Consider the following 57671-nt stretch of genomic DNA (forward strand, 5'->3'; position numbering starts at 1 on the left):
TCATGCTCGTCCAAAATCGTTGATACCTCTTTAAATTGTTCCAATTTTATTTTATCCTGAATGGCTTTTTCTTTTTCTTCTAATGTAACGAGGCAATCCTTGTATTGTTTGATGGATTCCCGCACCTCTTTTAACTCTTCTTCCAGTTTTTGAAGCGGTGTTTTTCTTACTCCTCTTGGCATATCGGTTCTCTCCTTTTCAGAAATTATTATGCAACCATATATTACCAAGTATATGCACTTAAAATTTCTTTTATTACTTTTGGACTCTGTTTTAATCCTGTTTCTTCTCAAACTTTTGCACTGTTTGGAAATAGGATAACCGCATTAAAAATCTTTTTTTCTATGCTTTTGATTGCTGCGTAAATCCATTTCATTTCTTTTCGGACACCGGATTTATTTACTTATTTTTATGTTCCGCCAAACCGGAAGTTTTATTTTTTTCCCTGTATTCTTTTGGGGACATGTTGTAATAGCTTCGGAATATCCGGTGAAAATAACTGGTATTGTCATACCCCACTGCAAGGGATATATCGGTTACGGAAAGTCTGGTATTTAATAGAAGAAAGGAGGCTTGATTCAAACGTTTGATTTGTAAAAGCTCCTTATAAGTTCTTCCCGTCAGTCTCTTTATCGTCCGGCTCAGCCAATAAATATTATAATTCAACCGCTCTGCCAGCTCGGTCAATTCTCCTTCTTTATAATTCTCATCAATAAACTTTAAGACCTGGAATATAAGCTTTTGCTCAAAGCCTTCTCTGGTATGGCTGATCTTATCGGTATAATGCATGAGCTGAAGAAATAAAAGTCCCATGGTGACCTGATTGATGCTTCTTTTATTGGGCTGGTCATACAATAGGGTCCAGACCATATTTTCCACCAGATTCTGCACCGGAAGCACATCAGCTACTTTAAAATGAAGGTAACTGGCGTATCGGGGATTAAAGCAAAGACAGCCTACAAGAAAATCCCGCAAAAGATTTTCTTCCTCTCCCATCATTTCAAACGCAGTGTCAAAAAACTCCGGTAGAATGATGAAATTAACGGCAATATCACCTTCTCCTGCCGGTAATATCTCCTGGGTGGCATGCTGATTCAAAAACAGCAGTTCCCCGGTTTTTAAAACCACCTTTTCCCCGTCAATCCTATGGGTAGTCTCACCTTTGCACATATAGATCACTTCTATATAGTTATGTTTGTGCCTTGGAAAATGAACAAATCTGGTATGGGGCCTGATGCGGATCATCTTTCCGTGTTCCAGCATCTTTTTGCTGTCGATCACCAGCTCCCGGCCCTCGGTATAACGCTTCCGGTCAATCTCTGTCCGTCCGTTTATGATTTCCCGCTCTTCATCCGTAATGACGCCCAAACGATTTATGATTTCCTGATCCACCCCTCAAAGCCTCCTTTTCCTTCTAATCAAACTCGATAAAATTCTTCCATCGGTCTTCCTGCAAATCTGCTTCGCTTAAAGTATAGGCATGGTTTTTTTCATCGTTTGCCATCAGTTTATAGGTTGTTGTTCCAAAACTGTCCGCCCCCTTGATCCACCGGTCATCCAAAACGATTCGTCCATCCTCCGCCAAAAACTTCCACACCGCCTTTTCTCCTGCTGCATTGGTACTGGTATATGTGACCTCTCCCTCCATACGGTTATCTTTAAAAACGCCTTCTTTTGCGCTGAGTTTGTTGATCTCTTCTCCAACGCCATCGTAGTAATTATAACCGGTGGCTCCGTTTCCGTTCATCTTTCCATTGGCCCAGGTCCCGTAGGAATAATCATACCGTTTCCCCTCTTCCAGGGAAATCACCTGCAAAGCCGTACACGTTCCGTTGGGAACTCCGTCTTTGAACTCACCGTAAAAAACAGTGGAAGTCTTTAGAAATACCAGCCCCCGGTCAGCGGTCAGTTCCGTTCTCATCACGGTCCCGTCGTACATACAGGGAAATTCCTTCCACGGAATGTCATATTCATCTAAGAGTCTGGCTGCTCCCTCCAAGTCTCCGCTGTCAAACCGTTTGATCAGGCTGTTTAAGAATTCCTTATCCTCTGAGGTAAGGGTCATTTCCGTATCCGGTTCTTTTTGGGAGGGTTCAGCCACCATCGCTTCCGTGGACGGGGACTTTGCTTCTTTTTCCGTTCTCCAATTCCCAACGGTTTTTCCATAGCCAATTAAACATAATAAAACTGCGATCAGTCCGGCGGCTATCCCTACCCGATGAATATTCTGTTTTTTAATCCCTGTTTTATCCTTATTCACAACACTTCTCCTTATACTCATGCACCTTCCAGGCTTTTTTAAGAAGAGCAAGTCCTTTAATAATCTCCTCCTCGGTCAGGCTGGCGTACCCCAGAACAACGGTAGGCGGATAGGTATTATGCTCCTCATGGATAAAGTATCCTGACATTCCATAAACTTTTACACCGGCTTCTGCCGCTTTTTTTATTAACTCCTTCTCGGACCGGTTCTGTTTGTCGGTAAGCAGAAGGTGAAGTCCTGCATATTCTCCCCGGATCAAAAACTGGGATTCAAAGGGCTTGAGTCCAGCGATAAGTACCTCATGTTTCGCCTTATAGACGGCCCTCATCCGGTTCAAATGCCGCTCGTAGTGGCCTTGTGCCATAAACTGGTAAAGAATGTTCTGATCAATACGGGAAACGGTGGAAGCGTAGAAATTCACCCGGTCCCGATATACGGAAAGCAGGGATTTGGGCAGCACCATATAACTGATACGAATGGCGGGTGCTATGGACTTGGAAAAGGTGCCGAGATAGATGACCCGGTCCTTCTGGTCCATTCCCTGAAGGGCAGGTATGGGCTGCCCCTTATAGCGGAATTCACTGTCGTAATCGTCTTCGATCAGATACCTGCCTTCCTTTTCATAAGCCCAGCTTAAAAGCTCCTGCCTGCGTTTGACAGGCATAACGATGCCGGTCGGATACTGATGGGAGGGCATGACGTAAGCGGTATCCGCTCCGCTTTTCTCCAACAGCTCTGCATTTAGCCCCTGCTGGTCCATGAGAACGGGAACCACCTTGTAGTTCAGGCTGTGAAAAACACGGTATGCCTGCTTGTAGGTTGGATTTTCCATGGCAATCACCCTGTCATTCGATAATATCTGAGATAAAAGCATAAGCAGATATTCGCTTCCTGCTCCCACAATGATCTGCTCCGCACAACAGTTTACACCACGGGCAGAGTGAAGATATTCCCGGAGGGCTTCCCTAAAAACAGCCTCTCCCTGGGGATCTCCGGCCAGAAACATCTCCCGGTTGTCATCCACCAGAGTATTTTTTGATAATTTTCTCCAGGTGTTAAAGGGGAAGGCACAAAGATCAATTCCTCTTGGGGAAAAATCCACACTCCAATCCGGTTCACCATCTGTCTCCGAAGAATCGGTGTGAAAAAAAGATGTTTTGTTATCCCCTTTTTCCTGTCCGGTATGGACCAGACCTTCAATTTTCAATACAAAATATCCCTTGCAGGGAACGGCTTCAATGTATCCTTCCGAAAGCAGCTGTTCATAAGCCATCTGGGTGGTGCTGCGGCTGATCTTTAGGTTCTCCGCAAGAAGGCGGGTAGAGGGGAGCCGGGTAGCAGGCTTTAAATTCCCCTTTTTTATTTCTTCTTTGATATAGCTGTATATCTGACTGTATAAAGGCAGTCCTGCCTGATTTTTTAAAGGTATCATCAGTTCCATAGAAAGAAATGCCTCCTTTCTTCTCGGAAATGGAAAAATGCCGCACGCCCTCTCTTTACTCGGTCATGCAGCATTCTTCCTTTGACCGGCATTCCAGCCTGTCACCATTATTTTTTAATTTTAAATGAACTCTTTAAGGAAACGATCCGGTTGAATACCAGATGTTCGGGAGTACTGTCTTTGCAGTCAATGCAGAAAAATCCGTTTCTGACAAACTGGAAACTGTCATAAGCCTTTGCGCCCTCAAAGCTTGGCTCCACATAACAGTTCTTTAATATGGTCAAAGAATTGGGATTTAAATTCAGGCTTCCGTCCTCGTTTAACTTGCCCTTCTCTTCATCCACAATATTCTCATACAGACGGCACTCTGCCTGAACTGCGGTAGCTGCTGCCACCCAGTGAATGGTGCCCTTTACTTTTCTTCCTTCAAAACCGGAACCGCTCTTTGTCTCCGGGTCGTAGGTACAGTGAACTACGGTCACATTGCCCTCGGCATCCTTCTCACATCCGGTACAGGTTACAAAATAGGCATTCATCAAGCGGACTTCATTGCCTGGGAACAGACGGAAATACTTTTTAATGGGTTCTTCCATAAAATCTTCCCGTTCGATATAAAGCTCCCTGCCAAACGGCAGTTTTCTCTCTCCCAGTTCGGGATTTTCCAGATTGTTGGCGGCATCCAGATATTCAATGGTATCCTCCGGATAATTGTCAATTACCAGTTTGACCGGGTCTAAAACCGCCATCATTCTCGGTCTCTTTAACTTTAAATCTTCCCGGATACAGTATTCAAGCATGGCATAATCCACAGAACTGTTTGCCTTGGAAACGCCTACCAAGTCCACGAACATCCGTAGTGCTTCCGGGGTATAGCCTCTTCTTCTTAATGCTGCAATGGACACAAGACGAGGGTCGTCCCAGCCGTCTACCACGTTGTCCTCTACCAGCTTTTTGATATAACGCTTTCCGGTTATCACATTGGTCAAATACAGCTTTGCAAATTCGATCTGACGGGGAGGACTTACAAATTCACATTCCTTCACCACCCAGTCATACAGCGGTCTGTGATCTTCAAATTCCAGGGTGCAGATGGAATGAGTGACGTTTTCAATGGCATCTTCGATTGGATGAGCAAAGTCATACATGGGATAAATACACCATGCATCCCCGGTGTTATGATGGGTCATATGGGCCACTCGGTAGATGACCGGATCACGCATATTGATGTTGGGGGATGCCATATCAATCTTCGCACGGAGAACTTTCTCTCCATCCTTATATTTGCCCTCTTTCATCTCTTTAAAAAGTGTCAGGTTTTCTTCCACGCTGCGATTCCGGTAAGGACTTTCTTTACCCGGAGTCTTAAAATCGCCCCGGTATTCCCGGATCTCTTCTGCAGTCAGATCACAGACATATGCCTTTCCCTTCTTTATTAAAAGAACGGCACGATCGTACATCTCCTCAAAGTAATTGGAGGCAAAGAACAGGCGGTCTTCAAAATCTGCGCCCAGCCACTTCACATCTTCTATAATGGATTCTACGAATTCTGTCTTCTCCTTGGTCGGGTTTGTATCATCAAAACGGAGGTTGAACTTTCCACCATACTTTTGCGCCAGGCCATAGTTAAGTAAGATGGACTTTGCATGTCCAATGTGCAGATAGCCATTTGGCTCCGGTGGAAATCTGGTCTGTACATGATTATAAACACCTTCTGCAAGATCCTTGTCTATCTCCTGTTCGATAAAGTTCTTAGAAACCACTTCTTCCTTGTTCTCTTCCATTTTTCTTCCTCCATGTCAGTAATTCCAATAATACATTATCATACCATACTTCATCCATTTAGAAAAGGGGGATTATTTTCTTGAAGCAGATTTCCAAATTGCCGATTTTTCTTCATACTGCTGATTGATCCAGTTTACCGCCTGTTCTCTTCCTTCCTCCGAAAAAGGAAACTTCATTTTGGTCTTCTGCTCTTCCGGTGTGGCTTCATAGCAGTAAGGTTCCGGATATACGGCAGCCTCCAATTCTTCTTCCACCTTACTGACCCGGTAACGCATTCCATTCATGCTTCCGGTATAGGCTTCTTTTTTAAAAAACTGCATAGGTACAAAAGTTTCTTTCTTTAACATCGTCTGACCTCCTTTTTATGGAAAACCTGTTTCTCTATTACTTTCATCGGTCCAACTCTCTATAAATTTAAGGCTGCTGCATCAGCGTTTTCAGATCTTCTGATGCAGCAGCCCTATGGCTTTCCTATTTTTATTCTCTATTCTGCCAAGGCATCGTTACATCCCAGGGCCGTTTTTCTTCTTTCCGGCACCATTTTGTACACCAGGTCCGGCTTCCTGTTCCCAGGATGCAGCAGTCGTAGAAGGCTCCTTTTCATTCTCCCTGGTTGAAACCGCTGTGGTCGGGACAGGTGCTGTGGTTGGTGCCGCTGTCGTTGGCTCAGAGGCCGGTGGTGCGGCAGTCGTTGTGGGTGCAGCTGTCGTTGGTGCCGCAGTGGTGGGAGCCGTTGTCTCCTCAGGCTTTCCTGCCGCGCCCGAAGTGGTCTTTGATTCGGTTCCCGGCAGGTGGTAACAGAGAACCGGGATTCCTGCACTTATATTTTCAAAAATTGTCTTAGCAACTGCGGGAGGTAGATTGATGCAGCCATGAGAACCGCTGGTCTTAAAGATGGAACCTCCGAAGCTGCTTCTCCATTTGGCATCATGAAGGCCGATGTTCCCGTTAAATGGCATCCAGTATGAAACCGGAGTTCTGTAATTTTCTCCCTTAAGTGTGGCGTTCCTTTCCTTATAGGTAAGGGAATAGGCTCCTGCCGGGGTTGACCAGCCTTTGGATTCATTGCCTGATACAAAATCTGATTCCACAACCAGTTTCCCATCTTTATAGAAATACAGATGCTGGGCCGTTAAATTGATCTCCACATAAGTGTTTCCGTAGTCTTGGCTGCCGTGGCTGGCAGCCTTTTGTTTATAAACCGGCTCTCTTGACTGACTGTTCCCGGTCCTTATCAGTTCTGCCAGCTCATTCGCCTCAGAGCTCTGGTTTATCCTCCACCCATAGTTTCCTCCTGTTATCCTGACGTTCTGCCCATAGGAGGTCTTTAAGTTCTTCGCTTTATACGCCGTATCGTACTGATCTGCCAGTTTTTTTACAAATGCAAGGACGGATTTGCTGTCCAGATAGACCTTGCCACTTTCATCGGTTTTGATCCACTTGGATATGGTATCTCCATTTAAAACCTTTTTTTCATTTCCAAATTTATATGTAATGGTCGTATTGACATATCTGTTCATGGTCTGGACCTTTTCCACCAGCTTCGGGTCATCGGTCCGAACCTTAGGGGATATATAGACACCTGCTTCATCAAGGGAAATCTCGGGTTTTAGATTCATGACCGCATCAGAAATCACAGCCTTTATCTTTTCCGGATCTACTTGTTTTCCTTCTGCTGCCGGTATAATGTGATATCCCTGCCCGGAAACATATTCCGATACGGCTGCATCCCGCACCTTTTCTTCCGGTTCCTCCGTCATGCAGGATAAGGCAGAGACGGCTTTATTAAATTTATCCTCGTGGTACCGGATCATAGTACCAAGTTCAAAAGACTGATGCTTCTTCAAGTGCTTTCCCCAAGAAAGAGGCTTCTGCTCTGCCAGCAATTTCTCAAGAGTTCCGTCAAATTCCGATTCCAGACCGATGTCACTGCCCTTTAATTCTTCCGTGTCTCCTCCCCGTTCCTGAATGGTAAGCTTATAACCGCCAATGCTTGAAGCGATCATATTCTTCACTTCCTCAACGGACTTTTTGGACACATCCATCTCATTAATGGTGGTATTAGGGAAAAACACCTTCTCGTATGCTCTGCTCATCTGGATATATGCCAAAGCAGAAATTAACCCTGCCGCTGCAACAGCTGCGCCACCGATGGCTGCCCATTCCTTTAATCCAAAGGACCTTTTCTTTCTGCTGCGCTGATTTTGTTTTTCCATTTATTTCCTACCTCTTTACTAGCCTTTACTTTCAGAATTAATTATAACTGAAAACCGCGAAATATGTCTAAAGTTTTCCGGTACATTTCTTAACTTTTTTATTACGATTTTTCATAAATAGATTTTATGGGGGATCACAACAGACCTTTTTCTCTCATAAACTGAAAATAAGAATGTTCCAAAGGACACCTTCATGACACGTTTTTCTTCTGTCTACGGAACGGTCACTTCCGTTAATCCGTTAGAAACTTCTGCCCTCTCCCACAGCTGCTCCCTGCTTATTTCTGTTATGAGCCAAAACCTTGGAGAGGTAAAATTTGTGGTCCATCCCGATACTTATGTTTTAGACCAGCATACGTTTGAAAAAGGAGAGCCCATTATTGCCATTTATGATACGCAAGTCCCCGTTCCTCTCATCTATCCTCCTCAGTACTCCCCCATCATACTTGCAGAAAATGACGACGGATACTTGGCTATGTTTGATTATTTTGACGAAAACCTTTTAAATACAGAGGAAACCCTGAAGCTTAATATTCCGGATTCGGATTTTTCAGAACTCCTGCTTCCTAACGGTCAGACGTTTTTTTACATGCCGGGAAATCATTACCTGTTCGTTTTATATATGTTTACCACCCGCAGCATTCCGGCAATCACCACACCGGATAAAGTGATTGTCTTTTGTTCCCAAGAAGAATAAGGATGCAGCGGACAAAAAAACACCTCCATACAGGGCTTATTGTTTCATCGCCCTATATGGGGGTATCCTGTCAGGATCCAGACGGATTTCCTTTGTCATTACAGCTCTCTTTTGCAGAAGTCTGTATATGCTATGAGTCCGCAAGGTATCCCTTCTTTTTTAATTCCAGCTCAATTCTGTCTAAATGTTTCAGGGAATCTGCCGCAACCGTATGATAGTGACAGCCATTGGTCAGAATTTTAAGCGGCTGATCCCCGGAATGCTTCAGAGCTTCCATGAATTCCTCTGCATCCAACCGGTTATTGATAATTAAATCCACATGGATCTGTCCATAAACCTCATGCTCAATGAATACGTCCAGAAGCCTGCCGCCATAATCCACGATGGTCTGCAGCTCGCTTAATGTATCCTCCGTCGTATGGTTGGCACAGAAAACCCTGACGCAGTCAGCCCCCTCCTTAGAGGTCTCACGGCGAAGGATATAGCCTTTGTTGGTTGAGAGGATCTCTTCCTGTTCCGCCCTCATAAGTGCCACATCCTGAACCACAACCTGTCTGCTCACTCCAACTCTTTTTGCCAGCTCTGTCCCTGAAACAGGCCCTTTCTCCTGATTTAAGATCTCCAGGATTTTTTTTCTGCGTTCGGTTCCATCCAATTTCTGTTGATCCCTGCCTTTTCCTCGAATTGTTTTGCGGTTCAAAGGAATTCCCATGGTTTCTTACTCTAGTAATGGCAGATGACAGGGATTCCTGCATACACAAGGCTGTATAAATCCCTTGCCTTCTTAGGGGGAAGGTTGACACAGCCATGGCTTCCGTTGTTCTTGTAGATCGTACCGCCGAACCTGCTTCTCCAGTTGGCATCGTGGAAACCGATTCCGCCGTTAAAAGGCATCCAGTAATCCACATGGCTTTCATACTCATAGGTCCCGTCGGCCTGCTTGGCTCCACGAAGGATACGGTCTGTCTGTTTGTAAGCCAGGGTGTAGATTCCCTCCGGTGTGGTATGGTTCTTTGATACGTTGCCGGTCACACAGGGTGCCTCCCATACTAAAACGCCATCCTTATACATATAGACATGCTGGGCTGCCATATCTGCTTCCACATAGGTTCCGCCCCAGTCAACGTTGCGGTCAGCCGCTCTCTTTACATAATTGGGTTCCCTGGTCTGGCTCTGGCCGGTACGTATGACCGCAATCAATTCCCCGATCTCCGCAGGCTGATTGATCTGCCAGCCGTAAGCACCGGAAAGAGTCAGGTCCCTGCCGCTTGTGGTATGGAAATTCCTTCCTCTTCCTACTGTATCGTACTTATCCGCAAGAGATTTCACATAGGCTGCCGCTTTCTCTGTGCTCACCTGAATGACCCCGTCGGTCAGGCCGGTGATCCAGGAAGATATCTCCTCCCCCTTCAGCACTTCTGACTTGCTGCCAAAGGCATAGGTGATCTCCATCTCTCTCACCCGGTTAAGTGCATCACATTGGGCCTTTAAGCCTTCATCCTCTTTTGTGACTGTGATGCTGTCATAGCAGCCGGACTCTTCTAAGTCCACTTCTTTCAGTTCCTGATTCAAAGCACTTTTTACAACCGCTTCCAGCTTTCCTGCATTGACACTGTTTCCCTGCACTTCCGGAATGATGGTAAACGGCTCTCCCTGCTTCCAGTCTGAAACTCTGGCATTGACTGTGGCTACAACACTTTGTCCGCTTACAAAGGATAATCCATTGAGTTTTTCTTTTAACTTCTGCTCATCAAAGGATACGGTGCTTTTTAAAGCATGACTGTTATCCTCTGCAGGCCCTGCCACACGTCCGGAGGCGTTCTGATCTTCCAGAACCTTCTTTAATCCGTCTGTGACCAGCACCTGATATCCGATATCCGTCCCTTTGATTACTTCCGTTTTGTTCCCTTTTCCTTTGACGGTAAGGTTGTATTCCCTGCCATAAAAACCCTCTATCTGTACTTTTGCTTCTTCGATGGTCATGCCGCCCACAAGGACACCGTTGATCTTGGTTCCGGGCACAAATTTTGAAGCATCATCTGCCAGTGCAATCGTCACTCCTGCCAGCATAAATAACGCTGCCAGTAACATGATTCTTCCTATCGTACCTGCATGATTTCGTTTCGTGTTCATTCCGTTCAAATCCTTTTCTCTTTTTTATGGAAATCACTTCCATACCTCCTAGGGTAACATGATTTCTGCGGAATAACAAGCATAAAAATCGCCTAAATTTCCTGACAGATACCAGTTTCCCATATTTTATTTTAAGAAAAACCGCAAAAAAGCGAGCCTGTAAAAAAGCCCGCCTGTAATTACCGCTGTTCCAAATGTTTTAAAATCTCCTTCTTATATTCCAGAAATTCTTCTGAAACGGGAAAGTCTTTGCTTCTTGGTTTTGGTTCTTCTATAAGGATCTCCCTGGTAATTTTCCCCGGAGACCCGGTGAGAATGCATATCCGGTCAGAAAGTAAAATAGCCTCGTCGATGTCATGGGTGATAAACAGAGTGGAAAGCTTGATTTCTTCCATCACCCTTAAATACCACTCATGCAGGGTATGCTTGGTCAGCATATCGAGAGCGGAAAATGGTTCATCAAGAAGAGCAATTGGCTTTGAAGATAAATAAGTCCTCAAAAGGGCCGCTCTCTGCCGCATACCGCCGGACAGCTGGGAAGGATATTTCTTCTCCGTCCCCTCTAAGCCAAACATCGGAAAATATCCGGCAGCCTTTTTTCTGGCTTCTGCCTTTTTCACTCCTGAAAGCAGCAGAGGAAGGGCAACATTATCTATCACGGTACGGTAAGGAAGGAGTAAATCCTTCTGAAGCATATAGCTGACCTTTCCCGGCTTTCCGGTTACTTCTTGCCCCTCCATATACACATGCCCCTCATCGGGCAGGCTAAGACCTGCAAGGATCTGGAACAGCGTGGTCTTTCCTCCGCCGCTGGCACCGAGAAGCGAAACCAGTTCCCCTTTCCGAAGTTCCAGAGAAACTCCTTCCAGAACAGTTCTTCCGTCAAAGGATTTTTTTATGCCTTCCGCCTTTAATTGTACCATTGGCTCCTCCTCATCTTTTACTGGGGCAGATAATCGTTTGAAAAACCGGTATTTTCCGGAATCTCAGCTTTTGACAGCCCCTTTTCATTGAGCCAGTTATAGAACCGGTTCCAACGTTCCGGGTCAATATATCCCCAGACATCCACGTCTGCCTGATATTGATCGGCCAGATATTTCTGGCTTTTCATTACAAGTTTTTCATCAAGCTCCGGGGCAGCTTTAAGTAAAATTTCTGCCGCTTCTTCCGGATTCTTTACCGCATCTTCATAGCCCTTGCTCAAAGCACCCAGAAAGGCCCTTGCAGTCTCAGGATCCCTTTCCAAAAAATCATTGCCCGCAATAATGACAGGGGTATAGTAATCAAATACAGGGTTTATATCCTTAAAGGCAAAATAGTCGGTATCCAAGCCTTCCAGATCCATCTTTATGCCAGCCCAGGCATAAAAGATCCAGATCGCGTCCACAGATTTTGTTTTTAAGGCAGAAACTTCATCGGTCACTGTACTTGGAATCATCTCGACCTTGGAAAAATCGCCTCCGTCGGACTCCATTACATCTTTGATCATAGCTTTTTCCACCGGATTGTCCCAGGTGGCATATTTCTTTCCTTCCAGCCCCTTGGGGGATGCCATGCCTTCCCCTTTCCGGGATATGATTCCCGAGGTGTTGTGCTGAATCACCGCAGCCACTGCTGTGATGGGAAGAGCGTCATCTCCCACCAGTGCAGGTGCCATGGTATCCTGGAAGGACATGCCAAAGTCCGCTTTTCCTGAAGCGACCAGCACCTCTGCGCCATCCTCCGGCGGCTGAACGATCTCAACGGACAGTCCTGCATCTTTAAAATATCCCTTTTCCTGTGCCACATAAAGGCCGGTATGATTGGTGTTGGGCGTCCAGTCAAGGACAAAAGTAACCTTTTTCAAAGACCCTGTTTCTCCATTGGCTGCCTGCTTTTCCTGCTTCTGGCAGCCGGTCAGTGATGCGGCAAAAGCCGCTGCAATAAGAATTGCCAAGCCTGTTTTTTTCATGCTTTCCTCCATAGTCTGAAACTGTCTGTCAACGGTCCTCCCAAGGCATGCATTTTTTCGCCAGCATGTCCACGCCTTTCATAAGCAGGAGACTGATGACAGATATAAGAAAAATAACTGCAAACATCTTATCAAAGGCAAATGCCTTCTTCACCCGGGTCATATATACGCCCAGCCCGCCAAAGCCTCCCAGCCATTCCGAAATGACTGCCCCCACCACCGCATAGGAGGCGGAGATCCGGAGACTGGAAAAAAACTGCCCCATGGCTCCGGGAAGCTTGATGTAACGGAAAATGCTGAAGGTTCCGGCTCCCATAGACCTTAAAAGATTTACCGCATCCGGATCTGCGGATTGAAAGCCGTTTAAAAGCCCTATGGTGACCGGGAAAAATGTGGTCAATACAATCAGGATGACCTTTGGAGTCATCTCATAGCCGAACCATAACACCAAAAGCGGAGCCAGAGCTACCGTGGGTACGGTCTGTGTCAACACGATCAGGGGGTAAAACGCCCGGTAAAGTCCAGCAAAATGGTCCATCACCACGGCAATGACAAAACCGGTGGCCACACCCAGAAAAAGTCCGGCAAATGCCTCTGTCAGTGTTATCTTTGCATGCTCCATAAGTGCCGGAAATTCGGTTAGAAACGCATTTCCCACACTTAGGGGCGATGGCAGCAGGTAAGAATCCACCAGCCCGAAGTAAGAGATCCCCTGCCACAGAAAAAGAAGCCCCAAAACCGCAGAACAGGACCACAGGTTATTGGTGATGCTTCGTGACTTTCTTTTCAATCGTTAAAACCTCTCCTTCCGGCCGGTAAGTAACTTTGATATAAGCGGCCACAGACGGAGCACCGGCACGGATGGCAATATGCTGACATTCCTTTACCACATCCATCAGTTCGTCGTAATCGCCTTCTATGGCTGTTTCAAAAGGTCCTACATAATAATTAAGTCCGGTGCTTTTGATATAATCAATCACCTGATCTACAATACGGATTAATTCCTCATCATTTTTTGCTTCCGGAAGTGACTGGATCGCTACGCTTGCATTCATATATTTTCTCTCCTTTTTTATAAATACAGAAAACCCGTCCGGATATCCGGGCGGGTCTACAGGCTGTGCCTTAAAGTCTCCTACGCTGGCATTATCCAGATCAGGTTACAGGGTTCGGAACAATTCTGTTCCATCTCAGCCGGACTTTCTCCAGCACCCCTTTTTATTTTCATTGCAAGTATACATCCAACCGCCGGGAAAGTCAAGCGGCACCAATCATTCCTGCACCAATCACTCCTCTAACAGATTCTGCATTCCTCCCAGGCTGATCCCAATCGTGGACAGATTGTGGAGAAGGGCAGAAGTCGTGGGTGCTATGATCCCTGCCGCGCCCAAAAGGATGAGGCTGGTGTTGATGCCAACGATATTCCGGTAATTGCTGTGAATTCGTTTCATCAGGCTGTCACTCAACAGCTTTAAGGTGACGATTTCAAAGAGATTGTCTGCTGCAAGGGTGATATCCGCTATCTCTCTTGCGATCTCCGCTCCGTCGCTGATGGCGATGCCCACATCTGCGGCAGAAAGGGCCGGAGAATCATTGATCCCGTCTCCCACCATGATGACCACATTGCCTGCCGCTTTTTCCTGCTCGATAAAACGGGCCTTCTGCTCCGGCAGGACTTCTGAGTAATACTCATCCACGCCGACTCTGGCTGCTACCGCCCTGGCCGTCCGCTCACTGTCTCCGGTCATCATGACCACCTTGCGGATTCCTGCTTTCTTTAAGGAATTGATTACCGCTCCTGCCTCTTCCCGGAGAGGGTCCTCCACACAAATCACGGCTGCCAGCTTCTGGTCCATGGCAAGGTATAGATGGCTGCAGTCTGAGGGAAGCCGGTCAAAGGTCTCCCGGTAAGCTTCATCCACCGTACAGGCCTCATCTTCAAATACAAAATGATAGCTGCCAATGACCACCTTCCTGCCCTCAATATAGGAGGCAATGCCATGGGCTACAATATAATCCACTTTAGAATGCATTTCTTCATGCTCCAAGCCCATATCCCTGGCTGCTTTCACCACAGCCTTTGCCATGGAATGGGGAAAATGTTCCTCCAGACAGGCTGCGATCCGAAGCATCTCTTCCTTGCTTTCCCTGCCAAACGTCACCACTTCCTTTACCGTAGGTCTTGCCTTTGTCAGAGTACCGGTCTTATCAAAAACCACCACAGCGGCATCGGCCACTGCCTCCAGGTATTTTCCTCCTTTTACGGTCATGTGATACATGCTGGCCTCGCGAATGGCAGAAAGCACAGAGATAGGCATGGCAAGCTTTAAGGCACAGGAAAAGTCCACCATAAGAACAGAGATGGCTCTGGATACATTTCTGGTGAGCAGCCAGGTCAGGCCGGTCCCTAAAAGAGTATAGGGCACCAGCCGGTCTGCCAGATGTCCTGCCTTGCTTTCCAGGGAAGACTTCAGTTTTTCTGACTCTTCTATCATGGTAACGATCTTTTCAAACCGGGTGGAACCGGACACCTCCCGGACTGTGATGACAAGCTCGCCTTCTTCCACCACCGTTCCGGCATATACATAGCCTCCGGCTTCTTTTTTCACCGGAAGGGATTCTCCCGTAAGGGAAGCCTGGTTGACCATTGCCTCACCCGAAGCCACAGTGCCGTCAAATGGAATGACATTCCCCATATGGACCACGACTTTATCGTTCTGTCTGACGGAGGAAGCATCTACAAGCACCTCCTGGGCGCCGCTTACAAGCCATACCCTGTCCACATGCAGGGACATGCTTCTGGCCAGATCCCCTACCGATTTTTTATGGGTCCATTCTTCTAACAGTTCCCCGATCCCAAGCAGGAACATGACAGAACCGGCGGTCTCCGCTTCCCCTCTTATGAGAGAAACGCCAATGGCTATGGCATCTAAAACCGCCACTTCCATCTTTCGGAGCAAAAGGCATTTCAGTCCTCTTATGATGTATTTTATGGATTTTATGCCAATGGCAAAAGGCCGTATGGAAGCGGGAACTAACAGCTTTCCCGCTGCTCTGAAAAGTACCTTTAAGACCAGCTTTTCCTGATAAAATGCATTCAGCTCCCGTCCGGAATGTTCCAGAACCGCCGGCGGCACTTCCACCCTTTGATAATCAAACTGCTTCAGCGCCTTTATGACCTCTTCCCGTCTGCCGGTATAAGTAATAACTGCATCCGCTGTCCGCTCCCGGACCTTCACGGATGTTATTGTTTTTATTCCATGCAGATAATAAAGCAGTGTATCCGCTTCCCGGTAAGTCATCCGTCTCTGCACCAAATGGATTCTTAGCCGTCCTGGTATTTCATGTTTTATGATAAACTTCACGTCTGCACCTCCGTACAGAAAACGGGGCCAAAAACCACCGGCCCCGCTCTGTCATATTCTTTTGTAGTCTGGCGGTTTTAACCTTTATGCTTGTGCACCTTCAGCTTCTTCCACGGCGGCAGCTTCCTTTAATTCACGTTCTTCATTGATCTGCTTTGCTTCTGCAAGAATATCTTCCGCATTCTCCTGAATGGTTGTTGCAGTCTTCATCACACAATCCTTTGCCCGAAGAGCGGCTGCGGTACAGTTGGTATAAACTTTTTTTGCATCCTTGCTGGCAAGAAGCTTAATACCGGCAGTTCCAAACAGGATTCCTCCAATAAAAATCCCCATATTTTTAATTTTAGAAATATCCAACATCTTTTGTATCCTCCTTTGAATTACCAATTATTTCCTATTATTACATCATCATAGCAGGTGTGTTTTCGGTTAGTCAAAGATAATTGTTTCATGTGATAATTTTTCTCATTTTCGTGCAGCAGCCGTTACCTCAGACCAATGCAGCAGTGCCAAAGCTCCGATCTCCGGGTCATACATCAGTCCCAGATTGTCTTTGATCTCTTTATAGCAGTATTCCAAGGAATAGGCAGTCCGGTACCCCCGGTCAGAGGTCATGGCATCAATGGAATCGCAGATGGCAATGATTCTGGCTCCCATAGGGATTTCCTTTCCCTTTAGGCCCTCCGGATACCCTTTGCCGTCGTATCGCTCATGGTGATATAAAACAATATCTTTTAGTTCATTCAAATGCCTGGATTTGCTTAAAATATCGGCACCTATCCTGGGGTGTTTTTTCATGGCATTCCATTCTTCTCTGGAAAGTCTGTCCGGCTTATTAAGGACCGCGTCGGGAACACCGATCTTACCGATGTCATGAAGATGAGCCGCAATGTGGATCTTCTCCACCTCGTCCTGGGGAAGTCCCAACCGCGCAGAAAGGGTCAGCGCCATATCGCTGACCCTTTGAGAATGCCCTGCCGTATAAGGGTCTTTTGCATCGAGTGCACTTACAATGCACTCGATGATTTCATGGTAATCAATCCCATCCCTGCATAACTCAAATCCTGTTCCTGTATTCATATTTTACATGCTCATTTCTTTGGTTAGTATTAGCTAACTTCAGATCAACAAGATTAATAGCAGCCGGCCTGCTCACACTCACATGGTTTTACCGATATGGATGTGATCTTCTGGTCATTCAAATAGCCGCACGCAGAAAGTCCTGCCCTCACCACCGAATTCCAGTTTTTTGCAGACAAGTGATATGTGGTCTCATCATCCAGTACCACGGTACATGCATCCTCCATGGAACAGGTTTCTGAGTAAGCGATCTTGTACATGTTCTTGCGGCTGATTGCTCCGATTTCTTCCAGGACATTTACCATCCGGTAAACGGTTGCGGCACCGATGCTCTCGTCAACCTTCGATGCTTTATAATATATCTCCTTACAACTGGAGCATTCATGTTCCAGAATAATATCCAGCAGCGTGAGGCGCTGTTTTGTTATTCTGCATCCTTTTTCCTTCAGCTTTTCAATGATAAGCTCTTTCTGCATTTTTGATCTGTGATAGCTTCTGGAATCAGTCACTTTTCTTTTTTCACTGATAATATTGCGGTCTTCCATTTGGGCACCTCCATTTACTGTAATAAGGGATTTTAACCATTCACCTTCCGGATGCAGTCTTTAGTGACTGCAATGTCCTCCGCAATCTTTGCATGACACACCGCATTGAATGGATTTTCCGTTTTTCTTGTCACGAATCATACTCTTAACAATCAACGCCACCGCGCCGACGACAACCAATAACACAACCATTGTTCCCATAGAGAACCTCCTTATATTTCGAGCCTGCACATATCATGCAGGCTCATATTAACGTGTACTGCCGCTTATTTTGCGCCTGCTACACTTTTGAAATTTGCTTTTGATCTCTTAGTATCCTTCGCTGGTCTTACCAACAGGTAAATGAATCCTGCAATCAGAACAAAGGCTACTGCTGTAAAGATTCCGAATGTTCCAGTTGTGATCAGCATACCAATCTGGTAAACACAAAGTGCTACCACATAGGCAAGAAGTGTCTGATAACCAATTGCAAACCAGAACCAGCTCATATTATTCATTTCTCTTTTGATTGCACCCATAGCTGCAAAACATGGAGCGCAAAGAAGATTAAATACCAGGAAGGAATAAGCAGCAATGGTTGTCATGCTTCCTGCAAGAGTTCCCCAGATCTCGCTGCCATCTTCTGCAACCTCTGCAAATCCGTAAAGAACTCCAAAGGTTCCGACAACGTTCTCTTTTGCAATCAGACCCGTAATTGCGGCAACTGCAGATTTCCAGTCCCCCCAGCCCAGAGGAGTAAATATCCAGCTGATGGTTCCGCCGATCGCTGCCAGAATACTGTGATCAAGTTCCATGGTATCCAACATTCTGAATTTTCCGTCTACCCAGCCGAAGTAAGAGGTAAACCACACAAAAATGGTAGCTAAAAGAATGATCGTTCCAGCTTTCTTAATAAAGGACCAGCCACGTTCCCACATGCTTCTTAAAATGTTACCAACGGTAGGCATATGATATGCCGGAAGCTCCATAACGAAAGGAGCCGGATCGCCAGAAAATCTTTTGGTCTTTTTCAGAATAATACCAGAGCAGATAATTGCTGCAATACCTACAAAGTAGGCACTTGGAGCTACCCATGCTGCACCTCCGAATAATGCACCTGAGATCAGGGCAATGATCGGAAGTTTGGCTCCACACGGAATAAATGTGGTAGTCATGATGGTCATCTTACGGTCACGGTCATTTTCAATGGTACGGGAAGCCATAACACCGGGAACGCCGCATCCGGTACCGATTAACATCGGAATAAAGGATTTACCGGAAAGACCGAACTTACGGAAAATACGGTCCATAATAAAGGCAACTCTTGCCATATATCCGCAGCTCTCAAGGAAAGCAAGGAAAATAAAGAGAACCAGCATCTGAGGTACGAAACCTAAAACAGCACCAACACCAGCCACGATTCCGTCAAGAATCAGGCCCTGGAGCCAGTCTGCACAGCCTACAGCTGTCAAAATGCCTTCAACAACAACCGGAACACCTGGAACATCAATGCCAAAGAAGCTGAAGCCATCGCCAAATACACCTTCATTGGCCCAGTCTGTTGCCCAGGTACCTACCGTTGTAACGGACACATAATAAACAAGGAACATAACCGCCGCAAAGATCGGCAATGCCAGAAAACGGTTTGTAACAATACGGTCGATTTTATCCGATACCGTAAGCCTTTCGGTTTTGTTTCTTGTAAAGCATTCATTTATGATAGAGGAGATGAACACATAGCGCTCATTGGTAATAATACTCTCCGTATCATCATCCAACTCCCGCTCAATCATACGGATCTCTTCGGATACATCAGGAACCCGCTTTAACTGGCTTCCGATCTTGCTGTCCTTTTCCAAAAGTTTGATTGCAAAGAAACGTTTCTGTTCCTCAGGAACATCATTTCCTAACTTTTCTTCTATAGAATCTAATACGCTTTCCAATTCCGCCTGGAATTTGTGAACGGGAATGCTGCTCTTTTTCTGCTTGGCAACGGCAACAGCCCTTTCAGCGGCCTGCTGAATCCCGGTTCCCTTTAGTGCGGAGATTTCTACGACCTCACAGCCCAGCTTCTGACTCAGCTTGCTGATATGTATCTTGTCTCCGTTCTTCTCAACGATGTCCATCATATTGATAGCCATGACTACAGGGATTCCCAGTTCCATAAGCTGGGTGGATAAGTATAAGTTACGTTCAATGTTGGTACCGTCCACGATATTTAAAATCGCATCCGGACGTTCTCCGATCAAATAATTTCTGGCTACTACTTCTTCCAGTGTGTACGGAGAAAGGGAATAAATACCAGGAAGGTCCATGATGATAACATCCTTATGCCCTTTTAACTTTCCTTCCTTTTTCTCCACTGTAACTCCGGGCCAGTTCCCCACAAACTGGTTGGATCCCGTAAGCGCATTAAACAGCGTTGTCTTTCCGCAGTTTGGATTACCTGCTAATGCAATCTTAATTGACATACTCTACCTCTTTCTGCCTGTAAGCATTAATTTGTTTGGCATTAGTTTTACCTAACTCTTATGTAAAAAAAACTACTCCACAACAATCATTTCCGCATCCGCTCTTCGGAGGGATAATTCATAACCTCTCACGGTAACTTCAACAGGATCACCAAGAGGGGCAACTTTTCTTACGAAAACATCGACTCCTTTCGTGATCCCCATGTCCATAATCCTTCTTTTTACCGGGCCTTCACCGGTCAGCTTGATTACCTTTACGGTTCTTCCGCATGGAACTTCCTTCAATGTCATCGTCATCTTCTTTTCTCCTTTTTATCCTACCATGATTTTGTTGGCCATATCTTTTCCAATTGCAACTCTGGAATCTTTCACATTAACAATCATGTTTCCTCCGATTTCAGACACAACAGTCACGACCCCGCCGGTAACAAACCCCAGGTTTTCCAAAAAACGTCTTGTTTCTTCTTTTCCTCCAACCTTACGGATTATATTTGGCTCACCGGCCTTTACCATTGTCAAAGGCATCATTCGTCATCTTCTTTCTTTTTATATTATTGATAATCATTTCCATTTCCTGAAGGTTAGTATATGCTAACTTGAGGGAGTTGTCAAGATTTTTATTGATTTATTTTATCAATAAATTATCATTTGATGTTGTTCCTTCCTTATGCTATACTGAAACTATCAATTTAAATTGAGGTGACGCGATCTATGCATACGAATGAATCATCGGAAAACTATTTGGAAGTCATACTGATTTTGAGCAAGACCCGCCCGGTAGTACGCTCCGTGGACGTGGCCGAGGAGCTTGGTTTTAAAAAATCCAGCGTTAGCGTTGCCATGAAAAATCTTCGGGAAAGAAATCATATTACGGTTACAAAGGAGGGCTATATCTATCTGACCGATGCCGGAAGGGCAATCGCTGAGATGATCTATGAACGGCATGAACTTCTTTCTGGATGGCTGGTGAAACTGGGCGTATCCAGGGAGACCGCAGATGAAGATGCCTGCCGGATCGAACATGTCATCAGTCAGGAAAGCTTTGATGCGCTGAAAAACCATATCAAATGACAAAAGGACCGTATCCGGACATTGCCTTCCGGATACGGCCTTTTTATTTTTTTACCAGATCTTTACCCGTTTATCCGGCGCCGCATACATGCCATCGCCTTCCTTTATCTCCGGATATGCCTTATAAAAGGCATCTGTGGCACGAAGAACGGCATTGACTCTCACCTTTGCCGGAGAGTGAACATCGGTGTTCAGTCTCTTAATCATGGCTTCCGGGGTATATTTGGAGGCCCAAATGGTGGCATACTGACGAAACAAAAGCTTTAATGCCTCCGTGTCCTCTCCTGCGATCTGAGTGATGCAGGCCAGGGAACCAAGATCTGCTATATTTTCATCAAGGGTCTGCAGACCGTTTACCTTCCGTCCCTCAAATCCTTCCTGTGCATTGTAGTAAGCCGCCACCCGGTCCGCCCTCTCCTTAAATGCTGCACGGTCTTCTCCGGACCACCATACGTGATAGTTTCCATTTTCATCATATTGGGAACCGGAGGAATCAAAGGCATGGCTGACTTCATGGGCGATGACCATTCCTATTCCTCCAAGATTTGACGCATACGCTGCATTGGGATCATAAAAAGGAGCCTGAAGTATTGCCGCCGGAAATACGATCTCATTGCCTGTAGGATTATAATAGGCATTGACGGTCTGAGGGGTCATGGCCCATTCTCCTTTATCCACGGGCCTGCGTACCTTTTCCTTTTGCACCCCATGCCTGGCCTTCACAAGGGACAGGATGTTATCAATAAAATTCCCTCCCTGCTCTGCCGGCCGGACAGAAGCATTTTTATAATCATCGGGCCATTGATCGGGATATCCGATTTTCAGTGTCATGTGGTCCAGCTTCCGGACTGCGGCTTCTTTGGTTTCCTCTCCCATCCAGTCCAGCGCCAGAATTTGGCTTTTATAGGCATTTAGAATCTGCCGGACCATTTCTTCAATGGCCTTTTTCTCTTCTTGGGAAAACTGTTTCTCCACATAGAGCTGGCCGAATTCAAAGCCCAGCATGTCCTGAGTCATTTCACTGGCCATTTTCTCATCGGATTTGTTTTCCTTGATCCCGTTTTGAAGATTGTGCCAGTCTCTGTAATTGTCACGGATCTCCGGTGTAAGATAGATCCCAAAATCATTGATCAGGCAGAATATGGTGTAATTTTTAAGAAGCGGCAGAGAGTCCTCCGTCAGATAGCTGCCCAGCTTTTTCATCTGTTCTTCCTGGCTGACCACATATGTGTCAAGGCCGGAGAGTCCGGCTGACTGGATAAAACGGTCTATGGTTCCCTCCGGGAAAAGTTTTTTCAGTTCTTCCAGGCTATAAGGATTATAAATGACTCCAGGATCATTCTGCTTGCTTAAAGGGAGGGCGCTTTTTGCCAGATCTTTCTGAAATGCAAGAATATCTGCCGCTGCCTTTTTTGCCTCCTCCTGGCCCATGCCGGAATATTTGAGGGTCCTTTCCATATATGCCTCGTAACTTTTTATCAATTCCGCCTGTGACTCATCCTCCAGGGTTTCCTTTCCCGGTCCCAAGTCTGCTCCGTCTAAGTACAGGGCGTACCGGGTAGAATCCTTTAAATCTTCATACCACTGTGGCAGAATGATGCTGCCAAAGCCGATATCCGAATAGATGGTTCCTGCAGCGCGTAAGTACTCATCCAGGCTGGACGCATTTTTTATGCTGTCCATATAAGGCTTTAACTGACCAAATCCAGCCGCTTCTCTCCCATTCGTATCCAGGGCGGTCAGATACAGGTCTGCAATCTTCTGCTGGAGTGATCCAGGTGCTGCGTTACTCCGGTTTTTGACCGTCCCGGTCAGGGTCTCATGAAGGTCCTCATAAGCCTTTTTGTCCAGTTCATAAAAATAGCTCCAGTGATTGGAATCCTTTGGGATCTCTTTTTCTTTTAATACCTTTTGATTTACATATTCATAAAAATCATCTGCTAATTTCACCTTATCTCCGGTCTGTTTTTCTTCCCGTTTCGCCTCCCCCTGCACATTGACCGGCTGAGCATTGGTCTCTTCCGGCAAAACTTCCTTCTGGCTCCTGCAGCCCGACATCAGAAAAGACAGCATCAGCAGAAGTGCCAGACACAAACTGGTTTTTCTTTTCATAATTTCCCTTTCCTGTTCTTACTGGATTTTGGTATTCAAAAAAGGAAGTGGATCGCTCCACTTCCTTATCTGATCTATCTCTTATTATGTTTAAGCTTCGTCAGAATATACAGAAGAATCTTCCATATCTTCCTGCACCTGAAGTGCTTTGATGCTTAAACTGATTTTTTTATCATCTTCGTTGAAATCAACGACTCTTGCTTCGATCTCCTGGCCGATAGAAAGTACATCGGAAGGCTTTTCTACATGTTCTCTGGAAATCTGGGATACATGAAGCAGTGCGTCAACACCTGGTTCCAGTTCTACGAAAGCACCGAAATCCGTCATACGTGCAACTCTTCCGCTTACTACATTTCCTACTGCATACTTATCAGATGCATCTTTCCAGGGATTTGTCTCAGGGAACTTTAAGCTTAATGCGATCTTATCGCCATTGATGTCCTTGATTAAAACTTTAATCTTTTCTCCGGCCTTGAATGCCTTTTTCGGGCTTTCTACTCTGCCCCAGCTCATCTCAGAGATATGAAGCAGACCGTCTGCTCCGCCAAGATCAATGAATGCACCGAAATCCGTTACGTTCTTGATCGTACCTTCTACCACATCTCCTGGCTTGATTCTGCTGAATAATTCCTTCTGCAGCTCTGCTCTCTTAGCAACCATGAGCTGTTTTCTGTCGCCAATGATTCTTCTTCTTCTGGGATTGAATTCTGTAATGATGAAATCGATTTCCTTGTCTGCATATTTGGATAAATCTTTTTCGTAAGTATCGGATACCAGACTTGCAGGAATAAAGACTCTTGCGCCCTCTACAACAACACTCAACCCACCGTCAAGCACCTGTGCAACTTTTGCAGTAAGTACTTCGTGGTTTTCAAATGCTTCTTCCAGTTTTTTATTGCCTCTGTCTGCAGCCAGTCTCTTGTAAGACAGTGCAACCTGGCCTTCGCCGTCGTTTACCTTGATGACTTTGGCTTCCATCTCTTCTCCAACCTGAACAACAGTTGTGAGATCGAAATTCTGGTCATCCGTGTACTCGCTACGCGGAATAATGCCGTCAGACTTGTAACCTATATTCAAGACTATTTCATCTTCTTTTACGTCGATGACTTTACCAGTGACGATCTCTCCTGTACGTATGGTTTTTAATGATTCTTCTAACATTTGTTCAAAACTTAATTCTGACATTAGTATGAACCTCCTCGATAATATGATTCGGGGTTGAAGCCCCGGCTGTAATACCTACGCTGCGCACAGAATTTACACAATCAGGATCTAAATCACCTAGTGTCTGGATATAGTAAGTATTCTTACATTCCCTTCGGCATATGTCGTACAGCTTCTGGGTATTAGAACTGCTCTTTCCGCCAATGACAATCATGGCATCCACTTCTGAAGCTATCCGCTTTGCTTCCACCTGTCTTTCCTGTGTTGCATTGCAAATCGTATTTAAAACAAGTATATCATACCTCGTTTTAGAAATTTTTTCAACTAAATCTTGAAATTTATTGTAATTAAATGTCGTCTGTGATACAATACACAGCCTTTCTCCTTCTGACAAAGGTAAGGTTTCCACTTGTTCGGGTGTTTCCAATACTAGAGTATTGACATTTCCCCAGCCTTTAATACCCTGTACTTCCGGATGCGATTCATTTCCAATGATGATCAGGCGTCTTCCGGCCTGATTCTGTTCTTCTGCGATACGGTGGATCTTTCTCACATAAGGACATGTGGCATCAATGATTTCGATTCCGTTTTCTTCCATGATTTTATAAATCTGTCTGCCTACTCCATGGGATCTTATGACAACCACAGCGTCCCGGATCTGCTTTAATTCCTCTTCGGTATTTATGACCTTTACTCCCTTTTCCTCTAAATCCTTTACCACTTCTTCGTTGTGGATAATGGGACCATAGGTATAGATGGGCTTATCGTTTCGATTCAGTTGTTCATAGACCTGCTCCACGGCCCGTTTCACGCCAAAACAGAATCCTGCTGATTTCGCAATCACAACTTCCATGTCTACTTCTCCCCTCTCTCTTTCTTCTGCTTGAATAATTCCACGATCTGCTCTTCCACTTGTCTGGCTGTCATGGATGAAGAATCCACGAAAACAGCATCTTCTGCCTGCTTTAACGGGGAGACTTCCCGGTTCATATCCCGGTTGTCCCTCTCAATGATATCTTTTTCTATGTCCTCTAACGTATACTCTGTTCCGCTGTTACGAAGCTGGCCAAACCGTCTTCTGGCACGCACCTTGCTGCTTGCGGTCAGATAGATTTTAAGATCTGCATCCGGAAGGACGCAGGTTCCGATATCTCTGCCATCCATAATGACATTTTCTTTTTCTGCCAGTTTCTTCTGGAGCTCCACCAGCTTTTTGCGCACCGGAAGATAGACTGAGGTGGCGGAGGCCATGGCGCTGACTTCTCCTGTCCGGATCAAGCCGGAAACATTCTCTCCGTTTAAAAGCACCTGCTGCTCTCCGTTTTTGTAGGCAATGGTCACATTCACCTCTTCGGCAGCCCGTGATATGGCGGCCTCATCGGAAGAAGGAATCCCATTCCTCAAAAAATAAAGTGCCATGGCACGGTACATGGCTCCTGTATCAACATATACGAAATGAAGCCTTTCTGCAACGGATCTGGCAATGGTGCTTTTTCCTGCTCCGGCAGGTCCGTCGATCGCTATGTTATAAACCTTTTTCATCGTTCGTCTTTCTCCTCTCCGGCAGCACTCCCTGCGGCCCAGCCGGTGGACCAGGCAATCTGCAGATTAAACCCTCCGGTCACCGCATCCAAATCAAGCACTTCCCCTGCGAAATAAAGTCCTGAGATGAGTTTTGATTCCATGGTGGAGGGGTTGACCTCTTTCACTGAAATACCTCCCTGAGTGATGATGGCCTCGTTATAGGCCCGGAGCCCGGTAAGCGTGAGGGTAAATGCTTTGGTTGACTGAATGATCTTCTGCCGTTCTTCCTTTGTGATCTCATTGACCTTTTTTTCCGGCGGTATACCGCTTCGGTCTACCATGACCGGAACCAGCTTGGCCGGATATAAATGATTCAATGCATTTTTAAACTGCCGGTTGATGGACTCTTCAAATTCACGCAAAAGTCTGGCATCAAGCTGCTCTGCCGAAAGAGCAGGCTTTAAATCAATGGAAAGAGTCAGAGGGCCTTTTTTTAACTCTTTTGCCGCATAGCTGCTGGCGCTCAAAAGTACAGGGCCGCTGACACCGTAATGGGTAAAAAGCATCTCTCCGAATTCTTTATAAATGACCTTCTTTCCCCTGGAAACCGTGGCTTCCACATTGCGCAGAGACAATCCCTGAAGTTCTTTTACCACCGGTTCCTCTGCCACAAAGGGAACCAGGGCCGGAGACAGCGGCGTAACCGTATGTCCTGCTTCCTTTGCCAGTTCATAGCCATCTCCGGTGGAGCCGGTGGCCTGGTAGGAAAAACCGCCGCAGGCAACGATCACCGCATCTGCGAAAACCGTTTCCTTCTTTCCCCCGTTCTTTATGACAAGGCCCGTTACTGCGCCGTTTTCCATGAGGAGATGTTCTGCCTGAGACCGGTAGTGAATGGTAACTCCCAGCTCCAGAAGTCTCTGGTTTAAGGCCCGGATCACGTCGGAGGACTTGTCTGTCACCGGAAATACCCGGTTGCCCCTCTCGGTCTTCAACGGACAGCCAAGGCTTTCCAAAAGGTTCATCATATCAAAATTGGTAAATCCATAAAAGCTGCTATATAAAAATTTGGCATTGGTCACCACATTACCGAATAATTCTTCGGTGTCACAGGCATTGGTCACGTTGCAGCGTCCCTTTCCTGTAATGTAAACTTTTTTGCCAAGTTTTTCATTTTTCTCAAAAATATGGACGGTACTGCCCTTCATGGCTGCTGCTATACCAGCCAGCATCCCTGCAGCGCCCCCGCCCACGACTAAAACCGTATTCATACCGTTTCCTCCTGGTTCATTCACTCCTTTTCTACTTTACACGAAAAGAGAGGAAAATACAAGCGGTCACGAATTTTTCTTTGCCTCCCTGATCTTTGTTTCCAGGGCATCCACTACCGTTTTTAAAATCTTTACTCTGGCATAATATTTGCAGTTTCCTTCCACCACAATCCAGGGAGCATCCGTGGTTGAGGTGCGCACCAGCATCTCATTGACCGCGTCTTCATACTGGTCCCACTTTTCCCGGTTTCTCCAGTCTTCTTCCGTTATTTTCCACTGTTTGAGAGGATTTTGCTGGCGCGCCAGGAAACGGCGTTCCTGCTCGTCTTTATCAATGTGAAGCCAGAACTTCAAGACCACTGCTCCCGCATTGGCCATATGCTCCTCCATCTCATTGATCTCCTGGTAAGCCTGTTTCCACTCCTCTTCGCTGCAAAAGCCTTCGATCCGCTCCACCAGCACACGGCCATACCAGGTCCGGTCAAAGATGGCGATGTGGCCTGCCTTTGGCACATGGTTCCAGAAACGCCACAGATAATGATGGACCCGTTCTATGTCATTGGGAGCGGACGTGGGGTAAACCTTATAGCCTCTCGGGTCCAGATGGCTGGTAAGGCGTCTGATGGCTCCTCCCTTTCCGGCGGCATCCCAGCCCTCAAATCCAAGAACCACCGGTATCTTTAAACGATAGACCTGGCTGTGCAGGTGCTCAAGACGTTCCTGCAGGAAGTCGATTTTCTTTTTGTAATCTTCCTTTGAGAGGGACTTGTTTAAATCCACACCGGAGAGAACGTCATTCTGATACTTGACGGAGCGGGTCAAAACTTCTTTTTCCTTACGCTCTCCACGAAGCTGGCGTTGTCTTAGAGCTTCTTCTAGAATGTCCGTCACATGGGTCATGATCTTTACAGCGGCATATTTCTTGTCAGTGGCTTCAATGATGGTCCAGGGAGCATAGTCCATATCCGTCTTTTCAAGCATCTCCTCACAAATGCTTAAAAACCGGCTGTAGTCTTTGTTCCTGCGCCAGTCATCCTTGGACACACGCCAGCTGGTATCTTTGGAGCTTTCCAGCTTTTGAAACCGTTTTTTCTGTTCTTTCTCCGAGATGTAGAGGAACAGCTTTATTATGACCATACCGTCATCCGTCAGCTGGCGTTCAAAGGACTGGATATCCCTCAATGCTCCCGGCATGGCGGTCTCAGGGATTTTCCCGTCAAACCGTTCCATGGTCACCTGCCGGTACCAGCTTCTGTCAAAGATGGCGATTCTTCCCTGGGCAGGGATTTTGGTCCAGAAGCGCCATAAAAACGGGTGCAGACGCTCCTCTCGGGTGGATTTATCATTGGCATACCCATCAAACCCTCTCGGGTCCAGAGCCTGTATCAGGTGATTGATCTGAGTGCCTTTTCCGGATGCTCCCATTCCCTCAAACACGATCATCACGGGAATCCCTGCCTCCTTGCATTTCCGCTGCAAGACTCCCAGTTTCTCCTTTTGCTCTCCGATTCTTTTTTTATAGGTATCCTGACCAATCTCTTTTGACAGGTCTATTTTTTCCAACATAAAACCGTCCCTCCTTCTTAAAGTGATCAGGCCTCCAGTTTTGCAAACACCTTTGCCACCTCCGGCATGACCTGACTGATCTTTATCATCTGGGGACATTCCTTTTCACAGCGGTGACAGGCTCTGCAGCCTTCCGCATTGACGGAAATGGAACGATATCCCTCTTTTGCTTCCTTTTCTTTGTGCGCGGCAGTCATGTTATAAAGGGTGAAAATATCCGGGATCGGAAGTCCGAAGGGACAAGGAATACAGTAGCGGCAGCCGGTACAGCCCACCAAAGCCATGGAATCATATACTTCCTTTGCTTTTTTGTATATCTCCCTTTCCTCTTCCGTCACCATATGGACATGGCTTCTGTCCGCATAGAGAAGATTGTCCTCTAACTGCGCTTCGTCGCTCATACCGCTTAAAAGCAGGCTAACCTCCGGCTGGTCCCATAAAAAATCCAGGGCATATTCCACACAGGACTTATCCTCCGGGAATAGTTTCTTGACGTGTTCCGCCGGATTAGCCAGCTTTCCCCCAAGAAGAGGTTCCATAATCACTACAGCCAGTCCTCGGGAGGCGGCCTCCTTCAACCCTTTTGCTCCTGCCTGATGAGTCAGATCCACATAGTTATACTGGATCTGGCAAAAATCCCATCCATCATAATAATCTAGGATATCCTGAAATACGTCATATGAATCATGGAAGGAAAATCCAAGATATTTAATTTTTCCATCTTTTCTTGCTTTTTCCATCTGTTTCACAAGATCGAATTTTTTGACCTTCTCTTCAAAACGTTCTCTGCTCAGCGCATGAAGCAGATAAAAATCCACATGGTCTGTCTGAAGCTTTTCCAGCTGTTCATTGAGAATAAGCTCAAAATCTTCTGCTTTTTCAAGCTTCCACACCGGACACTTGGTGGCCAGATAGGTTTTCTCCCGGTAACCGTCTGACAGCGCTTTTCCTACGATCCGTTCACTCTCTCCCTGATGATAAGGATACGCCGTATCCACGTAGTTGACGCCTTCGTCAATGGCATGACGGATCATGGCGACTGCCCGTGATTCATCGACCCGGCCGTCTTCTAAAACGGGAAGTCTCATGGCTCCAAACCCTAATGCTGATACGTTCAATCCTGTTTTTCCAAATTTACGATACTGCATAGTTACCTCCGCATGATGTTTTTTTATAATGAGATTGTACCATAATTTCCTTTGATTCCATATACTTTTTTATTAAAAAAAGCAAAAGACAGGATAGAAAGCCTCCGCTTTTTTCCTGTCTTCTCCTTTATGCTTCTGTCATGATAAACATATCATAGATGGCCTTAATGGCCTCTTCAAAATCTGCATTTTTTACACCAATGATGATGTTGAGTTCACTGGAGCCCTGGTCGATCATCTTTACGTTGACCCTGGAATGGGCCAGCGCGGAGAAAATTCTTCCGGCAGTCCCTCTGGTCGCCTTCATCCCCCGTCCTACCACTGCAATCAGGGCAAGATCGGATTCCATCTCCAGATAATCCGGTTCCACCGCCCGGTGGATTCCGGCGATCACAGACTGCTCAAACTCTTCAAATTCCGACTGATGGACAAACACGGTCATGGTATCAATGCCAGACGGCATATGCTCAAAGGAAACGCCGAACTTTTCAAACACCTCCAGCACTTTTCTCCCAAAACCAACCTCCGCATTCATCATGGCCTTTTCGATATTGATGGAACAGAATCCCTTCTTTCCTGCGATCCCCGTAATGGTATAGTTGGGCTTTCTGCAGGTGCTTTCCACGATCAGAGTTCCCTTGTCTTCCGGCTTGTTGGTATTTCTGATATTAATGGGGATGCCTTCTTTTCTTACGGGAAAGATGGCATCCTCGTGAAGAACGCTGGCCCCCATATAAGCCAGTTCCCTCAGTTCCCTGTATGTAATGGTCTCAATCACTTCCGGGTCCTTAATGATCCTTGGGTCGGCCACCAGAAATCCGGATACATCGGTCCAGTTCTCATACATGTCGGCATGAATGGCCTTTGCAACGATGGACCCTGTTATATCGGAACCGCCCCTGGAAAATGTCTTGATGGTTCCGTCATGCTTTGCGCCGTAAAAGCCTGGAATGACCGCTTTTTCCACATGTTCCAGACGTTCTCCCAGTTCTTTGTTTGTTAATTCTGTCTCAAAGTTCCCGTCTGCATCAAAAAAGATCACTTCTGCTGCGTCAATGAATTCAAAGCCCAAATACTCCGCCATTACCAAACCGTTTAAGTATTCGCCTCTGGAGGCGGCATAATCCCGGCCGGCTTTTTTTAGGAAATTTTCTTCAATCATGGAAAATTCAAAGTCCAGATTTAAGTTTAGGTTAAGGCCGTCGATGATTTCCTCATACCGTTCCCGGATCTTTTCCAAAATCTTTTTGTAGCTTTTTCCGCCTGCTGCCGCTTCATAGCACTGATACAGCAAATCCGTTACTTTCTCATCCTTGTCGTTTCTTTTTCCCGGTGCGGAAGGAACCACATACCGTCTCGACTGATCGCCGCGGATGATATCGCCTGCCTTCTTAAACTGCTTTGCGCTGGCCAAAGAGCTTCCCCCGAATTTCACAACTTTTTTCATAGCGTCATTCTCCTCTGATACAGGTTTTTGTCTGGATATTTATCGGAAATGATATCCCAATTACTACCTGCTGTCAAGTATTTTTGAAAAAGAATGCATAAATTTCCATTTTTATGCATAATTAATCTTTTGAGCCGTACGTTTCCATTTCCTGATTCACCCGTTCTTCGCAGGAGCGCATGGCTAGAATCGTTTTTTCCATCAATGCTTCCAGAGTCCAGCCCAGATTTTCTGCTCCGGAAGATATCACGTCTCTGGAACAGCCTGCTGCAAATTTTTTGTCTTTGTATTTTTTCTTCAGACTGCTTACTTCCATATCCATAACGCTTTTGGAGGGACGCATCTTTGCCGCAGCCCCGATCAGTCCGGTCAGTTCATCGGCTGCAAACAGAAGCTTTTCCATCTCATGTTCCGGTCTGATGTCTGCACAAATTCCGTATCCATGGCTGCAGATGGCATGTACCAGTTCCTCCTCCGCCCCGATTTCAGCGAGAAGCTCCGGTGCTTTTTTGCAGTGTTCTTCCGGAAATTTTTCAAAATCCACGTCATGAAGAAGGCCGGCAATGCCCCAGAAATCTTCTTCCTCCCCGTATCCCAGTTCCTTTGCATACCACCGCATAACCCCTTCCACCGTAAGCCCATGAAGCAGATGAAAAGGTTCTTTGTTGTATTTCATGAGTAACTGAAGTGCCTGTTGTCTTTCAATTGCTGTTTTCATGGTGATCTGTCTCCTTATCCTTTCATCAAATGTCTGTTTCCAATGGTTCCCTGATGCTGCTCTCTCCCATTACGGTAATTCCGTTTTCTTCCAAAAGGCTGGCAGTGACCCCGCTTCCCGGAACCCTTTTCCCTGAAAATGTACCGTCATAAATCATTCCATGGCCGCAGGATGGACTTCGTTCCTTCAATATGGCCCGTTTGCAGCCGTAAAGCTCTGCAATTTTTAAGGTTTCTTCTGCACCTCTAATAAAATACTCCGTCACATCTTTGCCGGTCCGGTCCATCACAGAGTCCGTCCCTTGTCTCTCCGCAGGCTCCCTGGGGGTCTTTAGACCGCCAAGCTGCTCCGGGCAGACCGGGATCAGATTGTACCGCTCCATCAGCGAAACCACCCATTCCCTTCTGCCGTTTCCGCCGTCGTAACGGCAGTTGATTCCCAGCAGACAGGCGCTTACCAGAATGTTCTCCCTTGTCTGGTCCATTCATCCCGCCTCCTTCCATAAAATCTACTGTACCAAAAAACACAAAAGGGTTCAATCCCTTTTTCGGATTGAACCCTGAAACAGCGTTAATTTCTCCGTTCCAAAATGTCATCTATTATGCCGTAAGCCTTTGCTTGGACTGCTGACATGTAATTGTCACGGTCTGTATCCCGGTCAATTTCTTCGATGGTATGCCCGGTATTTTCAGCCATGAGCCGGTTTAACCGCAGCTTATCCGCCTGAAGCTTTTTGGAAAAAATAGAGATATCTGCAGCCTTGCCTCCAATGCTCTGAACCGCCACCTGGTGAATCATAATTTCCGCGTTGGGAAGGGCAAACCGCTTTCCCCTGGCTCCTCCTGCCAGTAAAAAAGCCCCAAAGCTGGCTGCCAGGCCAAGGCAGATCGTGGAAACATCGCATTTGATAAACTGCATGGTGTCATATATGGCCAGCCCCGCAGTTATGGAACCGCCCGGACTGTTGATGTAAAAGGAAATATCCTTTGACGGGTCTTCGGATTCCAAGAACAAAAGCTGGGCGATGATCAGCCTTGCGGAATCGTCATTCACCTCATCTCCAAGAAATATAATCCGTTCTTTCATGAGTCGGGAAAAAAGATCATAGCTTCGCTCCCCTGCTGCCGTCTGTTCAATGACATGAGGAATAAAATTCATGCGGCACACCTCCTTTGTTCTGTCCGTTTTAAGATTTCTTCCATGGTTCTTAATTCTTTGTGGATTCCTTGTTCCCTGTACGTCTTGGGCGTACAGCCATAGGCTTTTTTAAAGGCATAGGTAAACGCCTGCTGTGACTGGTACGACGCTTCCTGTGCAATATCTGCAATGGGAAAGTCTTCTTTCCTTACAAGCTTTTCTGCCGCTTTTGTAAGCCTCCGTTCTTTGATATACCGGTGAAGCGTACAGCCGGTCACCTCGGAAAACATCCGGTTTAAATGGAAGCGGGAATAACCGGCATAATTGGCAATGGTGTCCAGACTCAGTCCTTCCTCCAAAGACAACTGCTTTTCCACATACTCAATAATATCTTTTACTACCTTTTTCTTCTCATCCATGTTGGGTCCTCCATGCTTTGTATCTATTATAGCAACTCCTATTCCGATTGTCTTAATAAAAAAAGCGGTTATTTTTCGCCATTATCCATATGATATTGGAACAAGGTCTGATGATTTAAAATCTGATGTAGATAAAATTATTCAAAAAGGCCTGTAATCCCCGGAAATCCTACTATTTCTGTAGAAAAAACAATGACATTTTCTTAAAAATATAGTATACTTCTTATCGATAGGATAGAACGAAAGAAAGAAAGGAAGGCTGCAACATGTATTGTGTAAAAAAAATCAAAGATGACTTATTCTGGGTCGGGGGAAGTGACCGCCGTCTGGCTTTGTTTGAAAACGCTTACCCGATTCCGAGAGGGATTTCTTATAATTCTTATGTCCTGCTTGATGAGAAAACAGTCCTTTTCGATACCGTTGACCGGGCGATCACCGGACAGTTTATCGAGAATGTGGAGGCGGTTCTTGACGGACGGAACTTGGATTATATCGTTGTCAATCATATGGAACCCGATCATTGTGCCACGTTGGGAGAGATCGTAAGAAGATATCCGGATGTAAAGGTTGTCTGCAATGCCAAGACTGTCCCTATTATCAATCAGTTTTATGAATTCAGCGTTGATTCCAGAGCCATTGTCATAAAAGAGGGGGACACACTCAATACCGGGAAGCACACCTTTACCTTTTATCTGGCACCCATGGTCCACTGGCCGGAAGTCATGGTTACTTATGATATGACCGATAAGATCCTGTTTTCCGCTGATGCCTTTGGTACCTTTGGGGCAATGAACGGGAACTTATTCGCAGACGAAGTAAACTTTGAGCGTGACTGGCTTGACGATGCCAGAAGATACTATTCCAATATCGTTGGAAAATACGGTCCGTCGGTACAGACACTTCTGAAAAAGGTGACTCCTCTGGATATCCAGATCCTTTGTCCTCTGCATGGTCCGGTGTGGCGTTCTGATATTTGCTGGTACGTGGAGAAATACCAGACCTGGAGCAGCTACGCACCGGAGGAACAGGCGGTCATGATCGCTTACGGTTCTATTTACGGAAACACAGAAAACGCGGCAAACATCCTTGCCAGCCGTCTGGCGGAACATGGGGTACGAAACATTGCCATGTATGATGTATCCGTCACTCACCCGTCCGTAATCATTTCAGAAGCATTCCGATGCAGTCATCTGGTATTTGCTTCTGCCACCTATAATGGGGGCGTGTTCAGCAGTATGGAGCATCTGCTTCTCGATATGAAGTCACACAATGTGCAAAACCGTACGGTTGCCCTGATGGAGAATGGTTCCTGGGGTGTTTTAGCCGGTAAGAAGATGACCGAAATCATTTCTGAGATGAAGAATATGACCATACTTGATAACATGATTACCATCAAATCTTCTGTGAAAGAAGACCAGCTTGCGGATATTACAGCTATGGCAGATGCCATTGCTCAAACTTTATAATATTTAACTGCAATAAAAACCCTCTTGTGACTTCACTTTCAAAGTGAGGATCACAAGAGGGCTTTTTCGTTTTGTTTCTGATTTTGTTTTAAATTTTGTTATAAAGTACGGTTTTTCCTGGGAATTTTTGCGTAACTGCGTTTAACAGCTTCTGTAGAATGAGCAAAAATGCGGCCCCGATAATCCCGCTTCGTACCAGACTGTTTATGTAAGGGAAATGAAATGCAGTCAGTACCATACAGCTAATATTTGCCAGAATTAAAATCTGCCTTGCTTTTTTTCTGTAATGCTGGTTTTCTTTCTCATCCAGCCTTTTATTTTCATTATCTGCAGGACTTAAAACAAAAACAGCCAAGTCAGCGATCCCAAGTGCTGCCCACCATAAAGACTGGCTTATGCCGGCCTGGAACAGCCATAGGATTATAAAAATGTAACTGCAGGAAAATATATAACATCCGGTTTTAGTCTTCGCATGATACCCGCCTGCACTTCTTCTTAATGGAATCAACACGCATCCAATAACAATCAATTCGGGCATCATATGAAAACAGGCCCCAATCCATAGATAGGAAATGCAATGCAGTGTTTTTAAGAGCAGACACTCCATCCCGAATCTATATATTTCTTCCTCCTCTTTTCTGATGATGTGATTGGATATTAGTTTTTCCATGAAGGATTTTTCCCAATTTGACATTTGTTATATCACCTTAGAATTTCCGTAATTTTTTTGCAGTTTCCGGCAGTTTTGGCTGGTATCCGATAAAAAAGCAGGAACTGTTTACTTCAGTTTTAGCTGAATTAAAAATTACTTTTGATGCCATTTCCAGTGTTAATTTTTTTAATTGACGTTTCATAATATTAATTCTCCTTTTTTTTATTATTCTATATTTCATTATATGTAACAATGAATCATACATGAGTTCAAATATATCATTTATACTTCAATCAGCTTTAAATCCGGTGCAACGGTAAGCTTTACATCGGTTGCCCTTTGAACGTCATCTACCGAAAGATCTGGCGCGATTTCTTTTAACACCAGGCCTTTTTCGGGAACCACATCAATAACTGCCATATCCGTGACAATGGTCTTTACTACTTTTACTGCGGTCAGGGGCAGCTTACATCTTTTTACAATCTTTGGTGATCCGTTCTTGTTCACGTGCTCCATGGCCAGAATCACCTTTTTGGCTCCGACCACCAGATCCATGGCTCCCCCCATTCCCGGTACCTTTTTCCCTGGTACCATCCAGTTTGCCACATTGCCTTCCTCATCAACCTCCAACGCTCCTAAAACGGTCACATCTACGTGGCCTCCCCGTATGATGCAAAAGGACATGGTGCTGTCAAAAAAACTGGCTCCCTTCACAGTAGTAATGAAGTTTCCTCCTGCGTCGATGCAATCAATGGTTTTCTCTTCCTCCTTTGCGTTAGGTCCCACGCCAAGGATTCCATTTTCAGCCTGCAGCACGATATCAATGTCCTTTGGTACATAATTTGCAACCATGGTCGGCATACCAATACCAAGATTTACAACATCGCCGTCTTTGAGTTCCCTTGCTATCCTTTTCGCTATAAATTCTCTTTTATTCATATCCATCATCCCACCTTTACAACTGCGTCTACAAAGATTCCAGGTACATTGACATGATTTGGATCTATTTCCCCTGTTTTCACAATTTCATCAACCTCTGCAATGACATAGTCCGCAGCAGTTGCCATAACCATATTAAAATTACGGGATGAACCGTTGATTACCAGATTGCCTGTTTCATCTGCCTGATTGGCTTTGATCAATGCCACATCGGCTTTCAGAGGCAGTTCAAGTAAATACTCTTTCTCGCCAATCTTTATTTTCTTCTTTCCATCTTCTACAACGGTACCTAAGCCCACAGGGGTCAGCACACCGCCGAGTCCTGCACCTCCCGCACGTATTTTTTCAGCCAGAGTCCCCTGGGGGAATAACTGGACCTGGGCTTCTCCTGTCATTAAAAGTCTTCCGGTTTCCGGATTGGCCCCGATATAAGAAGCAAAAATACGTTTTACCCTGCCGCTTTTTACCAATTCACAGATGGATAGCTCCGGAGTTCCGGTGTCATTGGAAATAATGGTTAAGTTGGAAGAATTGTTGGTTTTTAAAAGAGCATTTACCAAATGTTCGGGATGGCCTCCTGCTAAAAAACCGCCGATCATGAGCGTATCCCCATCTTTTACATGTTCCACTGCTTCCTGAGCTGAGATTGTTTTATTTTTCATTTCTTATGTATCCTCCGTTCTCCTTGAGATAATCATGTATCACCCTTGCATAGGGCAAGGTTAAGTCTGCAATAAAATGCATTCCTTCGATACAGGTTTTCACAGGCAGATCTGCCACGGGTGCATTGACATGAGGAATCAGACTTAATCTGGCTGGTCCCGACCAGGCACCTTTTACGGTAATGTGATCCAGATTATAAGCTGCCAGCTGGGCAATTTTAAGACTTCCGTCAACATCAGGGATCAATTTTAAATTCACCTGGGTTTTGCCTATGGTTTTTTCCACCTCATGCTCATCCACTGTATTGTATTTAAAAGGCATGGTTCCCATGGCTACCAGAATATTGTTGTAAACTAAGGTTCCGGTCAAAGTCTCGGTTTCTTCCACCTTGAGCGTGGGACAGCCCCATTTTTTTGGAAAACCCCAGATTTCACGTCCGCCAAGAATGGCAGGGCCGTTATTTAAGTACATCTGAGCGGTAAAATTACAGGGTTCTCCGTGGAAGGTACAGGGGATTACGATCCCGCTTTCTTCGTAGTCACCCAAACCTGATGAATCAGGCATTTTGATAAATTCATAGACAACCGTGTTGCTTCCATCGGGTTCCAGGGGTTCGGGAACGGCCTGGCGGATGGCATCGGGATCTGATTCATAACGAATTGTGAAATATTCCCGGTTGATAAAACGGCATGGGGGACGGCCATAACTGGGACTGGCTGCGGGCATGGATTGTAAAGAACGTATTTCATCTTGTTTCATAATCATCTTCCTTTCCCTGAAAACTTATTAAACAAGGGCATTCTCAACCAGCATGGCGATTCCCATACCTCCTCCAATGCATAAGGAGGCGATGCCGTAATGTGCGGACCGTTCCATCATCTCATGGACCAGAGTCACCAATATCCGTGCTCCGCTTGCCCCTAAAGGATGACCGATTGCAATGGCCCCTCCATTTACATTGACTTTTTCTTTATCCACCCCAAGCTCCTTTGATACGGCAAGGGCCTGAGCCGCAAAGGCTTCATTTAATTCAAAAAGGTCGATTTCATCTATGGATAATCCTTGTTTTTTAAGAAGAGTGGAAACTGCTTTTAACGGACCCATTCCCATGTAGGCAGGGTCCACACCGACCAGAGAATATCCTTTAATATAAACGGAAGGCTTTAAATCATGCTCCCTGCATGTCTCTTCTGATGCCACCAGCATTGCTGCAGCCCCATCGCTGATGGGGGAGGCATTTCCCGCGGTAACGGTCCCATCTTGTTTGAATACGGTCCTTAACCCGGAAAGCTTTTCCTTTGTGGTATCCGGTTTTACATGTTCGTCCTGGGAAAAGCAGATTTCTTCCTTCTTCTTTTTGATGCTTATGGGTACGATCTCCTGATCAAAAGCCTTTCTGTTCTGGGCATCAGCTGCCTTTCTATGGCTTTCATAAGAAAATTCATCCTGTTCCAGCCTGGAAATTTTATATTTTTCTGCAACATTTTCTGCAGTAATCCCCATATGGTATTGGTTGATAGGACAGGTAAGACCGTCATTGATCAAACTATCCACCAACTCGCCGTTTCCAAGGCGGTAGCCCTTTCTGGCATTCTTTAAAAGATAAGGGGCACTTGACATATTTTCCATACCGCCAGCCATCATGAGATTGCTTTCTTCCGCCAAAATGGAATCATAAGCCAATGCGACGGCATGCAGTCCGGAGCCACAGACAGTATTAATGGTGGAGGCAGGAGTTTCAACCGGCACGCCTGCCTGTATTGCAGCCTGCCTGGCGGGATTCTGGCCGTTGCCGGCCTGGAGGACATTTCCAAAATAAACTCCATCAATGAGAGAACTCTCCAACTTGCTTCGATCAAGACATGCTTTGATTACAGCTGCACCCATAGACGGAGCATCCAGGGAGGAGAGAGTTCCGTTAAACGAACCGACAGCGGTTCTTACCGGGCTTACTAATGCTACTTTTTTCATAGTCATTCATCCTTTCGTTTTGTGGTCAGTTGTCTTAAATCCTCTTCTTTTCAAGTTTTTCTGTGTCACAACATCCTCTCCTTTCTGTCTGTGTTTGATTGATAAGGATATTTTCCTACTCTGAATATTCAAATTCAATATTAAGGGAATAACTTACAGTTTTTAGTGTCTGATTTACAGAAAAAGGAGCTAATCCTTGGATTAGCTCCCAGATCATAATTTCCAATTTATTGGAAACCGTCCTCTTTATTAAAAATGATTTTGCAGCTGAATTCCTGGTTGTTTTCCTCCAGAATCATGCTCCCATGATACTTTTTGATGACATTTTCTACATTCAATAGGCCGATTCCATGATTTTTGCCTTTTTTTGACACTGGTTTTCCAAGATGCCACTTCTCAATGGGCATTGTGCTGTTGCTGATTATAATGACAATAAAATCATGATAGTTATCCAGCTTCATATGAATATATTTGTTCGTTTCCACAGCCTTACAGGCTTCCATGGCGTTATCCAGCAGGTTACCAAATACGGTAGTGACCTCTATGGGTTCCATGAAACTTAAATCAACCGGGCCGATATCCATTTGAAATGAAATGGCATGGAGGTTTGCAATTTTCTTTTTATCATTCAGTAAAACATTTAAAATCGGATTGTTTGTATATTCCTGCATGGTCAGGGGAAGCAGCATCTGACTGATTTCCTGTGCATAGGTTACGGCCAGTTCCTTTTGATTGGTCTGATAGATGGTTTCTATCATCTGCAAGTGCTTATTCACATCATGAAGGATTTTAATGGATTCATTGTACTTTACTTCCTGCTCTTCGTAAAATTCATATTGGAGCAGGGACTGCTGTTCCAAAAGTTTCAGTTTCACTTTCAGCTGGTTGTTCTCTTCCGCAAATCTGGCAAAATATAAAAAGTACAGATCTGCCACCAGCATACAACCCATATTCACCAGGATCAAGACGTGCTCCGCTTTACTGGTCGCCTTGGAAATAACCATTAGGATCACCGCCAGATTGGCACTGCTGAAGAGAATGATGATCAGTTCGATCAGGCATTGGGTCATGGTGAGCTTCACATTCAAATCTTCTCTCCAAAACTTTGTGATCACCAGATAATAAAACACCAGTACAATCAATTTAGAAAATGTTATTTCCATACTTTCTGCCATGACGGTGTGAATATTTGATATCTGGAATTTAAATAAAATAAAATCCAGCAGTTCCACACCGGCAGCTTCGGCTATGGATAGGAGTAAAATCAAGATCATCACTTCTGCAATCCGGAATAGGACCGTTTTGCTTCTGCCCCAGTATACGGCAAGATTCATAATACAAATTACTGCAATCCAGCTGATAATATTAATGACCGGCTGTTTGAAAAGGTTCATGAATACACTGAATAAAAATACGCCTGATTTTGTAAAAAAATACAGCCAGTGACTCTCATATCGTCTTTCATTGCGTTCTTCCAGAAACTGGAACACCAACACACAATTGATCAGGCAGGAAACCACAATTCCACTCATAAAAAAAATATATTTTTCCATTTTTTCACCTAAATATTGCTCAGTATAAATTGATTCAGCTTTTTTCTGAAAGCCGCTGATTTTTTCTGGGAAACAGGGATTATATCATTGTTATTGAGATAGGCTTCATACCCTTTTATTTTTTTCACATGCCTTAAATTGACCAGAAAACACTGATGGCAGACCTCAAAGTGGTGTTCCAGCATTTTTTCCGCCAAATCTTTCATTTTATCTCTAAAAAAATATTCTTTATTTTCCAGCTTTATTTTGATTTTCCGGTTAAAATATTCAAAATAGAAAATATCCTTTACTTCAAAATCCTTGATTCTGGTTTCCACTTCTCCTTGCTGCGTGATTTCCAGAATCTCAAACCGTACCGTTTCTGATGGTTCATGTTCTTCCTGAATATATTGTAAAATATCATCCAGCTGTTTTTCTGTATTCACTTTTGTGACAGGTTTTACCAAATATGCGAACGCATGCACATGATTGACCGCCTGCTTGCAGAATTGATGAAAGCTGGTGGTATAAATGACTTTTACATTGTGATCCCTTTCCCGTATCTTTTTTCCGACCAATATCCCATTGATCCCATTTAAACCAATATCAAGAAATATTAAATCAAAATTTTTATGGATTCTCAGCAGTTCCTCTCCCGAAGGAAACGTATTCACTTGATAGGAGATCTTTCTGGCATCCATATAATTTTTCACCAGAGCTGCTATTCTTAAAGTATCATTTGTGTCATCATCGCAAATAGCTATGGTAAGCATTCATATCCTCCTGTTGTCTCTTTTTATGTTTTGGTTCAAATCACCGCAGCAGTACCAGCTTTACAGAATCTTATTAACGATACCTTTATACTATCACGAAAAGAGTCATTTTTTTAACGATGTAAAAATCAACCGTTTCCTTGTAAGTTTTTATCTCTAAATTTTAACCTCAACTGCTTTTTAAAGCCAAAACATGGATACTTTTGCATAAAAAACGGAATTTTAACTATAAAGTTATAACCAGAACGCAAAAAACTGGCTGACAGTCTGAAAGACTGCATAGCCAGTTTTTTTCAATTCTAAAAGGAAAAACCAGTCACATCAATTCCGTTTACTGCCAGGCCTTCCCGTATCTTCCTTACAAAGGCAAGGGCTTTTATCCCATCGCCATGGACGCAGACGGAATCAGCATTAAGGGAGATTTCTTTTCCATCCTCGGCTTTCACCTTTCCTTCCTTGACCATACGGAGGACCCGGCTGACGGCTTTTTCCTCATCCTCGATGACGGCACCTTTCCGGCTTCTTGGAACCAGTGTGCCGTCACTCTGATAAGCCCGGTCTGCAAATATTTCACTGGCATATGTAATCTCATAATCCTTTGCTGCCCGGAGCATTTCACTGCCGCTTAAAGCAAGGAGAATCAGAGTTTCATCGACCTCTTTGACGGCCTGACAGATGGCCTCTGCCAGCTTATAATCCTTAGCGGCCATATTATACAGGGCACCATGGGGTTTTACATGATACAGCTTTATGGAGGCACGGTCGCAAAAGGCTTTCAATGCTCCGACCTGATAGATCACACAGGCTTTCACCTCTTTGGGGGAAAGGCTCATATTCCTTCTTCCAAACCCGGAAAGATCAGGAAAGCCCGGATGGGCTCCCGCCCTCACTCCATGCACTTTGCAAAGGGCCACAGACCGCTCCATTACCAGAGGATCTCCGGCATGGAAGCCGCAGGCAATGTTGGCTGAGGTTATTAGCGGCAGGATCTCTTCATCCATTCCCATCTTATACGCCCCAAAGCTTTCTCCCAAATCACAGTTTAAATCAATGGACAGCATAATTCATCTCCTTTCCTTATCAATGCATCAACGGTATTTTAACGTTACATTTTTGACATCCGTGATAAACATATGTCCCGGAGCATGGGTGATCACAAAGGGAGGACGGCTGTTCATGACAACTGCCTGAGGGGTCACTCCGCAGGGCCAGAACACCGGTACTTCTCCCTCTCTGATGGTCACAGGATCTCCGTAATCCGGCCGCTCCAGATGATTGATTCCAATGGCTTTTGGGTATCCGATCTGCACCGGAGCACCGTGTACGTTCGGCATTGCAGCGGTAATAGCAACAGCCGTGGGCACCTGCTTATGGGGAATGGGTCTCATACTGACCACCATATTTCCGGAAAATACTCCGGCCGGTGCGCAGGAAATACTGGTATTATACATGGGAACATTCACCCCTTCCTCGATCTGCCTGACGGGTATTCCTGCTTCCATCAGCTCGGCTTCAAACGAAAAGCTGCAGCCAATCAGAAAGCTGACCAGCTTTCCCCTGGTTTTCTGGTACTTTTCAAAACGTTGGGATACATCTGCGGTTTCCTCTGTAAGAATCCCATCCTCGTAGATACGGTAACCGGGAAGATCCTTTGTCAAGTCGCTGCCCAAAGCAGTCAGAGGAAAGCTTTTGCTTCCTGCATCAGAGACCTCTAAGAGGGGGCAGGCCCGTGGATTTCTCTGGCAGAACAGCAAAAAATCCCATGCCAGTTCCTCCGGAAGAATAACCAGATTTCCCTGAGCGTAACCGCCGCACATTCCAGTGGTAGGCCCTTTGATGATCCCTTCCCGGACAAGTTTTCTTACCTCTGCCGGCTTGTAATTATAATAATCCATCTCTTTCTCCCCTCCTGTTAAGTTTTTGTCAATTCATAAATGGTATCCCAAAGACGTTTCTTTAAGCTCAAAAGTTTTCTTTCCTCCAAACGGCAGGCGGCCACCCCTTCCTCTGGCGTCACAAACTTAAATGCGGCAGAATCTCCGGGGCGCAGCTGGGCCAGCGCAGGAATGTCTGCACTGATAACCGTAGCGATTTTTGCATACCCGCCGGTGGTCTGGTGATCTGCCATCATGACCATGGGGAGTCCGGAGGCTGATACCTGGACGGAACCTTCTGCAATCCCGTCTGAAATAATATCTGCCCCATTCACCATTTCAATAGGGGGACCTTCCAGCCTGCAGGCCATCCGGTCACAATCCTTTAGAAGGCGGTATGGATTTCTTACAAAGGTCTTTTTTCCTTCTTCAGTAAATGCCTCCGCCTGGGGGCCTTCCACGGCCCTTAAAAGAACAAAGCGTTCATTTCCGTAAAAACGCCAGGGGCTGAAGGTCCTTTTCAGCCACGGCTTTTCCTGCTTGATGGAACATTCCTCTTCTCTTCCTTTTATGCTCTCCATGAGCAAACGAACCTGCTCCTTTGTTTTTCCGGCAGATAAAATGGCTCCGGTACGGAGGGGGCTGCCCTCAAATCCACCGATTCTGCATTTTAAATTGGTGGAACGGCTTCCCATAATGGGCGGAACGCAAATTCCCCCATACACGGCCAGATACGTTCGGAGACCGGATGTAGCAAATCCAAAGCTTAGAATATCTCCTGGGTTTGCAATCACCGGGCCGTACATGGGAACCGGCCTGCCGTTTAAAGAGGGGTTCATATCCGCACCGGTCAAAGCAAATATCTCCTGGGAAGTAAAGCGGATCTCTCCTCCGCTGTATGTGAATTCTATCACAGCTGCCTGGTCATATTCTGTCAGATTTCCTGCAAGCAGGTTGGCAAGTTTCATGGAATATTTATCGCATGCTCCGTTTTCCTGGAATCCCTGGCTTTGATATCCCCTTCTTCCTATATCCTGTATGGTGGAAAGCGGCCCAGACAATACGATTTCTAATGCCATTCCATCACCTCTTTTCCTGTGTTCGGCTGATTTTTTCAAACTCCCGGAGGCTGATGGGTACAAAACGAATGGTGTCTCCGGCCTCATAAAGCCTTTTTTGTCCGTTTTGGGGATCAAATAGACGAAGAGGGGTTCGTCCGATCAGCTGCCAGCCTCCGGGCGAGTCCATGGGATAGATTCCGGTCTGCTCTCCTCCGATGCCTACAGAGCCTGCCGGAATCAGGGTCCTTGGAACGTTCAGGCGGGGGGTTGCGATCCGTTCATCCATGCCTCCCAGATAGGGAAACCCAGGGAGAAAACCAAGCATATAGATGCGGTAATCTCTGCCGGAATGGATTCTTATGACCTCCTCTTCCTTTAAGTTCCCGTGTTTTGCCACAAAGGCCAGATCCGGTCCGAAACTTCCCCCATAACACACGGGTATTTCCACCAGTGCCCCAGAATGCTCTCTGAGTTCTGGGGCACTTACAGACAGATTCCATAAGAAGCGGGAAACCTTACTAAAATCCGTTACTAAGGGATCGTAGTAAACCAAAAGGGAGCAAAAGGCCGGTACGGTTTCCATAATTCCTTCCTGCTCTGAAGACCGGACAATTTTGTTTAACTCCATGACCCTGCGGTTTACCGATTCATTGATGGAATCTCCCAGCTCTGCCAGTACGGCCCGGTCTCCTACCGCCTTAATTCTCATACGTGTTCCTCTCTTTCACGGAAAAATCCTTTTTCCAGCACAGGCCCGAACCAGTGCTCGGAATTCTTTGAATAACGGACGGCATAATCCGTACACTGACGCATCAGGCTTACGATCCCTGTATTCATCCGGGTATTGAAGCCGTCGATGCCAGGGAGAAGGGAGCCGGTCATATCCACAAGCCCGCTCCTGGAGGCCGCCCGCATTACCTCTCCTTCCAGCTCCTCCCGGTGAAGGATCTCCATATCCCTCTTTAAATAGGCGATGGCTGCCATCATTGCATAGCAGCCCCAATCGGAGCAGGTTGCTGTGATGATATGATCGGCGCCGCTTGCAGACAAGATGCCTCCTTTACAGCCGCAGATACATTCTTCCGGTCCGGTAAATGGTACATATCTCACAATATGCTCCGCAATGGCTCCCATACCAATCTCATTTCCCAGATCCCCGATGGCAATATTCAAGACCCCCTTTTCCCGCAGCAGCTCCCACAAAACATCGCTTTTTGCTTCCAGCTCCGATACATCCTGCCCGGCCGCATTGTGGTAAACCCCCAAAATATTGGACCCAGGGGCTTCTACCGAAATCACTGCCGCTGGCATCGCTTCCTTTATAAGCCATTCTGCCTCAATCTTTGCTCTTGCAGGATTTTTGGTAAAGGAGAACACGCCGATGCTGTAAGGCATTTCTTTGACCTTGTTGAGTTCCTCATAAACATGAAGCCCCACCACTCCGGCACAGTTTTTTACCGGTTCCACACATTCCTCCGGACATACGATAACCGGTTTCGCACCAAATGCCAGAACCAGGGACCGGGCCAGCAAAAGGGAGCCGACCATCCCGTCCGTCTCCGGCTCTTTATGAGGCAGAAGTATAAATCCCGTAAGAAGATAGACCAGATCCTTCTCCTTTACGGTCTCACATAGCTTTTGGGCTGCTCTCATGGCCAACGGCTCTCCCATTCCGGCACGGCTCCCGGCATAGAGAATCCGGCACACCCCATACCCTCTGGGATCAAGATTCATCAACGCATCCAGATTTTCTCCTACATTTCTTTTTTCCAGCTCCGCTCTTTCCATAATCTCCTCCCAAAACGCTTCTTACTGCGTCATACCAATCAGTCAAACAGGCTTTCTTTTCCGGTGTAATTCAGATACTCCCTGATGACCTCATCCTGGAGCTTTTTTAAGGTTACCGGATCTTTTCCGCCTACGGTTCTTCCATTTACTGCATTTGCATGAAGGCAGAAATTGGAGGAAGAGGTTACAAGGATCTCATCTGCCTCCATCAGCTCCGATACGGAAAACGGCCGTTCTATCACTGGAATGCCCAGACGGTAACAAGCCTTAATCATGTGGGTCTTTGAAATACCCCTCAGAATGTAATTGTCATTGGGATGGGAATAAAAGATTCCGTCCTTTAGGATGGAAACATTGCTGTGCGCACATTCCGTCACCATATCCCCGCGGTGGAAAACGGTTTCATCCGCCCCCTCCTTACGGGCTTTCTGGGCTGCCATGACTGAAGGGATCAGATTTAAGGTTTTGATGTTGCAGTGAAAAAATCTGGTATCCTCCATGGTAATCAGCTTAATGGGAGCATTGGGATCTTTCAGCAGATTGGGCCGGATCATGACCCAGAGCTTCCCTCTCATTTCTTCTCCGTACACATGGTTTCTGGCTCCTGCTCCCCTTGTGACCTGCCAGTATACAAAATGAGTGTTACCCTCCACTTTGGAAAGAAGTTCTGTCAACAACCGGCCGAATTTATCTTTTTCCATAGGAATTATAATACCCAGCGCATTTGCACTGGAATAAAAACGGTCCAAATGCTCCTCCAGCAGATAAACCTGGTGGTTTCCTCCTACAGAAGCGTCATAAACGCCGTCTCCAAAGAAATGCACCCGGTCATTGAAGGGGACCGTTACTTCCTCCGGTGTTCCGATCGTACCATCATAATAAGCAAGTTCTTTCATAGGTTCACCCTCTTTTCTTTCCCGCCTTATTGTCCCAGATAGGCTTTTTTTACCCGCACATCCCGTAACAGATCTCCTGCATTTCCTTCCATGGAAATTTTTCCCGTTTCCATCACATAGGCACGGTTGGAAATGGATAATGCCATTTTTGCGTTCTGTTCTACCAGAAGAATGGTAATGCCGTTTTTGTTCACTTCCTTAATAATGGAAAAAATTTCTTTGACTAACAGCGGCGACAGTCCCATGGAGGGCTCATCCATTAAGATCATCTTAGGCTTTGCCATCAGTGCCCGGCCAACGGCAAGCATCTGCTGTTCTCCGCCGGATAAGGTTCCTGCAAGCTGTCTGCGGCGTTCTTTTAACCGGGAAAAACGGTCATACACCTTAGCCATTGTGGCTGACATATCTTTCTGATCCGTAAATGCTCCCATTTCCAGATTTTCCTCGACTGTCATTTGTGGAAAAATATGTCTTCCCTCCGGCACATGGGCAAGTTTTAAACCGATGATCCGGCTGGGTTCGGTTTTTCTTAAATCTGTACCGTCAAAACGAAGCTCGCCCTCGTCGGCCTTTTTCAGTCCCGATATGGTTCTTAATATGGTAGTCTTACCTGCGCCGTTGGCCCCGATAAGAGAAACGATTTCTCCGTCATTAACCTTTAAGGAAACTCCATGAATGGCTTTGACGGCTCCATAGGAAACCGCCAGATTTTTAACCTCAAGCATGTTCCGTAACCTCCTCTTCTTTTCCCAGATACGCCTCGATCACCTTCTGGTTGTTGGCAATCTCCTCCGGTGTTCCAAAGGCAATGGAGGTGCCAAAATCAAGAACCTTGATCCGTTGGCAGATCTTCATGACCAGGCTCATATCGTGTTCAATGAGAAGGACCGATATCTTGAATTCCTTTCGGATATAATTGATGATTTCCAGTAGCTCCTCTGTTTCCGTGGGATTCATTCCTGCTGCCGGCTCATCCAAAAGAAGAAGCTTCATATCGGTTGCAAGGGCTCTGGCAATCTCTAAGCGGCGCTGTTCCCCATAAGGAAGATTCCCGGCTTCCCAGTCTTCTTTTCCGCTTAAATGGACTACTTTTAACAGTTCCTTTGCCTGCCTGGATAACATGGCTTCCTGCTTCCAGTACCTGGGAGTACGAAATACTGCATGGACAAGGCCATAAGAGAACCTGGAATTCATGGCGGCTTTTACATTGTCGATCACTGACATTTTCTTGAATAACCGAATATTCTGGAATGTTCTTGCAATTCCCGCCTCTACGATCTGATACGTGTTTTTTCCGTTCATGCGCTGCCCGTTTAAATAAAAGGAGCCTTCGGTGGGCTTATAAACTCCGGTGATCAAGTTAAATACCGTGGTTTTCCCTGCCCCGTTAGGCCCGATCAAGCCTACCAGCTCCGATTGGCCGATTTCTAAGTCAAATCCGTCCACGGCCTTTAACCCCCCAAACTGGATTCCCAAATTCTGAGCCATTAAGACGGGAGTTTCTTTTCCCTGATCTGTCATTGTCACGCACCTCCATTCGCTTTTACTTTTTCCGGCTTCTTATCTTTGTCCTTGATTTTAAGCAGTCGCTTTAACAGACGCGTCAGGGAAAATTCCCAGGTTCCAAAGATGCCGCCAGGCTTAAAAATCATGACCAGCAATAAAATCACGGAATAAGCGAGCATCCGATACAGGGAAAACTGGCGGGTCATTTCCGGCAGAGAGGATAAAAAGGCTGCTCCGATCATAGATCCGGTAAAAGAACCGGTTCCGCCAATGATGACCTCTGAGAGCAGCTCTGCGGAATACATAAAGTTGAAATTGGTAGGAATCATGGCGGTCATGTAATGAGCATAGATCCCTCCTCCTACCCCTGCAAAAAAGGCAGCTGCCGTAAAGGTCAGCACCTTATAGTAGGTCACATTGATCCCAGAAGCGGAGGCTGCTATATAATCCTCCCGAATGGCTTTGACGGTCCTCCCGAACCGGCTTCGTACATACAGGTACATCATGCCAACACAGGCAGCCATAATCCAGTAGCACCAGTAAAAATCAGACAGTTTTAAAATGCCGCTCATGGTCTTTCCCCCTCCGGTAATGGTAAAATTGCAGAAGCAGACCCGGATGATTTCCGCAAATGCCACCGTAACGATGGCAAGATAATCCCCTCTCAACCGGAGAGCCGGGATACCCACCAGAATTCCCGCAGCTCCGGCGGCAGCCCCTCCTGCCAGAAGTGCCGTCAGAAACAATGCCAGATCCGGCAGCCCCTTTCCCGTAAGGGCATTTGATACGATGGCGGACGTATAGGCGCCAACCGATACAAAACCTGCATGGCCCAGGGAAAATTCCCCCATACAGCCTACCACCAGATTTAAGGAAGCTACCATTATAATGGTATAACAGGCAGTCGTGCAGATTCCCTTGATATACTCGGTGGATGCTCCAAATACCCCGGACTCAAAAAGAAAGACAAACAGGAGAAAAACAAAGAGCACACCGGCAAAATTAAGGATATAAGAGCTTTTATACTGTTTTTCCATGATCCGCCTCCCTCTAAACCTTCTCGCCCACATTCTTCCCCAGAATGCCGGACGGTTTTACCAACAGGATGATAATCAAAATCGCATAAGTGATGGCTTCATACCATCCGGGAGCAAACAGCTTGACAAAAATTTCAATAAGCCCTACTATAATCCCCCCAAGCATGGCTCCCGGAATGATTCCGATCCCGCCCAGTACTGCAGCAATAAATGCCTTTAGTCCCATCATGGAACCCATATCATTGGTGACCCGTGGATATTTGGTGCAGTACATAAGGGCCGCCACTGCCGCCAGAGCAGAACCAATGGCAAAGGTTACGGTGATGACCTTGTTGACATTAATTCCTGCCAGCAGGGAAGCATCCCGGTCCTGGGGAACCGCACGCATAGCCTTTCCCATTCTGGTATTTTTAATAAAGAGCTGAAGACCCGCCATCATGGCCACACCGATCAAAATAGTTAGTAGGACATTGAGGGGAAGGGCTGCCCCGAATGCATGGATGGTGGGAAGGTCGAAAATCTTCTGGATATTCTGAGGTTTCGCCCCAAAAAGCACCATAGCCAGATTTTCTAAAAACAGACTCATGGCAAGCGCTGTGATAAGGGCGGACATAGAGCCGGCTTTCCGCACAGGTTTGTATGCCACCACTTCCACCACCACACCAACTGCGGCACATACCATAATTGCCAGAATGACGGATAACCAGGCCGGCATTCCTGCATGCGCCATTAAGGGGATGGTATAAAATAAAGTGTAGGACCCGATCATGATGAAATCTCCATGTGCAAAATTGATCATGCGGATAATTCCATAAACCATGGTATAACCCAGAGCGATGAGCGCATAGATCGCCCCCTGGTTCAGCCCGTTAATCACACTTTGTAGGAATAATGAAAATGTCATAGGCAGTTTCCCTTCTATCCTGTTTTTTACTCTGTCATTTCTTAGTCCCTTCCGGTGACAGGGTCATCAGCCATTTCACCTTGCCTCCTTCATAGGTATTGATGGCTACGGATTTCTCCGGGTCACCGTTTGCATCAAGCGTAAAGGTTCCGCCCACTCCGGTAAAGGTCATTCCGGTCATTCCTTTCACCAAAGAGGCCGTATCAGCAGCTCCCCCGTTTTTCGCTGCCTCCACAAGCATGTAGATGGCATCATAGTAAAGGGCCGCGCAGGCATTTAAGCTTTCCGTTCCGTATTTTCCGGTATATTTGGAAACAAAGTTGGAAACGGCGGGAGCCGTATCCTCAGAGGAATAGTGATTGGTAAAATAGCAGTTCTCGAATTGATCCTCAAAGCCTTTTGTCTCCGCTCCATCCCATCCGTCACCTCCCATGATGGCACCGTCAAAGCCGGAATCCCTTGCCGCACTCACCAAAAGGGGAACGGTATCGAGAAATGCAGGATAAAACAGAAAATCTGCTCCCTTTGCCACCACCTGGGAAGTCTGGGAAGAAAAGTCCGTATCTTTTGTGGTACATTCTCCGGTATAGACAATCTCGATTCCATTGGCTTGTGCATGTTCCAGGAAGGCATCTTTTAAGCCATTGGAATAATCATCATCCTTGGCATAAATGATGGCTGCCTTTTTCCATCCCTTTTCCTTTGCAAACTGGGCCGCCATCTTCCCCTGATAAGGGTCGATGAAGCAGTCACGGAAAATAGTGGGACCTTTCAATGTTATATCTTTATTGGTCGCCCCTGTGGTAAGCAAAAGCATGTTGTCCTTTGATGCCTGTTCTGCAATGGGAAGAGTGACTGAGGAAAAAAAACAGCCAACGACGGCATCCGGGCTTTCTTTTTGCAGGCTGTTGTAGGCATTGATTGCCTGTTTGGCATCGCTGGCATCATCCACAACTTTTCCGCCGTTGACGATCTCCACCTTGTACTGCGAATCACTGGCATTGATTTCTTCTGCCGCCATGGAAATGGCATTTTGTGCCCCTTCCCCGTAAATAGCAGAACCGCCCGTCAGCGAGCAGATCACTCCGATTTTAATGGTCTTTCGATCTCCCTGTGCGGTGTTACCGGCTGCGGCTGTTGTATCCGCAGCGCCGCCCCCTGCAGCACTTTGCTGGGCCGATGAGCCACAGCCGGCAAGAAGACCGGCGGACATTGCCGCTGTCAGGACAAGAAAAAATAATCTTTTTGTCATAGTCAATTCCTCCTCATGGTTTTTTGCCATAAAATGTGTTTGGAACATAAAAAAGGAGACTTTCCCATCATAATACTGGGGAAAACCTCCTCGTTCTCCATTTAAACCCGGTCTCTGCTCAAAATCCGGCTCTGATAAGCAAAAAAGCCGCAGCTGCACCTCCTGCAGTTGAGACTCCTTTGTTCTCTTATTCATACCGATGATTCTTTCACCTATTTTCCTATAATTATAAGGTATGCGAAAAGGCTTTGTTTCAGAACCACCGGATACGGTTCTCCTTTTTTTAGAAAGTTTTTTCGTGTCTGCTTGAAAAATATATCTTCCCATGCTATACTGACCAACAGGGAATGAAGTTCTCCCACGGCTGTTGCCTAAACTGCTTTTACGCTGATGACTTCTGCTTTGTGCAGGAATTATCAGCTTTTTTACTTTGGAGGTATTTTAATGAAAAAAATAATTTTATCCTACCGTGATATCATTCTTCTCAGTCTGATCACGGTCCCAATCGGTATTGCTGCGGGACTCATTGATACGTTGTTTGGCCGGACGCTCCTCCTCCTTACGGATATCCGGGCAAGCCATCCGTTCTGGTTCCTTCCTTTTCTCCCACTCATCGGTGTCTTTCTAATCTGGTGTTTTCAGAAATTCGGGGGCAGAAGCAGTAAGGGCATGGCTTTGATTTTTGAAACCGGTCATGGAATCAATCCTGATATTCCCCTGCGCCTCATCCCATTTTCTATCGGAAGCACCTGGCTCACCCATTTGTTCGGCGGAAGTGCCGGACGAGAAGGCGTTGCCATTCAAATAGGCGGAACCATTGGCCACTGGTTCGGCAGGCGGCTTCCCATAAAGGACAGCGGAAAGATCCTGCTGATTGCAGGAATGGCAGCCGGATTTTCCGGCTTATTCAGAACTCCCATTGCTGCTGCATTCTTTGCCCTGGAAGTGCTTACGGTGGGCATTTTGGAACAAAAGGCACTTTTGCCGGCACTGACGGCTTCCTTTACCGCCAGCTATGTTTCCGGCTTACTGGGACTTGAAAAATTTTCTTTTTTGCTGACGGAGCAACGTTTTTTTTCCTGGGAATTGGTGCCCAGGCTATTGCTGATGGGCGTTTTGTTTGGAATCACCGGAGGACTGTTTTCTCTGTCTCTTCATAAAACCAAACAGCTTCTTGCCAAATGGATCACCGATCCTATGTTGCGGATTTTTATCCTTGGAATCGCCATAAGTATATTTTCCCTCCTATGTTGGAAGGGACGTTATTCCGGGCTTGGAACCAATTTGATCTCCATGAGTTTTGAACAAGGTATATTTCCCTGGGATTTTGCCTTTAAACTGGTGTTTACCGTACTTACCTTGTCCGCAGGATTCCAGGGAGGAGAAGTCACTCCCCTGTTCTCCATCGGTGCATCCTTAGGTGTGGTTCTCGGCTCACTGCTGGGACTTCCTACGGTATTTGCGGCTGCACTTGGTTATGCTGCAGTCTTTGGCAGTGCCACAAATACATTGATTGCTCCCATGCTTATGGGTGCGGAGATTTTTGGGTTTCAGTATTTTCCTTTCTTTGCAGTGGTGTGTTCGCTGTCCTATGTATGCAACTGCAATTTTTCCATTTATCCGCTCCAAAAGCGAAGAGACTGAAAAATGAATCCTTCTTTCAAACAAAAGGCATCCAAAAGCAAATCTTACGGTCTGCTTCCGGATGCCTGATATGCTTTTTGTTGATTACTTTATAGTGATGGATAAAATTCATTTCATAAGCTAAAGATTATAGTAACTTTATCAGCCGTTCCAGTTCTTCGGATAACCCTTTTGCCAATTCAAAATCATTCTTCTTTAACGCGGATTCTATCTTTGTTTCCACTGATTTTTTCTTGTCCTGAATCTCAATGTAATCTTTATTAAAATGACTGGCATAGATCATCTTCCTGAATTTTCTTATGCTTATTTTCCGGATGTTCTTATCTTCAACCATCAACACATAATCCGCACAGTTTGCTATGGTATTAAAATCATGGGACACCATTAAAACAGCACCCTTATAGTTGTCTATGGCCTCTTCCAAAGCGAGCTGAGAATAGGTGTCCAAGTGGCTGGTCGGCTCATCAAGAAGCAGAAGGTTGGCTTTGGTGACAGATACCTTGGCTAATTGAAGCAGGTTTTTCTCTCCTCCGGAAAGATTGCCAATTTTCTGGGTGAGGACTTCTTCACCGAAACCATATTTTGCAATATGCGCCTTGATTTCATCATAGGTGTTAAACCCAATTTCAAAGAATTCGTCCTGAACCGTATGATCTTCGCCCAGCATTTCCCCCTGGATCTGTGACAAAAAAGCCATTTTAACCTGGTCTCCCACCTGGATGGACTGGGTTTTGTTTTTATAAATGTCCCGGAGCAGCGTGGTTTTCCCTGTACCATTGGGACCAATTAAGGCAACTTTATCCGTTGATTTCATCTCAAAGCTCACATGTTCCAAAAGGACCTCATCAAACGCCGCAGAGTAATCATGGACCTTTAATACCGTGGTCTCTTCGGATTCCGGCAGATCAGGCAGGACGATTTCCGGCTGCCGGATCACCACAAATGGGGCCTTTATTCTGCGGGCTTCCAGTCTTTCTAAAACTTTTTCTCTGGCGTGCAGGGATTTCCCTCTGGACGCTTCCGTATGAAAGGTGGCTGCAAGTCTTAATTTATTGATAATGGCTTTATTTCTTTCGATTTCTGCCGTATCCGCCGCAGCAAGTTCCTGCAATTCAATCTTTGTCTGGAGCAATGACAGCTTGTAATCCATAAATCTTCCGTCAAACTCCTGCAGTTCTTTATTTTCCAGATGAAGGATCTTATCAAAGCAATGATCCAGCAAATAGCGGTTATGAGTGATAATTAACAGGGTCCCTTTGTGGGAATTGATCAGATTTTTTAAGGAATTGATATTTTCAAAATCTAAAAATGCATCCGGTTCATCCATGATGATGAGATGAGGATTGGAAAGCATTACCTTAATGACCTGAATCAGCTTGAATTCTCCTCCGCTTAAGCTGGAGACCATGGCTGTTTCATGTTTGCTCAAATCCGCCAGATTCAGTTTTTTGTTGATGTTATTTTCATAATCATCACCGCCCATAGCGTCGAATGCATCCAATGCTGCCTGGTATTTTACAAGCAGCGTTTCTATATCCTCAGAGGTTTCCATTTCCGTACAGATGGCAGTTATCTCATTTTGAAGCCTGATGAACTCTTCTGCCATATAATCAAAGACCGTAATTTCCCTGGTTTTGTCCAGCTGGGAAAACTGGCTCACATATCCGATCCTGTAATCCGGGTCAATCTTCAGGGTCCCATCGAACATATAGCGGTCCGGCTCCATAATCATATCCGTCAAGGTGGTCTTTCCGCTGCCGCTTGTGCCTATAAACGCACAATGCTGCCCCTCTTCCAGGGTAAATGAAATATTTTTATACAGTTCCTTCTCCGGAAAGGAAAAAGAAAGGTTGTCTGCCTTTATCATATCTACTCCTATCCGTGTGCTCCGCACACTTTAGTCAAAATAAAGAGCCTATTGTAATAAGCTCTTTCTACCATGATCCTATTAATCGTAATTTTATAATAGACACTCTATAATATAGACTATTTTTCTTAATCAACCTTCGTAGCATATCATTTTTTTCGATTTATTTCAACTATTTCGTTTGAAAGCATTTCGTTTGAAAGCATATCAATTATGATATACCGGTTTGTACCGATACACAAAAAAGGAACGCAGACAGGCTGCGCTCCTTTTTCTTATTATCTAAATACATCGGTATAAGCATCCAGGGTTTTGTAATAGGAAGCCTTGGGCGTCCAAAGATTGGAGAAGAGCAACGGGCTCTTTTCCCGTCTCCAGGAAACGTCATCTGACAATCCCCACCAGGTTATGCCTGTAATTTTACCGCCAGCCTTTTTGACTTCGCAGATTGTTTTCATGATATCATATACATAGGCGGCCTGTTCCTGTTCGGAATTGGCTCCCGCATCAAATTCTGTGATCTGGATTTCCAATCCGGCATTCATAAATGCGGTGTATGCCTGCTTATAATAAGAAGCACTGGGGAAGTTCGATGCAAGATGGGACTGTCCGCCTACCCCATTGCAAATCTTTTTATCTGAATTAATAAATTGAATCATTTTAATGATATTGGACGCTTCCATATATTCATTATAATCGTTATAGAATAAGCTGACTTTATCCGTAAGCTTAAAATAGTTTAATGTTTCATTGGCATAACGGAAGGCATCCTTTACAAACTGCGGACTTGTTGTAACACTGCCGTAGATCCTTACCCAATCGGAATTGGCTGGAGAATGCAGATATTCATTCACAACATCCCAGGCATAAACCACACTGCCGTAATCGCTTAAATAAACGTGATTCATCACTGTCTTGATATAGAATTCCATTCGTGCGTTCATTACGGCTTGGCTGACATAGGCTCCGCCTGCGCTGTAGCCTGTCCGAAACAGCCAGGAAGGAGTCTGGCTATGCCAAACCAAAGTATGGGCACGAACCCCCAAGCCATTTTCATAACATATCTTTAATACCTTGTCCACCGTATTAAAATTGATTCTCGGTACAGTGGCCTCTGTATAATTGTCCGGAATGTAATATCCCAAAGACCTTGCTTCTGCTACCGGTATCAGTTTCGGGGAACTGCCAAGCATTGCATCCGGTTTCATCTCATTTTCAAGTGTTATACTATTGTACCTTTGCTTAATGATGTTTAAAGTGGAGGAATTTTGTAACTGGTTTAGGGATACACAGGTGCCTGCTCTTTCAAACTTGCTCCCGTATGTATTTAATAACGTTTGATCAGCCGCTGCTGTCTGTGTAACGCCCAGGGAAGAAATAGTAAGTGTCATTACTGAAACTACTGTTACCATTTTTTTCAATAACTGTTTCATTATAATACCCCCTTATCTATTATTTGATTAACCAAAAAGACCCTTTGAACCCATTTGCCCAATAAATACAGGTTCGCCATTGTTCCCAATGATCCCTCCTTCCCCTGCTCCTGTTATTTATGGTTTTTCTTTCAAAAAATCTTTCTATGGAAATCCCGAAATAATAAAATAGCTTCTGCTCTTTTTGTCAAACGTTACCAGTCCGTACATAAAATTTAAGTTATTATTAGTCTAACATGACAGTAAGACTTATCAATAGAAATGTAAAATTTCCGATACTGTACGTCATTTTTTCATAATATTTACCAAACAGGTAACAGCGGACCGGATCGCCCTATTCCTCACGGCAAAAAGGGACGCAGCATCCGCTGCGTCCCTTTGAAATGAACATCATTTATCTTGATACGAAAGCCATCAAAACAGGGAGAAAGCCAGAAACAGAGAAGCCATTAAAGAAGCCACAAGAGATACAACGGTAATCTGGGTATTGATGGACGGACCTGCCGTATCTTTAAACGGATCGCCTACAGTATCGCCCACCACCGCTGCTTTATGGGCGTCGCTGCCCTTTCCTCCGTTGCCGCCTGCTTCAATGTATTTCTTTGCATTATCCCACAGTCCGCCTGAATTGCTCATGAACAGGGCTAAGAGAAGACCGCTGACAATATTTCCGGTCAAATATCCCCCCACCGCCTCCACGCCGCCTATAAAGCCGACTAAAATGGTGACGATAATACTGACAAATCCTGCCGGAATCAGCTCTTTTAAAGCACCGCGGGTTGCAATGTCAATGCATTTGTCATATTCCGGCACCACTCCAGGAGTCCCTTCTTTTAAGCCTTTGATCTCCTTGAACTGGCGGTGGATCTCTGAAACCATACGCTGTGCGTTTCGGTCAACCCCAAGCATCAGCATG

59 protein-coding genes and 2 riboswitches (2 of these 61 running past the window's edge) are annotated in these 57671 nt (G+C 45.6%); of the genes, 4 read left to right on the top strand and 55 right to left on the bottom strand.

Annotated features, from left to right (window positions below):
- From VIG27_RS12685 to VIG27_RS12715, 7 genes are all read right to left on the bottom strand, one after another.
- Positions 1-182 carry the 5' portion of a hypothetical protein gene (locus tag VIG27_RS12685; RefSeq protein WP_394522884.1) on the bottom strand. Its footprint begins 61 nt before the window's first position, so 182 of the gene's 243 nt are visible here — the first part of the coding sequence; the start codon lies at positions 180-182; its stop codon lies beyond the left edge, outside the window.
- 217 nt (positions 183-399) lie between these two features.
- Positions 400-1392, bottom strand: a complete 993-nt coding sequence (locus VIG27_RS12690) for an AraC family transcriptional regulator (RefSeq protein ID WP_394522885.1) — start codon at positions 1390-1392, stop codon at positions 400-402.
- 22 nt (positions 1393-1414) lie between these two features.
- On the bottom strand, positions 1415-2260 hold the full coding sequence (locus VIG27_RS12695; RefSeq protein WP_394522886.1) for a hypothetical protein: 846 nt from the start codon (positions 2258-2260) through the stop codon (positions 1415-1417).
- Positions 2253-3701, bottom strand: coding sequence for a PLP-dependent aminotransferase family protein (locus VIG27_RS12700; protein WP_394522887.1), 1449 nt, complete (start codon positions 3699-3701; stop codon positions 2253-2255). The genes VIG27_RS12695 and VIG27_RS12700 overlap by 8 nt, the downstream gene beginning before the upstream one ends.
- A 107-nt stretch (positions 3702-3808) precedes the next feature.
- On the bottom strand, positions 3809-5482 hold the full coding sequence (locus VIG27_RS12705; protein ID WP_394522888.1) for a glutamine--tRNA ligase/YqeY domain fusion protein: 1674 nt from the start codon (positions 5480-5482) through the stop codon (positions 3809-3811).
- 72 nt (positions 5483-5554) lie between these two features.
- Positions 5555-5830 carry a GNAT family acetyltransferase gene (locus VIG27_RS12710; protein WP_394522889.1) on the bottom strand — a complete coding sequence of 92 codons (276 nt, stop codon included), beginning with the start codon at positions 5828-5830 and terminating at the stop codon, positions 5555-5557.
- Positions 5831-5986: 156 nt separating this feature from the next.
- The gene (locus tag VIG27_RS12715) at positions 5987-7699 is read right to left on the bottom strand and encodes a L,D-transpeptidase family protein (protein WP_394522890.1); all 1713 of its coding nucleotides are present in this window, start codon (positions 7697-7699) and stop codon (positions 5987-5989) included.
- Positions 7700-7892: 193 nt separating this feature from the next.
- On the opposite strand from VIG27_RS12715, the gene VIG27_RS12720 reads away from it, so the two are divergent.
- Positions 7893-8396 carry a hypothetical protein gene (locus VIG27_RS12720; protein ID WP_394522891.1) on the top strand — a complete coding sequence of 168 codons (504 nt, stop codon included), beginning with the start codon at positions 7893-7895 and terminating at the stop codon, positions 8394-8396.
- A gap of 130 nt (positions 8397-8526) precedes the next feature.
- On the opposite strand, the gene VIG27_RS12725 is transcribed toward VIG27_RS12720, so the two are convergent.
- The 14 genes from VIG27_RS12725 to VIG27_RS12790 form a co-directional block, all read right to left on the bottom strand.
- A complete protein-coding gene (locus tag VIG27_RS12725) occupies positions 8527-9096 on the bottom strand; it encodes a transcription repressor NadR (RefSeq protein ID WP_394522892.1) in 570 nt (189 codons plus the stop codon).
- A 23-nt stretch (positions 9097-9119) separates the two neighbouring features.
- Entirely contained in the window at positions 9120-10529 is a 1410-nt protein-coding gene (locus tag VIG27_RS12730; protein WP_394522893.1) for a L,D-transpeptidase family protein, read from the bottom strand.
- A 179-nt stretch (positions 10530-10708) separates the two neighbouring features.
- Positions 10709-11452 carry an ABC transporter ATP-binding protein gene (locus tag VIG27_RS12735; RefSeq protein ID WP_394522894.1) on the bottom strand — a complete coding sequence of 248 codons (744 nt, stop codon included), beginning with the start codon at positions 11450-11452 and terminating at the stop codon, positions 10709-10711.
- 17 nt (positions 11453-11469) lie between these two features.
- Positions 11470-12480 carry an ABC transporter substrate-binding protein gene (locus VIG27_RS12740; RefSeq protein ID WP_394522895.1) on the bottom strand — a complete coding sequence of 337 codons (1011 nt, stop codon included), beginning with the start codon at positions 12478-12480 and terminating at the stop codon, positions 11470-11472.
- Between the two features lie 28 nt (positions 12481-12508).
- Positions 12509-13270 carry an ABC transporter permease gene (locus tag VIG27_RS12745; protein ID WP_394522896.1) on the bottom strand — a complete coding sequence of 254 codons (762 nt, stop codon included), beginning with the start codon at positions 13268-13270 and terminating at the stop codon, positions 12509-12511.
- Positions 13239-13535 (bottom strand): thiamine-binding protein, encoded by a 297-nt coding sequence (locus tag VIG27_RS12750; RefSeq protein ID WP_394522897.1) that lies wholly within the window; start codon positions 13533-13535, stop codon positions 13239-13241. The genes VIG27_RS12745 and VIG27_RS12750 overlap by 32 nt, the downstream gene beginning before the upstream one ends.
- 59 nt (positions 13536-13594) lie before the next feature.
- Positions 13595-13706: riboswitch (TPP riboswitch) on the bottom strand.
- A 60-nt stretch (positions 13707-13766) separates the two neighbouring features.
- Positions 13767-15845: a heavy metal translocating P-type ATPase gene (locus tag VIG27_RS12755; protein WP_394522898.1), complete on the bottom strand. Its 2079-nt coding sequence runs from the start codon at positions 15843-15845 to the stop codon at positions 13767-13769.
- An 84-nt stretch (positions 15846-15929) separates the two neighbouring features.
- Positions 15930-16205: a DUF6110 family protein gene (locus tag VIG27_RS12760; RefSeq protein ID WP_394522899.1), complete on the bottom strand. Its 276-nt coding sequence runs from the start codon at positions 16203-16205 to the stop codon at positions 15930-15932.
- A gap of 105 nt (positions 16206-16310) precedes the next feature.
- Complete coding sequence (locus VIG27_RS12765; protein WP_394522900.1) at positions 16311-16925, bottom strand: HD-GYP domain-containing protein; 615 nt, start codon at positions 16923-16925, stop codon at positions 16311-16313.
- A 53-nt stretch (positions 16926-16978) separates the two neighbouring features.
- Positions 16979-17470 (bottom strand): transcriptional repressor, encoded by a 492-nt coding sequence (locus VIG27_RS12770; protein WP_394522901.1) that lies wholly within the window; start codon positions 17468-17470, stop codon positions 16979-16981.
- A 60-nt stretch (positions 17471-17530) separates the two neighbouring features.
- Positions 17531-17671, bottom strand: a complete 141-nt coding sequence (locus VIG27_RS12775) for a FeoB-associated Cys-rich membrane protein (RefSeq protein ID WP_394522902.1) — start codon at positions 17669-17671, stop codon at positions 17531-17533.
- A gap of 65 nt (positions 17672-17736) precedes the next feature.
- Positions 17737-19920 carry a ferrous iron transport protein B gene (feoB, locus tag VIG27_RS12780; RefSeq protein ID WP_394522903.1) on the bottom strand — a complete coding sequence of 728 codons (2184 nt, stop codon included), beginning with the start codon at positions 19918-19920 and terminating at the stop codon, positions 17737-17739.
- A gap of 72 nt (positions 19921-19992) precedes the next feature.
- The gene (locus VIG27_RS12785) at positions 19993-20211 is read right to left on the bottom strand and encodes a FeoA family protein (RefSeq protein WP_394527578.1); all 219 of its coding nucleotides are present in this window, start codon (positions 20209-20211) and stop codon (positions 19993-19995) included.
- Positions 20212-20232: 21 nt separating this feature from the next.
- The gene (locus VIG27_RS12790) at positions 20233-20448 is read right to left on the bottom strand and encodes a FeoA family protein (RefSeq protein ID WP_394522904.1); all 216 of its coding nucleotides are present in this window, start codon (positions 20446-20448) and stop codon (positions 20233-20235) included.
- 183 nt (positions 20449-20631) lie between these two features.
- Between VIG27_RS12790 and VIG27_RS12795 the strand changes: the two genes are divergently transcribed.
- Positions 20632-20991 (top strand): metal-dependent transcriptional regulator, encoded by a 360-nt coding sequence (locus VIG27_RS12795; RefSeq protein ID WP_394522905.1) that lies wholly within the window; start codon positions 20632-20634, stop codon positions 20989-20991.
- Between the two features lie 51 nt (positions 20992-21042).
- On the opposite strand, the gene VIG27_RS12800 is transcribed toward VIG27_RS12795, so the two are convergent.
- From VIG27_RS12800 to VIG27_RS12855, 12 genes are all read right to left on the bottom strand, one after another.
- Positions 21043-23103, bottom strand: coding sequence for a M13 family metallopeptidase (locus tag VIG27_RS12800; protein ID WP_394522906.1), 2061 nt, complete (start codon positions 23101-23103; stop codon positions 21043-21045).
- A 90-nt stretch (positions 23104-23193) separates the two neighbouring features.
- On the bottom strand, positions 23194-24288 hold the full coding sequence (rpsA, locus tag VIG27_RS12805; protein WP_394522907.1) for a 30S ribosomal protein S1: 1095 nt from the start codon (positions 24286-24288) through the stop codon (positions 23194-23196).
- Positions 24269-25120: a 4-hydroxy-3-methylbut-2-enyl diphosphate reductase gene (ispH, locus tag VIG27_RS12810; RefSeq protein ID WP_394522908.1), complete on the bottom strand. Its 852-nt coding sequence runs from the start codon at positions 25118-25120 to the stop codon at positions 24269-24271. The genes rpsA and ispH overlap by 20 nt, the downstream gene beginning before the upstream one ends.
- A gap of 2 nt (positions 25121-25122) precedes the next feature.
- A complete protein-coding gene (gene cmk, locus VIG27_RS12815) occupies positions 25123-25809 on the bottom strand; it encodes a (d)CMP kinase (protein WP_394522909.1) in 687 nt (228 codons plus the stop codon).
- Complete coding sequence (locus VIG27_RS12820; protein ID WP_394522910.1) at positions 25806-27062, bottom strand: NAD(P)/FAD-dependent oxidoreductase; 1257 nt, start codon at positions 27060-27062, stop codon at positions 25806-25808. Before VIG27_RS12820 ends, cmk begins: the two co-directional genes overlap by 4 nt.
- Positions 27063-27128: 66 nt before the next feature.
- On the bottom strand, positions 27129-28628 hold the full coding sequence (gene pap, locus VIG27_RS12825) for a polyphosphate:AMP phosphotransferase (RefSeq protein WP_394522911.1): 1500 nt from the start codon (positions 28626-28628) through the stop codon (positions 27129-27131).
- A 26-nt stretch (positions 28629-28654) separates the two neighbouring features.
- A complete protein-coding gene (locus VIG27_RS12830; protein ID WP_394522912.1) occupies positions 28655-29776 on the bottom strand; it encodes an aldo/keto reductase in 1122 nt (373 codons plus the stop codon).
- A 127-nt stretch (positions 29777-29903) separates the two neighbouring features.
- Positions 29904-31223, bottom strand: a complete 1320-nt coding sequence (locus VIG27_RS12835) for an aspartate kinase (RefSeq protein WP_394522913.1) — start codon at positions 31221-31223, stop codon at positions 29904-29906.
- Positions 31224-31344: 121 nt separating this feature from the next.
- A complete protein-coding gene (locus VIG27_RS12840; RefSeq protein WP_394522914.1) occupies positions 31345-31941 on the bottom strand; it encodes an HD domain-containing protein in 597 nt (198 codons plus the stop codon).
- A 25-nt stretch (positions 31942-31966) separates the two neighbouring features.
- A complete protein-coding gene (locus VIG27_RS12845; RefSeq protein WP_394522915.1) occupies positions 31967-32425 on the bottom strand; it encodes a DUF523 domain-containing protein in 459 nt (152 codons plus the stop codon).
- An 86-nt stretch (positions 32426-32511) separates the two neighbouring features.
- The gene (locus VIG27_RS12850) at positions 32512-33099 is read right to left on the bottom strand and encodes an ATP-dependent Clp protease proteolytic subunit (protein WP_394522916.1); all 588 of its coding nucleotides are present in this window, start codon (positions 33097-33099) and stop codon (positions 32512-32514) included.
- Complete coding sequence (locus VIG27_RS12855; protein WP_394522917.1) at positions 33096-33497, bottom strand: helix-turn-helix transcriptional regulator; 402 nt, start codon at positions 33495-33497, stop codon at positions 33096-33098. The genes VIG27_RS12850 and VIG27_RS12855 overlap by 4 nt, the downstream gene beginning before the upstream one ends.
- A gap of 266 nt (positions 33498-33763) precedes the next feature.
- Between VIG27_RS12855 and VIG27_RS12860 the strand changes: the two genes are divergently transcribed.
- Positions 33764-34963, top strand: a complete 1200-nt coding sequence (locus VIG27_RS12860) for an FprA family A-type flavoprotein (RefSeq protein ID WP_394522918.1) — start codon at positions 33764-33766, stop codon at positions 34961-34963.
- Between the two features lie 88 nt (positions 34964-35051).
- On the opposite strand, the gene VIG27_RS12865 is transcribed toward VIG27_RS12860, so the two are convergent.
- From VIG27_RS12865 to VIG27_RS12955, 19 genes are all read right to left on the bottom strand, one after another.
- The gene (locus tag VIG27_RS12865) at positions 35052-35633 is read right to left on the bottom strand and encodes an accessory gene regulator ArgB-like protein (protein WP_394522919.1); all 582 of its coding nucleotides are present in this window, start codon (positions 35631-35633) and stop codon (positions 35052-35054) included.
- Positions 35634-35670: 37 nt separating this feature from the next.
- Entirely contained in the window at positions 35671-35817 is a 147-nt protein-coding gene (locus tag VIG27_RS12870; protein WP_394522920.1) for a cyclic lactone autoinducer peptide, read from the bottom strand.
- Positions 35818-35897: 80 nt separating this feature from the next.
- Positions 35898-36554, bottom strand: coding sequence for a 3-oxoacid CoA-transferase subunit B (locus VIG27_RS12875; RefSeq protein ID WP_394522921.1), 657 nt, complete (start codon positions 36552-36554; stop codon positions 35898-35900).
- A gap of 5 nt (positions 36555-36559) precedes the next feature.
- A complete protein-coding gene (locus VIG27_RS12880; protein ID WP_394522922.1) occupies positions 36560-37216 on the bottom strand; it encodes a CoA transferase subunit A in 657 nt (218 codons plus the stop codon).
- The gene (locus tag VIG27_RS12885) at positions 37206-37976 is read right to left on the bottom strand and encodes an acetoacetate decarboxylase (RefSeq protein WP_394522923.1); all 771 of its coding nucleotides are present in this window, start codon (positions 37974-37976) and stop codon (positions 37206-37208) included. Before VIG27_RS12885 ends, VIG27_RS12880 begins: the two co-directional genes overlap by 11 nt.
- Before the next feature lie 27 nt (positions 37977-38003).
- Positions 38004-39188: a thiolase family protein gene (locus VIG27_RS12890; RefSeq protein ID WP_394522924.1), complete on the bottom strand. Its 1185-nt coding sequence runs from the start codon at positions 39186-39188 to the stop codon at positions 38004-38006.
- Between the two features lie 227 nt (positions 39189-39415).
- Positions 39416-40741: a sensor histidine kinase gene (locus tag VIG27_RS12895; RefSeq protein ID WP_394522925.1), complete on the bottom strand. Its 1326-nt coding sequence runs from the start codon at positions 40739-40741 to the stop codon at positions 39416-39418.
- Positions 40742-40749: 8 nt separating this feature from the next.
- Complete coding sequence (locus tag VIG27_RS12900; RefSeq protein WP_394522926.1) at positions 40750-41493, bottom strand: LytR/AlgR family response regulator transcription factor; 744 nt, start codon at positions 41491-41493, stop codon at positions 40750-40752.
- A gap of 299 nt (positions 41494-41792) precedes the next feature.
- Positions 41793-42554, bottom strand: a complete 762-nt coding sequence (locus VIG27_RS12905) for a LamB/YcsF family protein (protein WP_394522927.1) — start codon at positions 42552-42554, stop codon at positions 41793-41795.
- A 27-nt stretch (positions 42555-42581) separates the two neighbouring features.
- Positions 42582-43388, bottom strand: coding sequence for a putative hydro-lyase (locus tag VIG27_RS12910; protein ID WP_394522928.1), 807 nt, complete (start codon positions 43386-43388; stop codon positions 42582-42584).
- A 17-nt stretch (positions 43389-43405) separates the two neighbouring features.
- Positions 43406-44446, bottom strand: coding sequence for a biotin-dependent carboxyltransferase family protein (locus VIG27_RS12915; RefSeq protein ID WP_394522929.1), 1041 nt, complete (start codon positions 44444-44446; stop codon positions 43406-43408).
- Positions 44447-44450: 4 nt separating this feature from the next.
- Entirely contained in the window at positions 44451-45137 is a 687-nt protein-coding gene (pxpB, locus tag VIG27_RS12920; protein ID WP_394522930.1) for a 5-oxoprolinase subunit PxpB, read from the bottom strand.
- Positions 45134-46216, bottom strand: coding sequence for a DUF4392 domain-containing protein (locus VIG27_RS12925; RefSeq protein WP_394522931.1), 1083 nt, complete (start codon positions 46214-46216; stop codon positions 45134-45136). The genes pxpB and VIG27_RS12925 overlap by 4 nt, the downstream gene beginning before the upstream one ends.
- Positions 46217-46254: 38 nt before the next feature.
- Positions 46255-47112, bottom strand: a complete 858-nt coding sequence (locus tag VIG27_RS12930; RefSeq protein WP_394522932.1) for an aminotransferase class IV — start codon at positions 47110-47112, stop codon at positions 46255-46257.
- A 26-nt stretch (positions 47113-47138) separates the two neighbouring features.
- Positions 47139-47837 carry an ABC transporter ATP-binding protein gene (locus VIG27_RS12935; protein WP_394522933.1) on the bottom strand — a complete coding sequence of 233 codons (699 nt, stop codon included), beginning with the start codon at positions 47835-47837 and terminating at the stop codon, positions 47139-47141.
- On the bottom strand, positions 47830-48633 hold the full coding sequence (locus VIG27_RS12940; protein ID WP_394522934.1) for an ABC transporter ATP-binding protein: 804 nt from the start codon (positions 48631-48633) through the stop codon (positions 47830-47832). The genes VIG27_RS12935 and VIG27_RS12940 overlap by 8 nt, the downstream gene beginning before the upstream one ends.
- A gap of 2 nt (positions 48634-48635) precedes the next feature.
- Positions 48636-49655: a branched-chain amino acid ABC transporter permease gene (locus VIG27_RS12945; protein WP_394522935.1), complete on the bottom strand. Its 1020-nt coding sequence runs from the start codon at positions 49653-49655 to the stop codon at positions 48636-48638.
- A 13-nt stretch (positions 49656-49668) separates the two neighbouring features.
- Positions 49669-50559: a branched-chain amino acid ABC transporter permease gene (locus VIG27_RS12950; RefSeq protein WP_394522936.1), complete on the bottom strand. Its 891-nt coding sequence runs from the start codon at positions 50557-50559 to the stop codon at positions 49669-49671.
- Between the two features lie 34 nt (positions 50560-50593).
- Positions 50594-51811, bottom strand: a complete 1218-nt coding sequence (locus tag VIG27_RS12955; protein WP_394522937.1) for an ABC transporter substrate-binding protein — start codon at positions 51809-51811, stop codon at positions 50594-50596.
- A 334-nt stretch (positions 51812-52145) separates the two neighbouring features.
- Positions 52146-52218: riboswitch (Fluoride riboswitch) on the top strand.
- Between the two features lie 37 nt (positions 52219-52255).
- Between VIG27_RS12955 and VIG27_RS12960 the strand changes: the two genes are divergently transcribed.
- The gene (locus VIG27_RS12960; RefSeq protein WP_394522938.1) at positions 52256-53455 is read left to right on the top strand and encodes a chloride channel protein; all 1200 of its coding nucleotides are present in this window, start codon (positions 52256-52258) and stop codon (positions 53453-53455) included.
- A gap of 127 nt (positions 53456-53582) precedes the next feature.
- On the opposite strand, the gene VIG27_RS12965 is transcribed toward VIG27_RS12960, so the two are convergent.
- From VIG27_RS12965 to VIG27_RS12975, 3 genes are all read right to left on the bottom strand, one after another.
- Positions 53583-55322: an ABC-F family ATP-binding cassette domain-containing protein gene (locus VIG27_RS12965; RefSeq protein ID WP_394522939.1), complete on the bottom strand. Its 1740-nt coding sequence runs from the start codon at positions 55320-55322 to the stop codon at positions 53583-53585.
- A gap of 278 nt (positions 55323-55600) precedes the next feature.
- Positions 55601-56755, bottom strand: coding sequence for an endo-1,4-beta-xylanase (locus VIG27_RS12970; protein WP_394522940.1), 1155 nt, complete (start codon positions 56753-56755; stop codon positions 55601-55603).
- A gap of 414 nt (positions 56756-57169) precedes the next feature.
- Positions 57170-57671, bottom strand: partial view of a sodium-translocating pyrophosphatase gene (locus VIG27_RS12975; RefSeq protein WP_394522941.1) — the 3' end only. The gene runs 1586 nt beyond the window's last position; only the last 502 of its 2088 coding nucleotides appear in the window; its start codon lies beyond the right edge, outside the window; its stop codon occupies positions 57170-57172.

This window comes from Lacrimispora sinapis, from assembly GCF_043633585.1.
Classification (GTDB): Bacteria; Bacillota; Clostridia; order Lachnospirales; family Lachnospiraceae; genus Lacrimispora; species Lacrimispora sinapis.

Bases quoted from the DNA above. Each gene is read 5' to 3' on its own strand.
- VIG27_RS12930 (WP_394522932.1), bottom strand. From the start codon at position 47,112: ATGAAAGAACTTGCTTATTATGATGGTACGATCGGAACACCGGAGGAA.
- pap (WP_394522911.1), bottom strand. From the start codon at position 28,628: ATGTTGGAAAAAATAGACCTGTCAAAAGAGATTGGTCAGGATACCTAT.
- VIG27_RS12970 (WP_394522940.1), bottom strand. From the start codon at position 56,755: ATGAAACAGTTATTGAAAAAAATGGTAACAGTAGTTTCAGTAATGACA.
- VIG27_RS12960 (WP_394522938.1), top strand. From the start codon at position 52,256: ATGAAAAAAATAATTTTATCCTACCGTGATATCATTCTTCTCAGTCTG.
- VIG27_RS12860 (WP_394522918.1), top strand. From the start codon at position 33,764: ATGTATTGTGTAAAAAAAATCAAAGATGACTTATTCTGGGTCGGGGGA.
- VIG27_RS12790 (WP_394522904.1), bottom strand. From the start codon at position 20,448: ATGATGCCTTTGACAATGGTAAAGGCCGGTGAGCCAAATATAATCCGT.
- VIG27_RS12740 (WP_394522895.1), bottom strand. From the start codon at position 12,480: ATGAAAAAAACAGGCTTGGCAATTCTTATTGCAGCGGCTTTTGCCGCA.
- VIG27_RS12700 (WP_394522887.1), bottom strand. From the start codon at position 3,701: ATGGAACTGATGATACCTTTAAAAAATCAGGCAGGACTGCCTTTATAC.
- VIG27_RS12910 (WP_394522928.1), bottom strand. From the start codon at position 43,388: ATGGATTATTATAATTACAAGCCGGCAGAGGTAAGAAAACTTGTCCGG.
- VIG27_RS12820 (WP_394522910.1), bottom strand. From the start codon at position 27,062: ATGAATACGGTTTTAGTCGTGGGCGGGGGCGCTGCAGGGATGCTGGCT.
- VIG27_RS12865 (WP_394522919.1), bottom strand. From the start codon at position 35,633: ATGGAAAAACTAATATCCAATCACATCATCAGAAAAGAGGAGGAAGAA.
- VIG27_RS12925 (WP_394522931.1), bottom strand. From the start codon at position 46,216: ATGGAAAGAGCGGAGCTGGAAAAAAGAAATGTAGGAGAAAATCTGGAT.
- cmk (WP_394522909.1), bottom strand. From the start codon at position 25,809: ATGAAAAAGGTTTATAACATAGCGATCGACGGACCTGCCGGAGCAGGA.
- VIG27_RS12840 (WP_394522914.1), bottom strand. From the start codon at position 31,941: ATGAAAACAGCAATTGAAAGACAACAGGCACTTCAGTTACTCATGAAA.
- VIG27_RS12945 (WP_394522935.1), bottom strand. From the start codon at position 49,655: ATGGAAAAACAGTATAAAAGCTCTTATATCCTTAATTTTGCCGGTGTG.
- VIG27_RS12955 (WP_394522937.1), bottom strand. From the start codon at position 51,811: ATGACAAAAAGATTATTTTTTCTTGTCCTGACAGCGGCAATGTCCGCC.
- VIG27_RS12835 (WP_394522913.1), bottom strand. From the start codon at position 31,223: ATGAAAAAAGTTGTGAAATTCGGGGGAAGCTCTTTGGCCAGCGCAAAG.
- pxpB (WP_394522930.1), bottom strand. From the start codon at position 45,137: ATGAGAATTAAGGCGGTAGGAGACCGGGCCGTACTGGCAGAGCTGGGA.
- VIG27_RS12855 (WP_394522917.1), bottom strand. From the start codon at position 33,497: ATGGATGAGAAGAAAAAGGTAGTAAAAGATATTATTGAGTATGTGGAA.
- VIG27_RS12890 (WP_394522924.1), bottom strand. From the start codon at position 39,188: ATGAAAAAAGTAGCATTAGTAAGCCCGGTAAGAACCGCTGTCGGTTCG.
- VIG27_RS12850 (WP_394522916.1), bottom strand. From the start codon at position 33,099: ATGAATTTTATTCCTCATGTCATTGAACAGACGGCAGCAGGGGAGCGA.
- VIG27_RS12785 (WP_394527578.1), bottom strand. From the start codon at position 20,211: ATGACATTGAAGGAAGTTCCATGCGGAAGAACCGTAAAGGTAATCAAG.
- VIG27_RS12950 (WP_394522936.1), bottom strand. From the start codon at position 50,559: ATGACATTTTCATTATTCCTACAAAGTGTGATTAACGGGCTGAACCAG.
- VIG27_RS12715 (WP_394522890.1), bottom strand. From the start codon at position 7,699: ATGGAAAAACAAAATCAGCGCAGCAGAAAGAAAAGGTCCTTTGGATTA.
- VIG27_RS12965 (WP_394522939.1), bottom strand. From the start codon at position 55,322: ATGATAAAGGCAGACAACCTTTCTTTTTCCTTTCCGGAGAAGGAACTG.
- VIG27_RS12895 (WP_394522925.1), bottom strand. From the start codon at position 40,741: ATGGAAAAATATATTTTTTTTATGAGTGGAATTGTGGTTTCCTGCCTG.
- VIG27_RS12705 (WP_394522888.1), bottom strand. From the start codon at position 5,482: ATGGAAGAGAACAAGGAAGAAGTGGTTTCTAAGAACTTTATCGAACAG.
- VIG27_RS12750 (WP_394522897.1), bottom strand. From the start codon at position 13,535: ATGAATGCAAGCGTAGCGATCCAGTCACTTCCGGAAGCAAAAAATGAT.
- VIG27_RS12765 (WP_394522900.1), bottom strand. From the start codon at position 16,925: ATGAATACAGGAACAGGATTTGAGTTATGCAGGGATGGGATTGATTAC.
- rpsA (WP_394522907.1), bottom strand. From the start codon at position 24,288: ATGTCAGAATTAAGTTTTGAACAAATGTTAGAAGAATCATTAAAAACC.
- VIG27_RS12770 (WP_394522901.1), bottom strand. From the start codon at position 17,470: ATGGAAGACCGCAATATTATCAGTGAAAAAAGAAAAGTGACTGATTCC.
- VIG27_RS12760 (WP_394522899.1), bottom strand. From the start codon at position 16,205: ATGTTGGATATTTCTAAAATTAAAAATATGGGGATTTTTATTGGAGGA.
- feoB (WP_394522903.1), bottom strand. From the start codon at position 19,920: ATGTCAATTAAGATTGCATTAGCAGGTAATCCAAACTGCGGAAAGACA.
- VIG27_RS12900 (WP_394522926.1), bottom strand. From the start codon at position 41,493: ATGCTTACCATAGCTATTTGCGATGATGACACAAATGATACTTTAAGA.
- VIG27_RS12915 (WP_394522929.1), bottom strand. From the start codon at position 44,446: ATGGCATTAGAAATCGTATTGTCTGGGCCGCTTTCCACCATACAGGAT.
- VIG27_RS12880 (WP_394522922.1), bottom strand. From the start codon at position 37,216: ATGAAAAATAAAACAATCTCAGCTCAGGAAGCAGTGGAACATGTAAAA.
- VIG27_RS12940 (WP_394522934.1), bottom strand. From the start codon at position 48,633: ATGACAGATCAGGGAAAAGAAACTCCCGTCTTAATGGCTCAGAATTTG.
- VIG27_RS12795 (WP_394522905.1), top strand. From the start codon at position 20,632: ATGCATACGAATGAATCATCGGAAAACTATTTGGAAGTCATACTGATT.
- VIG27_RS12935 (WP_394522933.1), bottom strand. From the start codon at position 47,837: ATGCTTGAGGTTAAAAATCTGGCGGTTTCCTATGGAGCCGTCAAAGCC.
- VIG27_RS12800 (WP_394522906.1), bottom strand. From the start codon at position 23,103: ATGAAAAGAAAAACCAGTTTGTGTCTGGCACTTCTGCTGATGCTGTCT.
- VIG27_RS12905 (WP_394522927.1), bottom strand. From the start codon at position 42,554: ATGCTGTCCATTGATTTAAACTGTGATTTGGGAGAAAGCTTTGGGGCG.
- VIG27_RS12720 (WP_394522891.1), top strand. From the start codon at position 7,893: ATGACACGTTTTTCTTCTGTCTACGGAACGGTCACTTCCGTTAATCCG.
- VIG27_RS12730 (WP_394522893.1), bottom strand. From the start codon at position 10,529: ATGAACACGAAACGAAATCATGCAGGTACGATAGGAAGAATCATGTTA.
- VIG27_RS12875 (WP_394522921.1), bottom strand. From the start codon at position 36,554: ATGAATAAAAGAGAATTTATAGCGAAAAGGATAGCAAGGGAACTCAAA.
- VIG27_RS12710 (WP_394522889.1), bottom strand. From the start codon at position 5,830: ATGTTAAAGAAAGAAACTTTTGTACCTATGCAGTTTTTTAAAAAAGAA.
- VIG27_RS12870 (WP_394522920.1), bottom strand. From the start codon at position 35,817: ATGAAACGTCAATTAAAAAAATTAACACTGGAAATGGCATCAAAAGTA.
- VIG27_RS12830 (WP_394522912.1), bottom strand. From the start codon at position 29,776: ATGCAGTATCGTAAATTTGGAAAAACAGGATTGAACGTATCAGCATTA.
- VIG27_RS12735 (WP_394522894.1), bottom strand. From the start codon at position 11,452: ATGGTACAATTAAAGGCGGAAGGCATAAAAAAATCCTTTGACGGAAGA.
- ispH (WP_394522908.1), bottom strand. From the start codon at position 25,120: ATGGAAGTTGTGATTGCGAAATCAGCAGGATTCTGTTTTGGCGTGAAA.
- VIG27_RS12885 (WP_394522923.1), bottom strand. From the start codon at position 37,976: ATGAAACAAGATGAAATACGTTCTTTACAATCCATGCCCGCAGCCAGT.
- VIG27_RS12775 (WP_394522902.1), bottom strand. From the start codon at position 17,671: ATGGGAACAATGGTTGTGTTATTGGTTGTCGTCGGCGCGGTGGCGTTG.
- VIG27_RS12845 (WP_394522915.1), bottom strand. From the start codon at position 32,425: ATGGACCAGACAAGGGAGAACATTCTGGTAAGCGCCTGTCTGCTGGGA.